53 protein-coding genes (1 of these 53 only partly in view) are annotated in these 56926 nt (G+C 69.2%); 30 read left to right on the top strand and 23 right to left on the bottom strand.

Annotated features, from left to right (window positions below; translation table 11 throughout):
* The 7 genes from ABZS71_RS03705 to ABZS71_RS03675 all read left to right on the top strand — a co-directional run.
* Positions 1–894, top strand: partial view of an ATP-binding protein gene (locus ABZS71_RS03705; protein ID WP_356207305.1) — the 3' portion only. It extends 252 nt beyond the left edge of the window; only the last 894 of its 1146 coding nucleotides appear in the window; its start codon lies beyond the left edge, outside the window; the stop codon is at positions 892–894.
* A complete protein-coding gene (locus tag ABZS71_RS03700; RefSeq protein ID WP_355850655.1) occupies positions 891–1274 on the top strand; it encodes a nucleotide pyrophosphohydrolase in 384 nt (127 codons plus the stop codon). Before ABZS71_RS03705 ends, ABZS71_RS03700 begins: the two co-directional genes overlap by 4 nt.
* Positions 1275–1406: 132 nt before the next feature.
* Entirely contained in the window at positions 1407–1898 is a 492-nt protein-coding gene (locus ABZS71_RS03695; protein WP_356207303.1) for a DUF6099 family protein, read from the top strand.
* Positions 1899–1916: 18 nt separating this feature from the next.
* Entirely contained in the window at positions 1917–2840 is a 924-nt protein-coding gene (locus ABZS71_RS03690; RefSeq protein WP_356207300.1) for an LLM class F420-dependent oxidoreductase, read from the top strand.
* Between the two features lie 23 nt (positions 2841–2863).
* Complete coding sequence (mmuM, locus tag ABZS71_RS03685; RefSeq protein WP_356207297.1) at positions 2864–3826, top strand: homocysteine S-methyltransferase; 963 nt, start codon at positions 2864–2866, stop codon at positions 3824–3826.
* Between the two features lie 34 nt (positions 3827–3860).
* The gene (locus ABZS71_RS03680; RefSeq protein ID WP_356207294.1) at positions 3861–5453 is read left to right on the top strand and encodes a 3' terminal RNA ribose 2'-O-methyltransferase Hen1; all 1593 of its coding nucleotides are present in this window, start codon (positions 3861–3863) and stop codon (positions 5451–5453) included.
* A complete protein-coding gene (locus ABZS71_RS03675; protein WP_356207292.1) occupies positions 5450–8050 on the top strand; it encodes a polynucleotide kinase-phosphatase in 2601 nt (866 codons plus the stop codon). Before ABZS71_RS03680 ends, ABZS71_RS03675 begins: the two co-directional genes overlap by 4 nt.
* A 57-nt stretch (positions 8051–8107) precedes the next feature.
* Here ABZS71_RS03675 and ABZS71_RS03670 read toward each other — a convergent pair whose 3' ends face one another.
* Complete coding sequence (locus ABZS71_RS03670) at positions 8108–8437, bottom strand: DJ-1/PfpI family protein (RefSeq protein ID WP_356207288.1); 330 nt, start codon at positions 8435–8437, stop codon at positions 8108–8110.
* Positions 8438–8526: 89 nt separating this feature from the next.
* Here ABZS71_RS03670 and ABZS71_RS03665 point away from each other — a divergent pair, with 89 nt between their 5' ends.
* From ABZS71_RS03665 to argF, 6 genes are all read left to right on the top strand, one after another.
* Positions 8527–9246, top strand: a complete 720-nt coding sequence (locus ABZS71_RS03665) for a Crp/Fnr family transcriptional regulator (RefSeq protein ID WP_355850637.1) — start codon at positions 8527–8529, stop codon at positions 9244–9246.
* 133 nt (positions 9247–9379) lie between these two features.
* Positions 9380–9607, top strand: coding sequence for a hypothetical protein (locus ABZS71_RS03660; RefSeq protein ID WP_356207286.1), 228 nt, complete (start codon positions 9380–9382; stop codon positions 9605–9607).
* Complete coding sequence (locus ABZS71_RS03655) at positions 9604–11703, top strand: hypothetical protein (RefSeq protein ID WP_356207284.1); 2100 nt, start codon at positions 9604–9606, stop codon at positions 11701–11703. The genes ABZS71_RS03660 and ABZS71_RS03655 overlap by 4 nt, the downstream gene beginning before the upstream one ends.
* Positions 11704–11717: 14 nt before the next feature.
* On the top strand, positions 11718–12467 hold the full coding sequence (locus tag ABZS71_RS03650; protein WP_356207282.1) for a hypothetical protein: 750 nt from the start codon (positions 11718–11720) through the stop codon (positions 12465–12467).
* A 110-nt stretch (positions 12468–12577) separates the two neighbouring features.
* On the top strand, positions 12578–13807 hold the full coding sequence (locus ABZS71_RS03645) for an arginine deiminase (RefSeq protein ID WP_356207279.1): 1230 nt from the start codon (positions 12578–12580) through the stop codon (positions 13805–13807).
* Between the two features lie 109 nt (positions 13808–13916).
* The gene (gene argF / locus ABZS71_RS03640; RefSeq protein WP_356207277.1) at positions 13917–14933 is read left to right on the top strand and encodes an ornithine carbamoyltransferase; all 1017 of its coding nucleotides are present in this window, start codon (positions 13917–13919) and stop codon (positions 14931–14933) included.
* On the opposite strand, the gene ABZS71_RS03635 is transcribed toward argF, so the two are convergent.
* The gene (locus tag ABZS71_RS03635; protein ID WP_356207274.1) at positions 14908–15465 is read right to left on the bottom strand and encodes an ATP-binding protein; all 558 of its coding nucleotides are present in this window, start codon (positions 15463–15465) and stop codon (positions 14908–14910) included. The genes argF and ABZS71_RS03635 overlap by 26 nt on opposite strands.
* A 225-nt stretch (positions 15466–15690) precedes the next feature.
* On the opposite strand from ABZS71_RS03635, the gene ABZS71_RS03630 reads away from it, so the two are divergent.
* A complete protein-coding gene (locus ABZS71_RS03630) occupies positions 15691–16518 on the top strand; it encodes an enoyl-CoA hydratase family protein (RefSeq protein ID WP_356207272.1) in 828 nt (275 codons plus the stop codon).
* Positions 16515–18797 (top strand): bifunctional salicylyl-CoA 5-hydroxylase/oxidoreductase, encoded by a 2283-nt coding sequence (locus ABZS71_RS03625; protein WP_356207269.1) that lies wholly within the window; start codon positions 16515–16517, stop codon positions 18795–18797. Before ABZS71_RS03630 ends, ABZS71_RS03625 begins: the two co-directional genes overlap by 4 nt.
* Here ABZS71_RS03625 and ABZS71_RS03620 read toward each other — a convergent pair.
* The 3 genes from ABZS71_RS03620 to ABZS71_RS03610 all read right to left on the bottom strand — a co-directional run bounded on the left by ABZS71_RS03620 (position 18794) and on the right by ABZS71_RS03610 (position 21484).
* Positions 18794–18931: a hypothetical protein gene (locus ABZS71_RS03620; protein WP_356207266.1), complete on the bottom strand. Its 138-nt coding sequence runs from the start codon at positions 18929–18931 to the stop codon at positions 18794–18796. The genes ABZS71_RS03625 and ABZS71_RS03620 overlap by 4 nt on opposite strands.
* A 77-nt stretch (positions 18932–19008) precedes the next feature.
* Positions 19009–19848, bottom strand: coding sequence for a PaaX family transcriptional regulator C-terminal domain-containing protein (locus ABZS71_RS03615; protein WP_356207263.1), 840 nt, complete (start codon positions 19846–19848; stop codon positions 19009–19011).
* Positions 19849–19852: 4 nt separating this feature from the next.
* Positions 19853–21484, bottom strand: coding sequence for an AMP-binding protein (locus ABZS71_RS03610; protein WP_356207261.1), 1632 nt, complete (start codon positions 21482–21484; stop codon positions 19853–19855).
* 136 nt (positions 21485–21620) lie between these two features.
* On the opposite strand from ABZS71_RS03610, the gene ABZS71_RS03605 reads away from it, so the two are divergent.
* The 5 genes from ABZS71_RS03605 (at position 21621) to ABZS71_RS03585 (ending at position 26493) form a co-directional block, all read left to right on the top strand.
* The gene (locus ABZS71_RS03605) at positions 21621–22745 is read left to right on the top strand and encodes an acyl-CoA dehydrogenase family protein (RefSeq protein WP_355850607.1); all 1125 of its coding nucleotides are present in this window, start codon (positions 21621–21623) and stop codon (positions 22743–22745) included.
* On the top strand, positions 22742–23155 hold the full coding sequence (locus tag ABZS71_RS03600; RefSeq protein ID WP_356207258.1) for a RidA family protein: 414 nt from the start codon (positions 22742–22744) through the stop codon (positions 23153–23155). Before ABZS71_RS03605 ends, ABZS71_RS03600 begins: the two co-directional genes overlap by 4 nt.
* Before the next feature lie 78 nt (positions 23156–23233).
* On the top strand, positions 23234–24340 hold the full coding sequence (locus ABZS71_RS03595; RefSeq protein ID WP_356207255.1) for a serine hydrolase domain-containing protein: 1107 nt from the start codon (positions 23234–23236) through the stop codon (positions 24338–24340).
* Positions 24341–24584: 244 nt separating this feature from the next.
* Complete coding sequence (locus ABZS71_RS03590; protein WP_356207253.1) at positions 24585–25598, top strand: NADP-dependent oxidoreductase; 1014 nt, start codon at positions 24585–24587, stop codon at positions 25596–25598.
* Positions 25599–25713: 115 nt separating this feature from the next.
* The gene (locus tag ABZS71_RS03585; protein WP_356207250.1) at positions 25714–26493 is read left to right on the top strand and encodes an SDR family oxidoreductase; all 780 of its coding nucleotides are present in this window, start codon (positions 25714–25716) and stop codon (positions 26491–26493) included.
* 204 nt (positions 26494–26697) lie between these two features.
* Here the strand turns inward: ABZS71_RS03585 and ABZS71_RS03580 are convergent, their stop codons facing one another.
* Positions 26698–27972 (bottom strand): tyrosine-type recombinase/integrase, encoded by a 1275-nt coding sequence (locus ABZS71_RS03580; RefSeq protein ID WP_356207248.1) that lies wholly within the window; start codon positions 27970–27972, stop codon positions 26698–26700.
* A 418-nt stretch (positions 27973–28390) separates the two neighbouring features.
* Here ABZS71_RS03580 and ABZS71_RS03575 point away from each other — a divergent pair, with 418 nt between their 5' ends.
* Positions 28391–28624, top strand: coding sequence for a helix-turn-helix domain-containing protein (locus ABZS71_RS03575; protein WP_356207245.1), 234 nt, complete (start codon positions 28391–28393; stop codon positions 28622–28624).
* Between the two features lie 365 nt (positions 28625–28989).
* Here ABZS71_RS03575 and ABZS71_RS03570 read toward each other — a convergent pair whose 3' ends face one another.
* From ABZS71_RS03570 to ABZS71_RS03555, 4 genes are read right to left on the bottom strand one after another with little or no spacing between them, the layout of a single operon-like run.
* Positions 28990–30459 carry an SAVED domain-containing protein gene (locus ABZS71_RS03570; protein WP_356207242.1) on the bottom strand — a complete coding sequence of 490 codons (1470 nt, stop codon included), beginning with the start codon at positions 30457–30459 and terminating at the stop codon, positions 28990–28992.
* Positions 30459–31379 (bottom strand): ATP-binding protein, encoded by a 921-nt coding sequence (locus ABZS71_RS03565; protein ID WP_356207239.1) that lies wholly within the window; start codon positions 31377–31379, stop codon positions 30459–30461. The genes ABZS71_RS03570 and ABZS71_RS03565 overlap by 1 nt, the downstream gene beginning before the upstream one ends.
* Before the next feature lie 29 nt (positions 31380–31408).
* Positions 31409–31918, bottom strand: a complete 510-nt coding sequence (locus ABZS71_RS03560; RefSeq protein ID WP_356207236.1) for a hypothetical protein — start codon at positions 31916–31918, stop codon at positions 31409–31411.
* A gap of 2 nt (positions 31919–31920) precedes the next feature.
* Positions 31921–32925 carry a CBASS oligonucleotide cyclase gene (locus ABZS71_RS03555; protein ID WP_356207235.1) on the bottom strand — a complete coding sequence of 335 codons (1005 nt, stop codon included), beginning with the start codon at positions 32923–32925 and terminating at the stop codon, positions 31921–31923.
* Between the two features lie 603 nt (positions 32926–33528).
* Between ABZS71_RS03555 and ABZS71_RS03550 the strand changes: the two genes are divergently transcribed.
* The 4 genes from ABZS71_RS03550 to ABZS71_RS03535 are packed head-to-tail and all read left to right on the top strand — an operon-like array spanning position 33529 to position 40239.
* Positions 33529–34668, top strand: a complete 1140-nt coding sequence (locus ABZS71_RS03550) for a hypothetical protein (protein WP_356207232.1) — start codon at positions 33529–33531, stop codon at positions 34666–34668.
* Positions 34665–35858, top strand: coding sequence for a hypothetical protein (locus ABZS71_RS03545; RefSeq protein WP_356207230.1), 1194 nt, complete (start codon positions 34665–34667; stop codon positions 35856–35858). Before ABZS71_RS03550 ends, ABZS71_RS03545 begins: the two co-directional genes overlap by 4 nt.
* Positions 35855–38956, top strand: a complete 3102-nt coding sequence (locus ABZS71_RS03540; RefSeq protein ID WP_356207228.1) for a hypothetical protein — start codon at positions 35855–35857, stop codon at positions 38954–38956. Before ABZS71_RS03545 ends, ABZS71_RS03540 begins: the two co-directional genes overlap by 4 nt.
* On the top strand, positions 38953–40239 hold the full coding sequence (locus ABZS71_RS03535; protein ID WP_356207226.1) for a hypothetical protein: 1287 nt from the start codon (positions 38953–38955) through the stop codon (positions 40237–40239). The genes ABZS71_RS03540 and ABZS71_RS03535 overlap by 4 nt, the downstream gene beginning before the upstream one ends.
* A gap of 265 nt (positions 40240–40504) precedes the next feature.
* Here ABZS71_RS03535 and ABZS71_RS03530 read toward each other — a convergent pair whose 3' ends face one another.
* From ABZS71_RS03530 to ABZS71_RS03475, 12 genes are all read right to left on the bottom strand, one after another.
* Entirely contained in the window at positions 40505–41020 is a 516-nt protein-coding gene (locus ABZS71_RS03530) for a hypothetical protein (RefSeq protein WP_356207224.1), read from the bottom strand.
* An 884-nt stretch (positions 41021–41904) separates the two neighbouring features.
* Complete coding sequence (locus tag ABZS71_RS03525; protein ID WP_356207221.1) at positions 41905–42834, bottom strand: HEXXH motif-containing putative peptide modification protein; 930 nt, start codon at positions 42832–42834, stop codon at positions 41905–41907.
* A 60-nt stretch (positions 42835–42894) separates the two neighbouring features.
* Positions 42895–43062, bottom strand: coding sequence for a hypothetical protein (locus ABZS71_RS03520; protein WP_356207218.1), 168 nt, complete (start codon positions 43060–43062; stop codon positions 42895–42897).
* Positions 43063–43141: 79 nt separating this feature from the next.
* Entirely contained in the window at positions 43142–43858 is a 717-nt protein-coding gene (locus ABZS71_RS03515; protein WP_356207215.1) for a hypothetical protein, read from the bottom strand.
* A complete protein-coding gene (locus tag ABZS71_RS03510; protein WP_356207212.1) occupies positions 43855–45738 on the bottom strand; it encodes a radical SAM protein in 1884 nt (627 codons plus the stop codon). Before ABZS71_RS03510 ends, ABZS71_RS03515 begins: the two co-directional genes overlap by 4 nt.
* A gap of 41 nt (positions 45739–45779) precedes the next feature.
* A complete protein-coding gene (locus tag ABZS71_RS03505) occupies positions 45780–46661 on the bottom strand; it encodes a hypothetical protein (protein ID WP_356207209.1) in 882 nt (293 codons plus the stop codon).
* Entirely contained in the window at positions 46658–47584 is a 927-nt protein-coding gene (locus ABZS71_RS03500; protein ID WP_356207206.1) for an NAD(P)-dependent oxidoreductase, read from the bottom strand. Before ABZS71_RS03500 ends, ABZS71_RS03505 begins: the two co-directional genes overlap by 4 nt.
* Positions 47584–48243, bottom strand: coding sequence for a TylF/MycF/NovP-related O-methyltransferase (locus tag ABZS71_RS03495; RefSeq protein ID WP_356207204.1), 660 nt, complete (start codon positions 48241–48243; stop codon positions 47584–47586). The genes ABZS71_RS03500 and ABZS71_RS03495 overlap by 1 nt, the downstream gene beginning before the upstream one ends.
* A 6-nt stretch (positions 48244–48249) precedes the next feature.
* Positions 48250–48720, bottom strand: coding sequence for an NUDIX domain-containing protein (locus ABZS71_RS03490; protein ID WP_356207202.1), 471 nt, complete (start codon positions 48718–48720; stop codon positions 48250–48252).
* Complete coding sequence (locus ABZS71_RS03485; protein ID WP_356207199.1) at positions 48711–49580, bottom strand: isocitrate lyase/phosphoenolpyruvate mutase family protein; 870 nt, start codon at positions 49578–49580, stop codon at positions 48711–48713. Before ABZS71_RS03485 ends, ABZS71_RS03490 begins: the two co-directional genes overlap by 10 nt.
* Positions 49573–50259 (bottom strand): dTMP kinase, encoded by a 687-nt coding sequence (locus tag ABZS71_RS03480; RefSeq protein ID WP_356207197.1) that lies wholly within the window; start codon positions 50257–50259, stop codon positions 49573–49575. The genes ABZS71_RS03485 and ABZS71_RS03480 overlap by 8 nt, the downstream gene beginning before the upstream one ends.
* On the bottom strand, positions 50256–50936 hold the full coding sequence (locus tag ABZS71_RS03475; RefSeq protein WP_356207195.1) for a hypothetical protein: 681 nt from the start codon (positions 50934–50936) through the stop codon (positions 50256–50258). Before ABZS71_RS03475 ends, ABZS71_RS03480 begins: the two co-directional genes overlap by 4 nt.
* Positions 50937–51173: 237 nt before the next feature.
* Between ABZS71_RS03475 and ABZS71_RS03470 the strand changes: the two genes are divergently transcribed.
* From ABZS71_RS03470 to ABZS71_RS03460, 3 genes are all read left to right on the top strand, one after another.
* Positions 51174–52751: a helix-turn-helix transcriptional regulator gene (locus tag ABZS71_RS03470; RefSeq protein WP_356207192.1), complete on the top strand. Its 1578-nt coding sequence runs from the start codon at positions 51174–51176 to the stop codon at positions 52749–52751.
* A gap of 76 nt (positions 52752–52827) precedes the next feature.
* Positions 52828–53805 carry an asparaginase gene (locus tag ABZS71_RS03465; protein ID WP_356207539.1) on the top strand — a complete coding sequence of 326 codons (978 nt, stop codon included), beginning with the start codon at positions 52828–52830 and terminating at the stop codon, positions 53803–53805.
* 31 nt (positions 53806–53836) lie between these two features.
* The gene (locus tag ABZS71_RS03460) at positions 53837–54295 is read left to right on the top strand and encodes a DUF296 domain-containing protein (RefSeq protein WP_356207189.1); all 459 of its coding nucleotides are present in this window, start codon (positions 53837–53839) and stop codon (positions 54293–54295) included.
* On the opposite strand, the gene ABZS71_RS03455 is transcribed toward ABZS71_RS03460, so the two are convergent.
* The gene (locus ABZS71_RS03455) at positions 54288–54857 is read right to left on the bottom strand and encodes an amino acid transporter (protein ID WP_356207538.1); all 570 of its coding nucleotides are present in this window, start codon (positions 54855–54857) and stop codon (positions 54288–54290) included. The genes ABZS71_RS03460 and ABZS71_RS03455 overlap by 8 nt on opposite strands.
* A gap of 212 nt (positions 54858–55069) precedes the next feature.
* Here ABZS71_RS03455 and ABZS71_RS03450 point away from each other — a divergent pair, with 212 nt between their 5' ends.
* Both ABZS71_RS03450 and ABZS71_RS03445 read left to right on the top strand, forming a co-directional pair.
* Complete coding sequence (locus ABZS71_RS03450) at positions 55070–55594, top strand: ATP-binding protein (protein WP_356207187.1); 525 nt, start codon at positions 55070–55072, stop codon at positions 55592–55594.
* A gap of 662 nt (positions 55595–56256) precedes the next feature.
* The gene (locus tag ABZS71_RS03445) at positions 56257–56775 is read left to right on the top strand and encodes a hypothetical protein (RefSeq protein WP_356207184.1); all 519 of its coding nucleotides are present in this window, start codon (positions 56257–56259) and stop codon (positions 56773–56775) included.
* The last annotated feature ends 151 nt before the right edge of the window (positions 56776–56926 follow it).

Genomic DNA, 56926 nt, shown 5'->3' with positions numbered 1-56926 from the left:
CCGGACCGGCAGGGGCGGCGCGGCTTCCGCATCGGCTGCACCGTGGACGGCCCGGTGGGGCCCGTACGGCTCGATGTCGCCGTACAGGCGGAGCCCGAGCTGCGGATCGTCGGCGAGCGGATGACGGGCGCGGGGGAGACCCTGCTGGAGACGGCGCTGCGCGACCCGGGGCGGCGCTGCGTCCAGGCCGCCTGGCATACGGCGGGGGCGGTCGCGGTCACCCGCGCCCCGCTGCCCGACGACCGGCTGGCCACCTCGCTGCTGCCGCTGCGGGTGGCGGGCACGACCGAGGGGCAGCGGCTCGCGCTGGCCGCCGCCGAGCAGGTCGTCATCGCGCTGCGCTCGGTCTTCCCCTGCGATCCGCGACCGGACCGGATGCGGGCGCCGGCGGCGCCGCGGGACGGCCGGCTGCGCGGCGGCTGCGAGAACCTGGCGGCGGTGCTGCGGCGCACCAGCCGGGAGTGCGGCACGCGTCACGCGGCGCTGGTCGCGGCGGTCCGGGCGGGGTGCTCGGGGCCGGTCGAGGGCCTGGTGACGGAGGGGCGCGCGGACGGGGTGGTGCGCGCCCTGCTGGAGCAGGGGGAGCTCGGGGCGATGCCCGTGGAGCGGCTGGGGGACGGCGAGCTGCGGTACATCGCGCTCGCGCTGGTGCTGCTGACCGGGCCGGGGGTGCTGGCGGTGGACCCGGCGGCGGATGTGCTGCCCGCGCGGCAGGTGCTGACGGTGCTGGCCGACGGGTTCGACCGGTGTCTGGACCGGCGGCAGGCGCGGGAGCTCCTGGGGGTGGCGGCCCGGATGTGCGCACGGGGGCACATCCGGCTCGTCGGCACGGTGGGGGACGTGACGGGGGCGCTCGGGGGCGCCCCCGCCACGGTGGTAAACCTGGGGGCGTGACCGAGTCCCATGAGTGCGAGCGACGATCCGACGGCCTCGAAGTGGCGGGGCTGCAGCGCCGGCTGGCCGCGTTCGCGGCGGCGCGCGACTGGCAGCAGTACCACACGCCCAAGAACCTCGCGGCGGCGCTGAGCGTCGAGGCGTCCGAGCTGGTGGAGATCTTCCAGTGGCTGACGCCGGAGCAGTCGGCGCGGGTGATGGAGGACGCGGGGACGGCGGCCCGGGTCGAGGACGAGGTCGCCGATGTGCTCGCGTATCTGCTGCAGTTCTGCGAGGTGTTGGGGATCGACGCGCTCGCTGCGCTCTCCGCGAAGATCGACCGCAACGAGGGTCGCTTCCCGGCGACGGTGTCTCCACACCCCGATCGTCACTCTACGTAGTGATGAGGTTATCCACAGCGCAACTGTTGTCAACAGATTCCTGAATTCCCCTAGCTTTTCGGCCTGTTAGTCATCACTCTGGGTAGTGGAGGAGTGACGGGTGCGGAAAGTCCGTTGAGAGGGGTACGGGGCATGGACGCGATGCGGCTGATCGGTGTCACCCGGCACGCCCTGGCGAAGGCCGGAAGCGTGCACGACATCGTGGCCGAGGCCTGGCAGGTCCAGGCGCTGGCGGAGGCGGTCGGCGGATATTTCGTGGTGAGCGGCCCGGCGGCCGCGCGGGCGGAGGCGCGCGGTCTGTGCGAGGCGGGAGGAAGGGCGCGCGGCGCCCTGTTCCACCCCGCGTTGCACCATCCCACGCTGCACAGCGGAGGCGGGGGGTTACGGGCCGCGCAGCTGTCGGAGGTGCGGGATCCGAGAGAGGTGCTGCTGGCGCTGGGGGATCTGCTCGCGGAGGCGGGGTTCGCGCTGGTCGGCGTCGCCTCCAATACCGAAGAGGAGGCGCTGTACTGGCAGTGCGTGGAGGCGATCGACGCGGCCGACGAGGCCAGGGACCGGGTCCACGGGATGCTCAGGCATCTCACGGGGCTGGAGTGGGGTGGGGAATGGGGTGGTGCGGCATGAGAAGGCAGGATGGAGGACATGGATCTTCGCATCTTCACCGAGCCCCAGCAGGGGGCGAGCTACGACACCCTGCTCACCGTCGCCAAGGCGGCCGAGGACCTTGGCTTCGACGCCTTCTTCCGGTCGGATCATTACCTGCACATGGGGAGCGTCGACGGGCTGCCGGGCCCGTCAGACGCCTGGATCACCCTGGCCGGGCTGGCCCGCGAGACCCAGCGGATCCGGCTGGGCACCTTGATGACCGCCGCCACCTTCCGGCTGCCCGGTGTGCTCGCGATCCAGGTCGCGCAGGTCGACCAGATGTCCGGCGGCCGGGTCGAGCTGGGCCTGGGCGCGGGCTGGTTCGAGGAGGAACACCGGGCCTATGGGATCCCCTTCCCGAAGGAGAAGTTCGCACGGCTGGAGGAGCAGCTGGCCATCGTCACCGGTATGTGGCGGACGCCGGTCGGCGAGACCTTCAGCCATGAAGGTGCCCACTACCGGCTGACCGACTCCCCGGCGCTGCCCAAGCCCGCGCAGAGCAAGGTGCCGGTGCTGATCGGCGGCCACGGGGCGACCCGCACCCCGCGGCTGGCCGCGCAGTACGCGGACGAGTTCAATATGCCGTTCGCCTCGGTCGAGGACAGTGAGCGGCAGTTCGGCCGGGTCCGGGCGGCGGCCGAGGCCGCCGGCCGCAAGGGCGACGACCTGGTGTACTCCAACGCGCTGGTCGCCTGCATGGGCAAGGACGACGCCGAGGTCGCCCGGCGGGCCGCGGTGATCGGCCGGAAGGTCGAGGAGCTGAAGGAGAACGGTCTGGCGGGCTCCCCGGCCGAGGTCGTCGAGAAGATCGGCCGCTATGCGGAGGCCGGCGCCTCCCGGATCTATCTCCAGATTCTGGACCTCGACGACCTCGATCACCTTGAGCTGATTTCATCCCAGGTCCAGTCCCAGCTGGGGTGAGCGAACCACCAGGAGCACCTGTGATGTCTGTCCCTCGTCCGTCACTCGCCGCCGCGCTGGAAGGCGGAGCGCTCGTCCTCGACGGCGGGCTGTCCAACCAGCTGGAGGCGCAGGGCTGCGATCTGTCCGATGAGCTGTGGTCGGCTCGGCTGCTCGCCGATGACCCGGGGCAGATCGAGGCGGCGCACACCGCCTATGCGCGGGCGGGCGCACGGGTGCTCATCACCAGCAGCTATCAGGCGACCTATGAGGGCTTCGCCCGCCGGGGCATCGGGCGCGAGGAGGCGGCGGCGCTGCTGCGGCGCAGCGTCGAACTGGCCCGCACGGCGGCCGGGGGAGCCGCCGAAGGGGTTGCCGGAGGGGCGGCCGAGGCGTCGGGCGCGGGCGGCCGGGCCGCGGCGCCGGTATGGGTGGCGGCCTCCGTCGGCCCCTATGGGGCGATGCTGGCGGACGGCAGCGAATACCGCGGGCGGTACGGGCTGAGCGTGGACGAGCTGGAGCGGTTCCACCGGCCGAGGATCGAGGCGCTGGCCGGGGCCGGGCCCGATGTGCTGGCGCTGGAGACGGTGCCGGACGCCGACGAGGCGGCGGCCATGCTGCGGGCCGTCGAGGGGTGCGGGGTGCCCGTATGGCTGTCGTACAGCATCGCGGGGGAGGCCACCCGGGCCGGGCAGGCCCTCAGGGACGCCTTCGCCCTCGCCGCGGGGAACGACCAGGTGATCGCCGTCGGGGTCAACTGCTGTGAGCCGGGCGACGCCGACCGGGCCGTGGAGATCGCGGCCGACACCACCGGAAAGCCGGTGGTGGTCTATCCGAACAGCGGAGAGGAGTGGGATGCCGAGGCGCGGAGCTGGCGCGGGCGGGCGACCTTTGACCCGGCGCGGGTGAAGGCATGGCAGGACGCCGGGGCGCGGCTCATCGGCGGCTGCTGCCGCGTGGGGCCGGGCCGGATCGCCGAGCTGGCCGCGGTGGTGACAAATCATTAGGTGACCCGGCCTCCGCCCAGGGATACTCGGACGGGTGTTCTTGACGATAACCACCACCGGCACCGCCGAGCGCCCCGCGACCGACCTCGGGTTCCTGCTGCACAAGCATCCCGACAAGGCGCAGCGGTTCTCCACCTCCCACGGCACCGCGCATGTCCTCTATCCCGAGGCGACCGACGAGCGCTGCACCGCGGCGCTGCTGCTGGAAGTGGATCCCGTGGCGCTGGTGCGGCGGGGCCGTGGCAAGGGCCGGGGCGGTGCGCCGGACTCCGCGCTCGCGCAGTACGTCAACGACCGTCCCTATGCCGCCTCCTCCCTGCTGGCGGTCGCGCTCAGCGCCGTCTTCTCCAGCGCGCTCCGGGGGCAGTGCAAGGCGCGGCCCGAGCTGCCGCAGCGGGCCCTGCCGCTGCGGATCGAGGTGCCCGCGCTGCCCGCCCGCGGCGGTGCCGAGCTGGTCCAGCGGCTCTTCGGACCGCTGGGCTGGACGGTGGCGGCCGAGCCGGTCGCGCTGGACGAGGAGTTCCCGCGGTGGGGCGACTCGCGGTATGTCCGGCTGGTGCTGGAGGGCGAGCTGCGGCTGGCCGAGGCGCTGCGCCATCTGTATGTGCTGCTGCCGGTGCTCGATGACGCCAAGCACTACTGGGTCGCCCCCGACGAGGTGGACAAGCTGCTGCGCTCCGGCGAGGGCTGGCTGGAGCACCACCCCGAGCAGCGGCTGATCAGCAACCGCTATCTGGCCCGCCGCTGGTCGCTGACGCGCAGCGCGATGGAGCGCCTGGAGCTGGCGCGGCTCGCGGAGGCGGACGACACCGAGGTGGAGGAGATCGACAACGCCGTCGCCGAGCCGACGGCCGAGGGCGCGGAGGAGGAAGGGGACGCGGAAGGCGAGGAAGGCGCCGAGAAGCCGGTGCCGCTGACCGTACGGCGACGCGAGGCGATACTCGACGCCCTGCGTGGCGCCGAGGCGGCCAGGGTGGTCGATCTCGGATGCGGTCAGGGCCAGTTGCTTGCAGCGCTCCTCAAGGAGGCGAGGTTCACCGAGATCGTTGGTGTCGATGTATCGATGCGCGCGCTGAACGAGGCGGCGCGGCGGCTGCGGCTGGACCGGATGCCCGAGCGGCAGTCGGCGCGGCTGAAGCTGATGCAGGGCTCGCTCGCGTACACCGACACCAGGCTGACCGGGTACGACGCCGCGGTGCTCAGCGAGGTGATCGAGCATGTGGATCCGCCGCGGCTGCCCGCGCTGGAGTACGCGGTGTTCGGTGCCGCACGGCCCCGGACCGTCGTGGTGACCACACCCAACGTCGAGTACAACGTGCGCTGGGAGACCCTGCCCGCCGGGCACGTGCGCCACCCCGACCACCGCTTCGAGTGGACGCGGGAGGAGTTCCGCGGCTGGGCGCGGGAGGTCGCCGGACGGCATGGCTACGCCGTGGAGTTCCGCCCCGTCGGCCCCGAGGACCCCGAGGTCGGCCCGCCCACCCAGCTCGCGCTCTTCCGCATCGGCCCGGACGACAGCACCGACAGCACCGACAACAGCACCGACAGCACCGACAGCACCGACAACAGCAAGCACAGCACCGTGGCCGCGACGGCCACCACGACCACGAAGGAGGCGGCCGCATGACCGGCGTCACCACCGTCAAGCGCAGCCTCGGCGTGCCCGACCTCTCTCTCGTGGTTCTGATCGGCACCACCGGCTCCGGTAAATCCACCTTCGCCCGGCGCCACTTCCTGCCCACCCGGATCGTCTCCTCCGACGTCTGCCGCGGTCTGGTCTCCGACGACGAGAACGACCAGAGCGCCACGCCCGACGCGTTCGACGTCCTCCACTACATCGCGGGCAAGCGGCTGGCCGCCGGTCGGCTGACCGTCATCGACGCGACCAATGTCCAGTCCGAGGCCCGCCGCAGCCTCATCAAGCTGGCGCGCGAGCACGATGTCCTCCCGGTCGCGATCGTCCTCGACATCCCCGAGAGCGAGTGCGCGCGGCGCAACGCCGAGCGCCCCGACCGCGCCGGTCTGCCCTCCCACGTCATCCCGCGCCAGCGCCGAGAGCTGCGCCGCTCTCTGAAGTCCCTGGAGCGCGAGGGGTTCCGCAAGGTGCATGTCCTGCGGGGCGCGGAGGAGGTCGAGGCCGCGGAGATCGCGATCGAGCGCCGCTACAACGATCTGCGCCATCTCACCGGACCGTTCGACATCATCGGCGACATCCACGGCTGCCGCTCCGAGCTGGAGACCCTGCTCGGCGAGCTCGGCTACGCCCTGCACCGCGATGAGCTCGGCCGCCCGGTCGACGCCGCCCACCCCGAGGGCCGTACGGCCGTCTTCGTCGGCGACCTCGTCGACCGCGGTCCGGACAGCCCGGGCGTGCTGCGGCTGGTGATGGGCATGGTCGCCTCCGGCGCGGCCCTGTGCGTGCCCGGCAACCACGAGAACAAGCTCGGCCGCTATCTCAAGGGCCGCAAGGTCCAGCTCACCCATGGCCTCGCCGAGACCGTCGAGCAGCTGGCGCGCGCGCACACCGAGGACCCGGCATTCGGCGACCGGGTGCGGGGCTTCATCGAGTCGCTGGTCAGCCACTATGTGCTGGACGGTGGGGCGCTGGTGGTGTGTCACGCCGGGCTGCCCGAGAAGTACCACGGCCGCACCTCCGGACGGGTCCGCTCGCACGCCCTGTACGGGGACACGACCGGCGAGACCGATGAGTTCGGCCTGCCCGTGCGCTATCCGTGGGCCGAGGACTACCGCGGCCGGGCCGCCGTCGTCTACGGCCACACCCCCACCCCCACCGCCTCCTGGCTCAACAACACCCTCTGCCTCGACACCGGCTGCGTCTTCGGCGGCCGGATGACCGCGCTGCGCTGGCCGGAGCGCGAGCTGGTGGACGTTCCGGCCGAGCGGGTCTGGTACGAGCCGGTCAAACCGCTGTCGAACGAGGCCCCGGGCGGCGCGGCCGGCCGCCCGCTCGACCTGGACGACGTACACGGCCGCCGTGTCGTGGAGACGCGGCACATGGGCCGGATCGCGGTCAAGGAGGAGAACGCGGCGGCGGCGCTGGAGGTCATGAGCCGCTTCGCCGTCGACCCCCGGCTGCTCGGCTATCTCCCGCCCACCATGGCGCCCTGCGCCACCTCCAAAGAGGAGGGCTACTTGGAGTATCCGACGGAGGCGTTCGCCGCCTACCGGGCGGACGGGGTGCGCCAGGTGATCTGCGAGGAGAAGCACATGGGCTCCCGGGCGGTGGCGCTGGTCTGCCGTGACGCGGAGGTCGCACAGAAGCGCTTCGGCGCGCCCGACGGGGTGTCCGGCGCGGTGTACACGCGCACGGGGCGGCCGTTCTTCGACGACCAGCGGCTCACCGAGACCATCCTGCGCAGGCTGGGTGACAGCGTCGACGGCGCTGGCCTGTGGCAGGAGCTGGACACCGACTGGCTGCTGCTGGACGCCGAGTTGATGCCGTGGTCGCTCAAGGCCGAGGGGCTGCTGCGCAACCAGTACGCGGCGGTGGGCGCGGCCTCCCGCGCCGTCTTCCCGGGCGTGCTCTCGGCGCTGGAGGGCGCGGCGTCGCGCGGCGTGGAGGTGTCCGCCCTGCTCGCCAAGCAGCGCGAACGTGCGTCGGACGCGGCCGCGTTCACCGATGCGTACCGGCGCTACTGCTGGCCGGTCGACGGGCTGGACGGTATCCGGATGGCACCGTTCCAGATCCTGGCCGCCCAGGGCCGCGGCCTCGCCGCGCTCCCGCACGACCAGCAGCTCGCCATGATCGACCGGATGATCGAGGCCGAGCGGCCGGCTGACTCCGCGCACCGGCTGCTCGCTCCCACCCGCCGTCTCGTCGTCGACACCGAGGACGACGCGTCGGTGGCCGCGGGTGTGCGGTGGTGGCTGGACGTGACGGGGGCGGGCGGTGAGGGCATGGTCGTCAAACCGCTCCAGGGATTCGTCCGCAAGGGCGACGGCCGGCTGGTCCAGCCGGGCGTCAAGTGCCGGGGCCGGGAGTATCTGCGGATCATCTACGGCCCGGAGTACACCCGCCCGGAAAATCTGGACCGGCTGCGCGTGCGCCATCTGGGCCACAAGCGGTCGCTCGCGCTCCGGGAGTACGCGCTGGGACTTGAGGCGCTGGACCGGCTGGCGGAGGGCGAGCCGCTGTGGCGTGTGCACGAGGCCGTGTTCGCGGTGCTCGCTCTGGAGTCCGAGCCCGTGGATCCGCGTCTGTAGCCGCGGCCGGTCCACGGCGCCCGGTCGGGGGGCCGCGGCGGGTCCACAGCGCCCCGGTCAGGGGGCCGCGGCGGGCCGGGGGTGCCCGGTGATGAGGACATCGCCGGGGCCGACGTAGAGGACGGACGGGTCGATGCGCACGGCCGGACAGCGTTCCGCGAACAGGGCCGCGTACATCCAGTGGGTGGCCGCCGTACGGCCGTCGAGGAGGCCGGTCGCGGCGAGCGTGAACGCGCCCGAGCACAGCGAGAGGATGCGGGCGCCGCGCCCATGGGCCTCCCGTAGGGCGTCGATCAGCTCGTCGGGCGGATCGCCGCGCACATCGGCGGAGGCGGCCGGGACGATCACCCTGTCGGCGGAGATCAGCTCCTTGCGGCGCGCCCCCATTGACGTGCCCGTGCCATCTGCCTAGCGTGCTGGTCAATCCATCGGTTCTCCGCAAGCCTGACGACGACCAGCAGAGCGGGGGAGGGCGGATGAGTCTCTTCGAGGACGGACGGCCGTTTCTCCACGCGCTTCCGGCGGACGACCGGCGCGCGCTGCTCGCTCTCGGCAGACCCCGGACGTACGAACCCTCCCAGGTCGTGCTGCGCGAGCACGACCGTACGACCTTCGTCGTCGCGATCACCTCCGGCTGGGCCACCGTCTCCGTGGAGACCGAGCGCGGCGTCCGGCTGATACTGGCGCTGCGCGGGGCGGGCGAGGTCGTGGGGGACCAGGCCGCGGTGGACCACGGCTCGCGCAGCGCCACGGTCACCGCGCTCGGCCGGATGGAGGCGGTGGTCGTCTCCGGCGACCGGTTCCGCGCCTATCTGGCCGCCCGTCCGGTCGCGACGGTACTGATCATGCGTCAGTTCAGCTCACGGCTGCGCAGCTCCGACGGCGAGCGGCGCTCACTGGCCTCCGAGAAGGTGCTGCAGCGGCTGTCCGCCCGGCTCGTCGAACTCGCCGAACGCACCGGCCACCCCGGCCCCGACGGCGCCATCGCCGTCGATCTGCCGCTGCCGCAGCACGACATCGCGGCCGCCGTGGGCTCGACCCGGGAGGCGGTCGCCAAGGCGCTGCGGCTGCTGCGCGCCCAAGGCGTCGTCCGGACCGCCTCACGCCGCTTCGTGGTCATGGACATCGGACTGCTGCGGCTGCTGGCCGAGGGGCGCGCGACGGGGGAGCACATCCCGGTGCGCCCCCGCGAATGAGCGCGGGCGCCGGGCGCGTACACCTGAGCGCCGGCGTCGGCCGCGCACACCAATATCCCTCGACTGTGTAAACGGCTACAGCCGTCGCACCGCTCCCCGGGGACGCTGGAGGCGGCACAGGGAGCGGGACCGTGTGCGACGGGGGTGCACACGGCTCAGCGCCCGGCACCGGAGAAGGGCGGCGGGGCGGGCAGGGGGAGAGACCCCGCCGCCCGCTTCGGGCATCCACAGCCACCACGGTCACCCGCAGGTCGACGAGAAACACGAGAACCACGAGAACCACGAGAACCACGAGAACCACGGGAACGACGCGGACGACGCGGACGACGGGGGCCACGGCATGAAGGACGGCGGGCGATGAGCGGACCGGAAGGCGTCGACGTCCCGGCGGACCCGGGCCTTCGGCAGTTGGACATCCCGAAGGGCAGCCCGCTGGACGGCGCGGGCGAGGCGGGCGGCGCCCGCACGGCGCGCGAGGCGCGCGCGCATCTCCATATCGCCGTCGGCCCGGCCCGGATCTGCGCCGAGCCCTTGCCGCGCCCCCTCCCCGAAGGGCCCGTGCCCCGCGAGGAGTTGGAGCGGCTGCGCGGGATCTACCGGACGGTCCCCGGCTACGCCGGGATGCGCGAGCATCTGCGGCGCACCGGCCTCCTCGCACTGTGCGGCGAACACGGCACCGGCCGCGCCTGGACCGGGCTCGCGCTCCTCGCCGAGCTCGCCGGAGCGACCGGCGGCGGTGTCTGTCGGCTCGGCCCCGGCATCCTCCACGGCACCGCAGGCGGGGAGAAGATCGAGCGGGGCCACGGCTATCTCCTCGAACTCCCCGCCGAGCACCCCGAGCACCCCGAGCACCCCGAGCACCCCGAGCACCCCGAGTACGCCGAGACGCCACCGGACCACCTGCTGGACCGGCTGCGCGCCCATGTCGCCGAGCGCGAGGCGTTCTGCGTCGTCCTCGTGGCGGCCGGCTCCGCCGCCGACCGGCTGCTGCGCGACCGCCGCCACGCCATGTCGTACGAGCCCCCGGCCGCCACCGGCGTACTCGACCGCCATCTGACCGAGCTGCTCCGGGACGGCCCGGCCGAACTGCTCGATCTGGCCCGCGCGACCGCCGTACGGCCCGAGGTGGCCGAGGCGCTCGGCCTGGACGAGCCGCGGCCCGGTGAGGCCGCCCGGCTCGCCCGCCATCTGGCCGCGCATGCCGAGGGCAGGCTGTCGGACGAGCGGCTGCTGGAGCACTGCCGGTCGTTCGCACCGCGCCAGGCCCGCGAGTGGTTGGCGGAATCAGGCCGTCCGGACACCCTGCCCGCGGCCCTGCCCGCCCTGCGCGCCGCCGCGGTGCGGATCGCGCTCGCCGTCTTCAACGGCTCGGCGTACAGCCTCACGGCGGAGGCCGCCGAGCTGCTGACCTGGGAGCTGGCCGTCACGCTGGATCCCCAGTACGCGCCGGGCCGCCCGGTGTTCGCCGCGCGCCCCGGGGCCGGTCCGGCCACGGCACGCGCGGTGTGCGGCGACGGGGTGGAGGACCTCGGGGACGCGTCGGTCCCGGTCCGCGCGGTGTGGTTCCAGGGGCGGCGGCTGGCGCCCGCGGTGCTGTACGAGGCGTGGGACGGCCACCACAACCTGCGCGGCCCGATGGCCCGTTGGCTGCGTGCGCTGTGCGACGACCCGCGCCCCCAGGTGTGGGTGCGCGCGGCGGTCGCCGCGGGTGTGCTGTGCGCCCGCGACTACCTCTACGGCTACGTCGAGCTGCTGCTGCCACTGGTCCGCACCGACAGCCCGGTGCAGCGGATGGCGGCGGCCACCGCGCTTGCCGAGGCGTCCCGCGCCGCGGACGTCCGCCCCGCCGTGGACGGCCTGCTGCGCGACTGGGCGCGCGGTGACGACGAGGGGGAGCGTGAGACCGCGGCACTCGCCCACGGCTACGGCCTGGCGGCGGGGTCGGTCCCGGCGTCCCTGGAGGAACTGGGCCGGATCGCGTGCGCGGACGGCGGCCGGACCACCTCGTACAGCGCGCTGCGGCTGCTGGCCGGGACCGAGCCGGAGACCGTGCTGGCGGGCCTCACCCACTGGCTGCGCGACACCCGTCGGCCCCGCCGGGATCTGGCGCTGCTGACGGTGCTGCGCGCGGTCACCACCCGCACCTCCCATCTGTGGGGGCTGCGGGAGGTGCCCGAGCTGGAGCCGTACGCCGCCTGGCCGCTGGCCACCGCGCTGCTGGCCGCCCACCCGGGATGCGCGGCCCGGCTGGCCGAGCTGCTGCGGGCCGCGCTGACCTGGGCCAGGTCGGCCGGGGCGGCCGAGGACGCGCTGGTCGGCTGGATCCGGCGGGCGGCCCGCGACGAGCGGCAGCTGGCGGTGTTGTCCGGCTTTCTGCCCCGGCTGGCGCAGGACGGTGACGAGCCGCTCGACGCGGGGGCGGCCATACGGATACGGGAGGTGCTGGAGGCGCTGTGAGGAGAAGGACGTCGATGGTGGAAGAAGCAGAGCACGCACAGGACAGGGAGGAAGAGGTGCGCCGCCGCTCGGTGACCGGCGCGCGCATGCTGCGCGAGGCGCTGCGCCACGGCGGGGACGGTCTGCCCGCCGCGCTGCGGGAGGCCGACGACGGTCTGCTGCTGAGCGTGCTCGACGAGGGGCTGCCCGCCGAGCGGGCCACCCGCGTCGTCGTCGAGCTGGTGCGCCGCGCGCCCGAGCGCGGTCCGCGGCTGGCGGACGCGGTCTGCGAGAAGGTGCTGCTCGCCCAGCTGTATCTGGACTCCCCGCCCCGGATCCCGGGCGGCGCGGACAGACCGGCCGCGGACTCCGGCGGCCGTCGGCTGCGGGTGCGTAACGCGGTCATGCTGTACGAGGGGCTGGTGCGCCCGTACGCGGCGCGCGGCGCCGTCCCCGAGCTGATGGCGTGCGTCCTGCCCGGTCTGTGGGCCGCGGGCGACGGCGCGGGCCGCGAGGTGGTGCGCCGGGTGGTGGGCACCCGGCAGACCACCGGGTTCGGCGAGAAGGGCTGGAAGGCGCTGTTCGGCAGCGTGGCCGAGGAGTTCCGGGAGCGCGAGGAGGCGGCGTCCCGGGCCGCCCGCCGCGAGGCGCGAGGCCGCTGGTGGCGCCGTCGGGCGGACGACGGCGGCCGGATCGATCTGCAGCCCGGTCAGTTGTGGGTCTCCGCCCTGCTGGGCTTTATCGCGGTCGCGCTGGTGCTGATCGTCGTCCTGGCCGCCGGATAGCGGGGCGGCCGGGCCGCCGGACGGCGCGACAGCCGGAAAAGATCCGAACGTCCTGAGATACCTGGGCCGCAGGACGTTCGCCGCGGGCCGCGAGCGGCGAAGATGGGGTCATGGGATTCCATGTCGACTCCGAGGCCGGGCGGCTGCGCCGCGTCATTCTGCACCGCCCCGACCTGGAGCTGAAGCGGCTCACGCCGTCCAACAAGGACGCTCTCCTCTTCGACGACGTCCTGTGGGTGCGCCGGGCACGCCAGGAGCACGACGGCTTCGCCGACGTGCTGCGCGACCGCGGCGTCGAGGTCCATCTCTTCGGGGACCTGCTGACCGAGAGCCTGACCCTCCCGGCGGCACGGGCGCTGGTGCTGGACCGGGTCTTCGACGAGAAGGAGTACGGTCCCCTCGCCACGGACCGGCTGCGCGCCGCCTTCGACGAGCTGACCGCCCCCGAGCTCACCGAGGCGCTGATCGGCGGGATGACGAAGCGGGAGTATCTGGCGCGGTTCCCGGAGCCGGTCTCCGTCCGCTTCCACGTCATGGAGCCCGACGACTTCCTGGTCAATCCGCTGCCGAACCACCTCTTCACCCGGGACGCCTCCGCCTGGGTGTACGACGGGGTGTCCATCAACGCGATGCGCTGGCCGGCCCGCTGGCACGAGACGGTGCACTACGAGGCCGTCTACCGCCACCACCCCCTCTTCGCGGGCGGCGGCTTCCACATCTGGTCGGAGGGTCAGGCGGCCTATCCCTCGACCATCGAGGGCGGCGATGTGCTGGTGCTCGGCAAGGGCGCCGTGCTGATCGGCATGAGCGAGCGGACCACCCCGCAGGCGGTGGAGATGATCGCGCACCGGCTCTTCGCGGCCGGTTCGGCCCGTACGATCGTGGCGCTCGACATGCCCAAGGGACGGGCCTTCATGCACCTGGACACGGTGATGACGATGGTCGACGGGGACACGTTCACCCAGTACGCGGGGCTCGGGATGCTCCGCTCGTACACCATCGAGCCGGGCGCGGGCAGCCGGGACCTCAAGGTCAGCGACCATCCGCCGGAGCATATGCACCGCGCGATAGCCGCCGCCCTGGGCCTGGACGCCATCCGGGTGCTCACGCCCACGCAGGATGTGCACGAGGCGGAGCGGGAGCAGTGGGACGACGGCTGTAATGTGCTCGCGGTCGAACCGGGCGTGGTGGTCGCCTACGAGCGGAACGTGACGACCAACACCTTTCTGCGCAAGCGCGGTATCGAGGTCATCGACATCCCGGGCAGCGAGTTGGGGCGGGGCCGGGGCGGGCCGCGGTGCATGAGCTGCCCGGTCGAGCGGGACGCCGTCGAGGGGTAAACGGCGGGGTCAGCACCGCACCCCCGCATATATGCGGTCCTTCGTATATGCTTCCATGGTCCTGACCACTGAGACCACTTGTGACCGCCGTGACCTAGGAGCCCACCCCATGGCGATTGACCTCACCGGCCGCCATTTCCTCAAGGAGCTGGACTTCAGCGCCGACGAGTTCCGCCGACTGGTCGCCCTGGCCGCCGAGCTGAAGGCGGCCAAGCGCGCGGGCACGGAGGCGCGGCGGCTCCAGGGCAAGAACATCGCCCTGATCTTCGAGAAGACCTCCACCCGCACCCGCTGCGCCTTCGAGGTCGCGGCCAGCGATCAGGGCGCCTCGACGACCTATCTCGACCCGGTCGGCTCGCAGATCGGTCACAAGGAGTCGGTCAAGGACACGGCGCGGGTGCTCGGCCGGATGTTCGACGCCATCGAGTACCGCGGCCATGGCCAGGGGGTCGTGGAGGAGCTCGCGGCACACGCCGGGGTGCCCGTCTACAACGGCCTCACCGACGAGTGGCACCCCACCCAGATGCTCGCCGACGTGCTGACAATGACCGAGCACAGCGACAAGCCGCTGGACCAGATCGCCTACGCCTACCTCGGCGACGCCCGCTACAACATGGGCAACTCCTACCTCGTCACGGGCGCCCTGCTGGGCATGGACGTCCGCATCACCGCGCCCAAGCTGCTGTGGCCGGACAACACGATCGTGGAGCTGGCCCGTCAGCTCGCCGCCACGTCCGGCGCCCGCGTCACCCTCACCGAGGACGTCGAGGAGGGCGTGCGCGGCGCGGACTTCGTCGCCACCGATGTGTGGGTGTCGATGGGGGAGCCCAAGGAGGTGTGGGACGAGCGGATAGCGCTGCTCGGGCCGTACGCGGTGACGATGGACGTGCTGCGCGCGACCGGCAACCACGCCGTGAAGTTCCTGCACTGTCTGCCGGCCTTCCACGACCTCGGCACCGACGTGGGCCGGGAGATCCATGAGCGGCACGGGCTGACCTCGCTGGAGGTCACCGAGGAGGTCTTCGAGTCCGAGCACTCCGTCGTCTTCGACGAGGCGGAGAACCGGATGCACACGATCAAGGCGGTTCTGGTCGCGACGCTCAGCGCGCCCGGGGCGGAAGTCTGAACCAGACGGCCTTGCCGTAGGCGGTCGGGCGGTAGCCGGCGGCCGCGCTGAGGGTCCGGATCAGCAGCAGACCACGCCCGTGCTCGGCGAGGTTCCGCACCAGGGCTCCGTCGGGTCTCCTCGGGCCCTCGGGCCGGCCGGGGCCCTCGGGCCGGCCGGGCTCGTCCGTGCGGCCGGGCTCGTCCGTGCGATCGGCCTGGTGCATGCGGTCGGCCTGGCGCGTGTGTCCGTGCCCCTGCGCGCGGCCGGGGCCGTCGAATCCGCCGGGCGGGGTCGGGTCCTGGTCGTGCACCTCGACCTGCCAGCCGCCGGTCGGCACCAGTTGCACCACAAGCTCTATCGGCTCGTCGCCGTCCGTGTGCTGCACCGCGTTGGCGACCAGCTCGGCCGTGAGCAGCTCCGCCGTGTCGCCGTCCACGGGGGCGCCGATGTCCGCGAGGGCATTGCGGATCAGCGCGCGCGCCAGCGGTACGGCGGCCGCCGTATGCGGCAGTGCGAAGCGCCAGGTGGCGGCACGGGCGGGATCGGGCAACGTACTGGTCCAGTCGTCGGCGTGGAGCGGAATACAGCAGCCCTTGACGGTATGAAGCGGACGATAGTGCCGGAAGGGACCATGGACCACTCTTGACGGGACTTATGGCCTTCGGGCGCGCCACCCGCCCATCGTCCTATCGCGTACTCGTGACGACAGTCACGTTGTGGTGATAATTTCAAGGGGCAGGCACCAGCCGTCCGGCTGAAGGAGGCCGTGGCTCCCATGAGTCCGTTCACCGGATCCGCATCCCGCACCGAGGACTGGCGCCATCTGCGCCTCACCCTCGACCACGGTGTGGCGACCGTCACCCTCGCCCGTCCCGAGAAGCTCAACGCGCTCACCTTCGGCGCCTACGCCGATCTCCGCGATCTCCTCGCCGAGCTCGCCCGCGACGGCTCCGTACGCGCCCTCGTGCTCGGCGGCGAGGGCCGCGGTTTCTGCTCCGGCGGCGATGTCGACGACATCATCGGCGCGACCCTCGCCATGGACACCCGGCAGCTGCTCGACTTCAACCGGATGACCGGGCAGGTGGTGCGCGCCCTGCGGGAGTGCCCCTTCCCCGTCGTGGCCGCGGTGCACGGAGCCGCGGCGGGCGCCGGCGCCGTCCTCGCCCTCGCCGCCGACTTCCGGGTCGCCGATCCGTCCGCCCGCTTCTCGTTCCTCTTCACCAAGGTCGGGCTCTCCGGCGGGGACATGGGCGCCGCCTATCTGCTGCCGCGCGTCGTCGGGCTCGGCCACGCCACCCGCCTGCTGATGCTCGGCGAGCCGGTCCGCGCCCCCGAGGCCGACCGGATCGGCCTGATCAGCCACATGGCGGACGAGGGTCGGGCGGGGGCCGAGGCCACGGCCCTCGCCCGCCGGCTCGCCGACGGGCCCTCGCTCGCCCTCGCCCAGACCAAGGCGCTGCTCACCGCCGAGCTCGATATGCCGCTGCCCGCCGCGATCGAGATGGACGCGGCGACGCAGGCGCTGCTGATGACCGGTGCGGACTACGCTGAGTTCCACGCCGCGTTCACCGCCCGCCGCGCACCCCTGTGGCAGGGGCGGTGACCACCGGACGGCCCGCCCGCGTCGCCGTCGTCGGCGGCGGGCCCGGCGGCCTCTACGCGGCGGCGCTGCTCGCCCGCCTCGACCCCGAGCGTGAGATCACGGTCTGGGAGCGGGGCGCCCCCGACGAGACCTTCGGCTTCGGCGTCGTCCTCTCCGACGAAACCCTCGGCGGCATCGAACACGCCGACCCCACCGTCCACGCCGCCCTCCGGAACGAATTCGTCCGCTGGGACGACATCGATGTGGCGCACCGCGGCCATGTGCTGACCTCCGGCGGCCACGGCTTCGCCGCTCTCGGCCGCCGCCGGCTCCTGGAGATCCTCCACCAGCGGTGCCAGGCGCTCGGCGTACGGCTCCGCTGCCACGCCCAGGCGCCGCCCGCCGAGTGGCTGTCGCGCGCGTACGACCTGGTCATCGCCGCCGACGGGGTCAACAGCACGACCCGCCAGGCGTACGCCCACGCCTTCCGCCCGCACCTCACCACCCACCGCTGCCGCTATATCTGGCTCGCCGCCGACTTCGCCCTGGACGCCTTCCGCTTCGAGATCGCCGAGACCGGGCACGGCGTCATGCAGCTCCATGGCTACCCGTACGCACCCGACTCCAGCACCGTCATCGTCGAGACCAGGGAGGAGGTGTGGCGCCGGGCCGGGCTCGACCACTGCACCGAGCGGGAGTCCACCGAGCGCTGCGCCAAACTCTTCGCCGACGCCCTCGGCGGCCGCCCGCTGCGCTCCAACCGCTCGCAGTGGACCGCCTTCCGTACGGTCGTCAACGAGCGCTGGTCCCACGGCAATACGGTCCTCATCGGCGACGCCGCCCACACCGCCCACTTTTCCATCGGCTCCGGCACCAAGCTCGCCGTCGAGGACGCCCTGGCGCTGGCCGCGTGTCTCCAGGAACACCCGGCCCTCCCCGACGCGCTCGCGGCGTACGAGAGCGAGCGCCGCCCGGTGATCGAATCCACGCAGCGCGCGGCCCGCGCCAGCCTGGAGTGGTTCGAGAACCTGGAGCTGTATCTCGATCAGCCGCCCCGGCAGTTCGCCTTCAACCTCCTCACCCGCAGCCGCCGCGTCACCCACGACAACCTCCGGCTGCGCGACGCGGCGTTCGTCGCGGCGGTCGAGCACGAGGCGGCCGTCCCGCCCGACACGCCCCCGATGTTCACCCCCTTCCGCCTCCGCGAGCTCACCCTGCGCAACCGCGTCGTCGTGTCCCCCATGGACATGTACTCCGCCCAGGACGGCACGCCCGGTGACTTCCACCTCGTCCACCTCGGCGCGCGGGCGCTGGGCGGCGCGGGCCTGGTGATGACCGAGATGGTGTGCGTCAGCCCCGAGGGCCGCATCACCCCCGGCTGCGCCGGCCTCTACACCGACGGCCACGAGGCCGCCTGGCGCCGCGTCGTCGACTTCGCGCACCGTCAGTCGCCGGGCGTGGCCGTCGGCGTCCAGCTCGGCCACAGCGGCCGCAAGGGCTCCACCCGGCTGATGCGGGAGGGCATCGACGACCCCCTCCCGCACGGCAACTGGCCCCTCGTCGCCCCCTCGCCCCTCCCGTACCGCCCGGGCGTCAGCCAGACACCCCGCGCCCTCGACTCCGCGGGGCTCGCCGCCATCCGCGACCGGTTCGTGCGCGCCGCCGAGCGCGCCGCCGGCGCGGGCTTCGACCTTCTCGAACTCCACTGCGCCCACGGCTATCTGCTCTCCGGTTTCCTCTCCCCGCTCACCAACCACCGCACCGACGCCTACGGCGGCTCGCCGGAGGCGCGCCTGCGCTATCCGCTGGAGGTCTTCGACGCGATAAGGGCCGTCTGGCCCGAGCGACGCCCCATGACGGTCCGCATCTCCGCGACGGACTGGGCCGACGGCGGAACGACCGCCGACGACGCGGTCGCCATCGCCGCCGCCTTCGCCGCCCACGGTGCCGACGCCGTCGACGTCTCCACCGGCCAGGTCGTCCCCGACGAACGCCCCGACCACGGCCGCTCCTACCAGACCCCGTACGCCGACCGCATCCGCAATGAGCTCGGCGTCCCCGTCATCGCGGTCGGCGCCATCTCCTCCTGGGACGACGTCAACTCCCTGATCCTGGCGGGCCGCGCCGACCTCTGCGCCCTCGCCCGCCCCCACCTCTACGACCCCCACTGGACCCTCCACGCCGCCGCCGACCAGAACTACACCGGCCCCGCCGCCCCCTGGCCCCTCCCGTACCAGGCCGGCAGCCGCAAACCCCCGAGCGGCCGCACCGACGCCCCCAAGCCGCGGCTGGCACTTTAGCCTCCGAACTCGATGAACTCCGGATCCAGGAGTTTGGAGACCAGCGCTGGCGACGGCTCCGCTGAGGTCAGGGAGTGGGCTGTCCCTTTGATCCACTCCAGGACCGTCGTGTGTTGTTCCGGTGAGATCGTCATGAACCCACGTTGCGACGCGAAGTTCGGTTGAGGTCAAGCACTGTTGTTCCGAGGACTGAGAAGACCATAGGGCTGATTCAACCCGTCCCGTGCGGCGCCGCCTCGGCGTAGCCGGCGCCCGCGTCGCGCAACCGCTCGTGCAGGGCCGCGAAGACCTCGGCCGCGCGGGCGCCGGGCCAGTTGTCGGGCAACAGTGAGGGCGGCAGGCCGGGGTCGGCGTAGGGGAGGAGGCGCCAGGAGTCGAGGGCGAGGAGGTAGTCGCGGTAGGCCTCCTCGGGGGAGGGGGCGGGGTGGTGGGTCCAGTGGTGGAGGACCGGTTCATGGGTGGTGAGGAAGTCGCGGTGGAGGGTGGCCAGTTCGTCCAGGTCCCACCAGCGGCGCACCGCCTCGGCGGTGGGGGTGAAGCCCGCGTGGTCGCCGCGGAAGAGGTCGACGTAGGAGGAGAGGCCGAGGCGTTCCAGGGTGTGGCGGGTCTCCTCGTAGAGGTGGGCGGGGGCGATCCAGACGCCCGGCGCCGCGGTGCCGAAGCCCAGGCGGGCCAGGCGGGAGCGGAGCAGGTGGCGCTTGTGGCGCTCCTGTTCGGGGACCGAGAAGACGGCGAGCAGCCAGCCACCCCGGGCGGTGTCCGCGACCGGGCGGGCGTAGATGCGGCGGTCGCCGTCGTCGAGGAGTTGGCGGGCGTCGGCGGACAGGGAGTAGCCGGCGGCTCCGCCGGCCGTGCGGTCCGCGACCAGAAGTCCCCGGCGCTTGAGACGGGAGACGGCGGAGCGCACGGAGGGCGGGTCGACGCCCACCGCGCCCAGCAGCCGGATCAGCGCGGCGACCGGCACGGGTCCGGCCGGGCGGTCGGCGCTGCCGCGCCCGTAGGCACCGTAGTACGTGACGATCAGGGAGCGGGGAGTGTGCTGGCCGTTCACGGGCTCACTGTAGAGCGCCGTCGCGGAGCCGGAAGCGTTGGAGCTTGCCGGTGGCGGTGCGGGGGAGTTTGTCCAGGAAGACGAAGGAGCGCGGGCATTTGTAGGGGGTGAGTTCGGCGGTGGTGAACTGCTGGAGGGCGGTGACGGTCTCCTCCGTCCGCGGGACGCCCGGCCGCAGTACGACATGGGCCACCACCACGGTGCCCCGCTCGGCGTCGGGCCGTCCGGTGACGGCGGCCTCGACCACATCGGGGTGGCGCAGCAGCGCGTCCTCGACCTCCGGGCCCGCGATGTTGTACCCCGCCGAGATGATCATGTCGTCGGCGCGTGCCACATAGCGGAAGTAGCCGTCCGCGTCGCGGATGTACGTGTCCCCGGTGAGGTTCCAGCCGTCGCGTACGTACGCGCGCTGCCGCTCGTCCGCCAGATAGCGGCAGCCGGTGGGACCGCGCACGGCGAGCAGCCCCGGCTCGCCGTCCGGGACCGGGCGTAGCTCGGCGTCGACCACCCGCGCCTCGAAGCCGGGGACCGGAACGCCCGTAGTGCCGGGCCGGATCGCGTCGTCGGCGGCGGAGACGAAGATATGCAGCAGCTCGGTGGCCCCGATGCCGTTGATGATGCGCAGACCGGTGGCCCGGTGCCAGTCGTGCCAGGTGGCGGCGGGCAGATTCTCCCCGGCGGAGACGCAGCGGCGCAGGGAGGAGAGGTCGTACCGCCCGGGGTCGTCGCCGAGCCGCCCCAGCATCGCCCGGTACGCGGTCGGCGCGGTGAACAGCACCGAGACCCGGTGCCGGCCGATGTCCCGCAGCAGCCGTTCGGGGCCGCCCCGGTCCGTCAGCAGCGCGGACGCCCCGGCGCGCAGCGGGAAGACGACGAGGCCGCCGAGGCCGAAGGTGAAGCCGAGCGGCGGGCTGCCCGCGAAGATGTCGTCGGCGGTCGGCCGCAGCACCTGCGCCGAGAAGGTGTCGGCGATGGCCAGCACATCGCGGTGGAAGTGCATACAGCCCTTGGGTCGCCCGGTCGTCCCCGAGGTGAAGGCGATGAGCGCGACATCGTCGGCGGAGGTCGCCACCGCCTCGTACGACGCGGGCGCCTCGGCCGCAAGCCGCAGCAGGTCATCGGGGGAGTCCCCGCCGTACTCCGTGGTGCGCAGCCCCGGCACCCGGGCCTTGGCCAGATCCTCGGTGCACCGGACGTCGCACAGCGCATGCCGTATCCGCGCGATCTCGCAGATCGTCGCCAGCTCCCGGGACCGCTGGGCGGCCAGGACGGTCACGGCGACCGCGCCCGCCTTCATCACCGCGAGCCAACAGGCGGCCAGCCAGGGTGAGGTGGGGCCGCGCAGCAGCACCCGGTTGCCGGGGACGACGCCGAGCGCGGTGGTGAGCGTGTGAGCGATCCGGTCGACGTGGCCGCGCAGCTCACCGTAGGTCCACACCTCGCCGTCGGCGCCGCGCACGGCGGTCCGGTCCGGGCCGTACCGTTCGACGGTGCGGTCCAGCAGCTCGGCCCCGCAGTTGAGGCGGTCGGGGTGGTGCGGCCCCGGCAGGTCGAGGAGGAGGCCGGGCCACTGGTCGGCGGGCGGCAGATGGTCACGGGCGAAGGTGTCGATGTGCGCGGACGGCCTGAGCTCCATCGAGGATGCGCCCCCTCTGCCTGCCCGGTATGTCGGCCGAATGGCTGCCTGAAGTCGCTTTGTCAGCGTAACGTGATGGTGACGACAGTCAATAGTCCGCGATAAGGGTGAGCATGAGGGTGAGGGAGGGTGCCCGGTGCCGTCATTCGCACTGGATCCGGAGCAGCGGCGCTGGTGCGCGTGGCTGCGCGCACTGGCCCGCGACCGGCTGCGTCCGCTCGCGGAGGCCGGGACGCCCGGCCGGGTCAATCGGCCGCTGACCGCCGCGCTCGGCGAACTCGGCCTGCTGGAGCGGCTGTTCCCGGACGACGGACCGGTCCGCGCCCTTGAGCTGTGCCTGCTGCGGGAGTCGCTGGCCATGGAGTGCACGGAGGCCGAGACCGCGCTCGCCCTCCAGGGGCTCGGCGCCTATCCGATCGTGCTGTCCGGCAGCGAGAAGCTGTACGCGCGCTGGATGCCCGCCATCCGGGCGGGCCACGCGGTCGCCGCCTTCGCGCTCAGTGAGGAGGAGGCGGGGTCCGACGCGGCCGCGCTCGCCCTGCGGGCCGACCGGGACGGGGCCGGGGGCTGGCGTCTGACCGGCGGGAAGTGCTGGATCTCCAACGCTCCGGAGGCCGATGTCACCACGGTCTTCGCCCGTACGACGGCCGGCGCGGGCTCGCGCGGCGTCACCGCCTTCCTGGTGCCCGCCGACCGTCCGGGGCTCAGCGGCGAACCCCTGGACATGCTCAGCCCGCACCCCATCGGCCGCCTAGTCTTCGACGGCGTCCCGGTCACGGACGAGGATGTGCTGGGCGTACCGGACGCGGGGTTCCGCGTCGCCATGCGCACGCTCAATCTGCTGCGGCCGAGCGTGGGCGCGTTCGCCGTCGGTATGGCGCAGGCCGCGCTGGACGCGGCCCTGGCGCACGCCGAGCGCCGCACCGCCTTCGGCGGGCCCCTGAAAGACCTTCAATCCGTCGCCCATCAACTCGCCGAGATGGCCACCCGCACCGAGGCCGCCCGACTGCTCGTCTATGCGGCGGCCAGTGCCTACGACGACAGCGCCCCCGATATCGTCCGGCGCGCGGCGATGGCCAAGCTGCTGGCCACCGAGACCGCGCAGTACGTCGTGGACGCGGCCGTCCAGATCCATGGCGCGCGGGCGCTGCGACGCGGCCATCCGCTCGAACACCTCTACCGGGAGGTGCGGGCGCCCCGGATCTACGAGGGGGCGAGCGAGGTCCAGCGCACGATCATCGCGAAGGAGCTGTACCGATGACGGAACCGGCTCGGGCCCTGCGGCGCCTCAACCCCGCGGAGCTCTCCCCGCCCACCGGCTTCAGCCACGCCGTCACCGCGACCGGCGGGCGGCTGGTGTTCCTGGCGGGTCAGACCGCGCTGGACGCGGACGGGAAGATCGTCGGCGACACCCTCCCCACCCAGTTCCGGCGGGCGCTCGCCAATCTCCTCACCGCGCTGCGGGCGGCCGGCGGCGCCCCCGCCGACCTCGCCCGGCTGACCGTCCACACCACCGATGTCGCCGCCTACCGCGCCTGCGCCCCCGAACTCGGGGGCATCTGGCGCGAGTCGGCGGGACGCGAGTATCCGGCGATGGCGGTCATTGGCGTGGTGCGGCTGTGGGACGAGGCGGCGACGGTGGAACTGGACGGGATCGCGGTGCTGCCGTAATGCTGAGCTGCGTCAGCGGCTCACGCGGATCTTCACCGGCGTGGGCCGACAGGGGACCCGACGACGGGGGAGCGGTTCATGGACCGACGGAATTTCCTGACCGTGGCGGCGACGGCGACGGCGGGCGTTGCGCTGTTACCCGGCACCGCCGCCGCTGCCGATGGCCTGCCCGCCCTGGTGCGGCGTCACCTGGACCGGGTGCTCGCCGCCGGCAGCCCGGGCGCGGTCTGCGGCGTCATCCACGGGGGACGCGTTTACGTCGCGGGGGCGGGCACGCGCACGGGCCGGGGCCCGGACGCGTCGGCGCCGGACGGCCGGACGGTGTTCCAACTCGGCTCGATCGGCAAGACCCTCACCGCCACCGCCCTCGCGCGCGCCGTGTGCGCGGGGACGACCCGCCTCGACGCGCCGCTCGTCCTGCCCGCCCGGTTCCCCATCCCGCACAAGGGCCCTCGGCGGATCACCCTGGCCGACCTGGCCACCCACACCTCGGGCCTGCCCCAGCTGCCGCCCAATCTCCTCAACGAGGCGGACGCGCAGAATCCGTACGCCCACTACACGCTGGACGACCTGGCCGCCGGCCTGCGCGAGACGACCCTGAACTCCGAGCCGGGCCGCGCGTACGCCTACTCCAACCTCGGATTCGGTCTGCTCGGCCAGGCGCTGGCTTTCGATGACGTGGACGCGATGCTGCGCAGCCAGGTGACCTCGCCGCTCCGCCTGCCGGACACGACGACGACCCTGCGTCCGGACATGGCCTCCCGCGAGGCCGTCGGGCACCACGCCGGGCAGCCCGTTCCCGACTGGCGCGACCATGTGCTCAGCGCCGCGGGCACCTCCATCTACAGCACCGCCGACGACATGGTGCGCTACCTGGCGGCACAGCTGCGCCCGGACCGCACCCCGTTGCGGAAGGCGATCGAACTCACCCAGCGTCCCCACTTCACCGCCGAGGGGAGTCTGCGGCTGGGCCTCGGCTGGCATCTCAGCCCCCTCCCCAGCGGCCGCACCGCCACCTGGCACAACGGCGGCACCGGCGGCTTCAGCACCTGCGCGGCGTTCAGCCGGGAGAGCATGACTGCGGTGGTGACGATGGTGAACACCTCCAGCGAGGAGACCGCCACCGAGCCCCGCCCGGTCGACGCGCTCACCTTCTCCCTGCTCGGCGCACTCGACACGGCCTGAACACCGGTCTTCCGCCCCAGGGGCCGTACGCCGGGGTCTGCGGCCCCGGAGGGTGACCGGGCCTGACCCTTGCCCGGTGCGGCCCCCTGGGGCTAATCTCACGTTGCCCATACCGACCAGTCGGTGTGCCGGTGGAGGAGGTCAACCGTCGCTGTCACGGGCAGGGCGGCCCCGCGACACGCCGCCGCACGTACGGGACCGTCCCCCGCACGGGTCGGCGCGCCGACAGCTGAGGAGCCGTCAGATGAGCCGCACCAATCACCAGTACCGGCTGGCCGCGCGACCGGTCGGGCTGCCGAAGCCCACCGACTGGGAGTACGTCGAGGAGCCGGCCGCCAAGCCGGGCGAGGGCGAACTGCTGATCAAGGTGGTCCACCTCTCGCTGGACCCGGCCATGCGCGGATGGATGAACGAGGGCAGGTCCTACATCCGCCCCGTGGAGATCGGGGAGGTCATGCGCGCGGGCGGTGTGGGCCGCGTGATCGCCTCCCGCAATCCGAGGTTCGCCGTGGGCGACTACGTGTCGGGCACGCTCGGCGTGCAGGAGTACTGCCGGTCGGACGGCCGCGGCCTGACCAAGGTCGATCCGGCACTGGCCCCACTGCCGGTGTACCTGGGTCTCCTGGGCATGCCGGGCATGACCGCCTACTTCGGCCTGCTCGACATCGGACGGCCCGAGCCCGGACAGACGGTCGTGGTCTCCGGCGCGGCCGGGGCGGTCGGCAGCGTGGTGGGCCAGATCGCCAAGCTCAAGGGATGCCGGGTCATCGGCATCGCCGGTGGTGAGCGCAAGTGCCGGCTGGTCGTGGACGAGTTCGGCTTCGACGCCTGCGTCGACTACAAGTCCGAGGACGTGCGCAAGGCCCTGCGTGAGGTGGCGCCCGAGGGCGTGGACGTCTACTTCGACAACGTCGGCGGCGAGGTCCTCGACGCCGTGCTGACCCGTCTGGCGCGGGGCGCCCGTATCGTCATCTGCGGCGCCATCTCGCAGTACAACGCGACCGACCAGGTCAAGGGCCCGGCCAACTACATGTCGCTGCTGGTCAACCGCGCATCCATGACCGGGATGGTGGTCTTCGACTACGCCGACCGGTACCCCGAGGCCACCGCCGAGCTGGCCGAGTGGCTGTCGGCCGGGAAGCTGCGGTCGCTGGAGGACGTGGTGGACGGCGGCGTAAAGGCGTTCCCTGACACCCTGCTGCGGCTGTTCAAGGGCGAGAACACAGGAAAGCTCGTTCTCAAGGTGGCGGACGAGTGAGGGCCACCCACTCACTCAACAGACTGCCGCGGGTTGGCCGTTCCGGGCTCCGTCCGGCCCTGCCGGCGGGCACCAGGCCGCCCGCACCCGCACCGACCACCGGAGAGACACCGCCATGGAGCTGAAGGACGCAGCCGTCGTCGTCACCGGAGCGGGTTCGGGCATCGGTGCCGCCCTCGCCCGCCGGTTCGCCGCCGCGGGCGCCCGTCTGGTCGTGAACGACCTGGACGCGGCCGCGGCGGTCCGCGTGGCCGAGGAGATCGGCGGCCTCGCCGTCCCCGGCGACGCCTCCGATGAGCAGGACGTGGCCGCCCTGGTGGCCGCCGCCCGCACGCACCTCGGCGAGATCGACCTGTTCTGCGCCAACGCCGGTATCGAACCCGGCGGTGGGGCCGACGCGCCGGAGGAAGTCTGGGAGCGCGTCCGGCAGGTGAACGTGATGAGCCATGTCCGGGTGGTCCGGCAGCTGCTCGGGCCGTGGCTCGAACGCGGGCGGGGCCACTTCCTGGCGACGGTCTCCTCCGCGGGCCTCCTCACCCACCCCGCCGGCGCGCCGTACGCGGTGAGCAAGCACGGTGCGCTCGCCCTCGCCGAGTGGCTCGCGGCCACCTACGGCCACCGGGGCATCACCGTTCAGGCGCTGTGCCCGATGGGGGTGCGCACCGAGATGTACGAGCGCAGCGACCCCGCCGCGAAGGCCCTGGCCGGGTCGGTCCTCACCCCCGAGGAGGTCGCCGACACCGTGGCCGAGGCGCTGGCTGACGGGCGGTTCCTCATCCTCCCCCACCCCGAGGTGCGCGATCACTACGCGCTGCGTGCCACCGACACCGACCGCTGGCTTGGGGGCGTGCGGCGGCTGCAGCAGCGGATGGAGGAGTTCTCCGCCCAGGCGTAACCGCCCGACCTGGCCACCGTCCGCGCCGCCGTGACCCACGGGCGCCGCAGCCCCCTCTGGGCGGCATTCTTGCTGCTCAGGCGGGGGCGGGGCATCCGCTGTTCAGATGTCGCGGAACTCATAGACAAAGCTCCTGACCTGCGCAAATGACCTCTCTCGAAGATCATCTTGCACGGTTGTTGCACAAGCCGAACGGAGCAGGAGTCACGCGGCCCTGGTGTAGGCGCTCCGGACCGCGATGCGGACCTTGGAACCGGCTCCCACGACCCGGTGCACGTATTTACGCAGGGTAAACGCGGGATCGGCGTGTCCGAGGCGGTCCGCGAGCGTGTACACATCTACCCCGCCGTTGATCATCATAGACGCGTACAGGTGTCGGAGCGCGTGCATCATTACGTCGCGGGACTTCTCCCAGCGTCGTCCCTTCGCGTCGGGCTCAAGGGGCTTGATGAGGCCGGCCGACGCCAGGGCGGGCTTCCAGCGGTAGGAGTTGAACCAATTCGACTGAATGGCGGTCTTCTCTCGGGTGTAGAAGATCAGCCGCACCGTGACTGGGTCGCCACCGCTGCTGCCCCACGGACGGGTCACCTCGACCGGCGGGTACTTCTGCATGTGCTCGCGCAGGGGGATGGCCACGTCGTCGGTCAGCTCGACCCACCGGTCCTTCGGGTCCTCGTCGTCTCCGCCCTTGGGGAGGGCGTATACGAGGAACGAGCCGTCGTGGACTACTTGCCGTTGCACATGCACTATGGCGCCGTCCGGATGTGCCCAGTCGATATCTTCTGGTGACAGGCCGAATATCTCTCCTTGCCGAAGACCCAGGCCGCGACCACAGTCGACGAGTGCCTTGTAACGGTCTGGCAATTCGGCACGGATCTTCTCGGTGTCCTCCCAGGCGAGGGTCAGATCTGCCCGGCCGCCACCTCCTCGCTTCGGCTTGGCGTCCTGCACCGATTTGGCGAGGCACGGATTTTTGTGTATCAGGCTGTCGTCCACGGCCAGATCAAAGACAGCCCGAAGATTGTCGAAGACCAGCCGCAGTGTGGAACTTTCGAGCAGCCTGCGACGGTCGTGCAACCAGTCCAGCAAAGACGAGGCGTTCACGTCCTTTACGCGCATCTTCCCAACTGCGGTAGGAACGAGGTGCAGGAGAATCCGCTCCTTGTGGCGTCGGTAAGTCCTTGGATTCTTGTGTTCGTGCCCCTTGAGCCACGTAAGGGCGAGTTCACCGACCCTGATCTCTCCGGCGCGAGGGTTGATATATGAACCGTCGTCCACGCCGGACCGCATCTTGGTCTCGTGCCTGCGGGCTTCGACCTCGGTGCGGAACAGCTCCGTCTGCTGGACATCTTCCCGGTTGCGCCATCGGGCCTGCCACCGCTTCCCCGTCCCGTGATCCCGCGTCGGAACTTTGCCGTGTTCCTTGCAGGTCGACTCCCCGTCTTTCGGGCGCGACTTGTGCCAGCGGTCGTACGGCATCGACTCAACTCCTAGTTTCCAACGGCCCTTTGAGTCTATTTGTGGACTCTCTTGAATCAGGGCCATCGTCGACGGCGAGATTGTGTGTCCGTTCATCGCGCCCTGAGTGAATTGGATGTTGATCCAGGTGAGCTGAAGATGTCAAATGCATTCTTGGGGTCTTCGCGACAAAGGGTGCAGAGTGGTAGGGAAGATTTCACCTAGACGAATGCTCGCTGAGGGTTCGACGAGGGCTCGTCGAACCCTCAGCGAAGATTCGCCTGTGTCCTTCGAGAGTTCGCAGGAGTCGTAGGAATTTCGTCGAAAGGCCCTCAGTTTGGTGCGGCCGGAATTTAATGCAAACGTTCCGTGCACCACCACGGCGGAATACCGCTCATGTGGTTCTTTCCTGCCCGATTCGAACCGTTCTGGAGTGCCCATGCGTCGAACCACTGCCCGTGCGGAAGAAGCCGCCAGTGGCGCGGGGGACCGTTGCCACTTGATGAGCGCGGAGGAGCTGGCCGACTTCCTGGGCGTACCTCTGAATACGGTCTACATATGGAATCACCGAGACCAGGGTCCGCGAGCCCACAAGGTCGGTCGCTATTTGCGCTACCGCTGGCCGGAGGTAGAGGCATGGCTGGAAGCTCAAGCGGTGAATCGCGCGACCTGATCGGCCAAGATTGGCTGGTGCCCTGTCCTTGGTCGGGCGACAGAACCCGGCGTACAGCCCGACTCGTCTGCCGCCACCTGCGGCTTTGCCTCGGAAAGAGCCTCTGACCTGCGTCGGAGGCCCTTTCCGATCTTTCGGTGGCTTGCCGCGTTAGGCGGCGAAAAGTCCCTCGGAACTCCCTCGGACAGCGCTGAAAGTCCCTGAAAAGTCCCAGGAGCAGAGGGGCGAGCGACGCCTCCGGCTGGTTCGGATGGATGGGACATAGCGCTGTTGCTCTACGCCCGCGGCTCTGCAACTGCCGTGAGGCAGGACGTGGTCTGTGGTGGAGGTCTGGGCACGGAAGGGCGGATTCCTGAAGTGCGTTGTTATGCCTGGACGGTGAAGGCCGCCTCGTAGCCCTGCGCGGTGCGGACGTCCTCGTACACGACGGTGGGGCGCAGCCGGTTCCAGCGGTGGCCGAGAAGGAGGGCCAGCCCCATGGGGCCAGCCAGAAAGAGGTGGATGCGCGGGGTGGTGCGGGTGGCGCGGCGAACGATATCGCGGATGCCGATGGCGAGGGCATTGGCGGCTGCGGTGTCGGGGACGGACCCGTCCTTGGCCCCGCCTGGCGGGGTGAGGACGAGGAGCTCGGAGACAGGCACCAGTTGCTCGCGCAGGTAGTCCAAGACGTCTTCGGTCGGGTCGGTGGCCACCGCGATTGCTACGGCGAGTTCGTCGCCCTGGTCCAGAGGGTGCTGATGGACGGTCGGGTGCTGGGGGGCGTTGTAGGGGTCGCTGGTGGACCAGAGCTGGCCGCGCTGGAGGACAGCGAGGTCGGCGCCGGTGACCATGCGGAAGGCGGTGCCGGTCAGGAAGGCGGGGGCCAGGCGGGTGCTGCCGGTGATGGAGATGGCGGTGCTGCCTAGGGGTAGGCGAGCGGGGGCAGCCTCGATGTCCGTTTGAAGCTGCGTCCAGGCGGCGGGGGGCAAGGGGCGACGCTTGGTGAAGTCGGAGGAGCCGTCGAAGCGGTCGATCCAGTCGATCGCGTAATCCGCGTCGCCGGCCAGTGGGTCCGGCTTGAGGGTAGCGATCGACAGGACAGCCCGGGCGGGGCCAGCCTTGAGACCGAGGGTTTCGACGGCTGCCTTAACCATGTCCAGGGTGAGGGTGCGGTGTCCTTCACGGACCTGCTTGGCGACCCAGCCGGCTCCACTGGTCACCGCCTGCTCGTCGTGGCGCAGGCCGGCTACGGCCATCAGCAGTTGCAGGCGGTCCTGGACGTGGGTCTGGTCGCGGGCCAGGTCGAAGCGCAGGACAGAAAGGAGCTTACGGAGTTGGTCTTCGGTCAGGTCAACTGCCGCTGCCCAGCGAGTGCGGGCGGCGCCCAGCGCCGATCGCGGCCCCTGGAGTCCTGCTTTTGGCATCAGAAACTGGCTGCGGGAGTCGCGGACGGCCACCAGCGGATCGGCCGGGTCGGGCGCGCGATTGGTGAAGAGAGCCAGGTCGACGGGCATGCCGTCTGCAGTCAGCTTCCGCCATGCCTTGGCAATCTTCTTCAGGATGGACGGGCCGCCGTCCTTACTGGGTTTGGTCAGGTACTCCTCGTTGACGGGTGTAGAACTGTCCACCGTGTACTTGACCTGCGTGTAGGTGTGCGGTGGCGTGCGGCGCATCAGGACGACGTCGTCGAGGTTCCCGGCGCCGTCCAGCTCCACGCCGACGGAGGCAACGGGGTTCTCGGAGCGGGCCGCGTTTTCGCGTAGGAGAGCCAGGCAGCCCTCCCACGCGATGAGCCATTGGTAGTGGTCGCCGGTAATCCTGACGCTGGTTGGGCTCGGGGCAGGCAGGGGCTCCATTAGTGCTCCTCGGTGAAAACGGGGCTGGGCTCCAGCTTTTCGGCGAGTGCGAGAAGGTCTTCGTCACACACGGGGCGGTCGGGGAAGGCCTGCAGGACTGCGGCCGGGACCAGGCGCTGGGTGAGGTCGGAGAAGGTGTAGCTGGGTTGGCCGGTGCTGGGACCGGTTAGCGTGACGAGCTTGTCGATGGTCTCGGGCCGGATGGCGAGCCCGTCCAGGGCCTGGGTAAGGACAGCGTGGCGCTGCTGGGCATCGGGGCGGGTGAAGGTGAAGGTGGCGGCCGCGCGGCGCATGATCGCCGGGTCCAGGGCGCCGACGCGGTTGGTGCACAGCACAACGATGACCGGGATCTTGGCGCTGGCGAGGCTGTCGATTCCGGCAAGGAAGGCGTCCACCCCAGCGCGGTCCTCGTGGTGCATCTGCTGCGCCTCGCGGGACTGGACGAGGGCGTCGGCCTCGTCGACGACAAGGATCAGAACCGAGTTCACACCGCGCGGACCCTGCGCGCGGCGACCCTCAGCGTGCAGGTGGGTGAAGGCGTCGCCGATGAGGGCGGTCATCTCGCCGACCAGGCCACTGCCGCGGGTGGCGAGCTTGAGCCGGTAGAGGAAGACGGGCAGGTCGAGCTGGTCGGCGAGGTCGCAGCCGAACGACTCGGCGAGTGCGGACTTACCGGAGCCGACGTCACCGGAGAAGACGAACAGAGGGGCGCGGTCAGCGAACAGCGTGAGCGCGGCGACGTCTCCGCCGTGGTGCGCACTGGCCCATGCATGCAGCAGCCGCGGGTCGGCCAGCAGGGCGGCTTCCTTCCGCAAGCGCGCTTTCATCATGTCCAGGCCCACCAAGCGGTTGTACCGGGCTCGGCGGACGGCTTCGGGAAGTTCGATCACAGGGTGGAACAGGTCGTCCTGGCTGGTCACTCGGTCTTCCTCTTGCTGCTCGATCGGGGTCAAAAAGCGACGTAGACGTCGCGGGCGACACCGGTGCCGTTGCGGGCGTAGCCATGGCCGGCCGTGGAGGTACCGGAAAGGACGCTCGGGGCGTCGGCTCCCTGCCGGGGGAACGGGAGGGCCTCCTTGACTGTGGTCTTCTCAGTGCCAGTGAGGGCGTGAAACTTCTGGCTGTATGTCAGGTAGCTGTAGAAGCCGGATCCGCTGATCTCAGCGGCGCGGGGCAGGCTGCCCGGGCGGCCGTCGGTGAGCTGCCCGCCGATGGTCGCCTTGTATCGAAGGCGCAGTTTCCACGCGTTGCTCCCGGCGTCCCGGAACCCGTAGTCGACGGTGTCGAGGTAGCCGTCGCGCAGCAGCAGGGCGACCTCCTCGACATAGTCATCTATTTGGTCGAGGCCGGGTTTGCCGTAGTAGTTGTGGAGCAGGCGAAGGTCGGCGCCGACCTTCGCGCCGACGTACCGGGCTTCGGTGATGGTGAAGGACGCCGATCTGGCGTAGGTCCCGGTCATCGTCACGCTCCTTGGAATGACGGGCCGAACAGCTCGCGCCACGCGTCGTTCGCCTCGCCCTTGGTCCGTGCGCCGGCGGCCCATGCGACGGCTTCGAGTGCCGTGTTGGCGTGCTCGACCAGTCGCTGGCGGTGGTACTCGGTGTAGCTGGAGGCGACGTTGTTCTCGGGATTGACGGGATCCCATACCTGGATGGGGTCCGAGGACGATGCGACGGCGTCTGCCGGGTAGTAGTCCGTGAACATGATCGGGGTCTTCAGGCCGGTGACCGCGATGTAGGACAGGACCTGCTCGATGGCGCGCGGGTAGTCGTTCACCTGCAGCGGCTCGCCGTTCCACCCGTGCTCCCACAGATGAGCGACCAACAGTTCGAGAAGGAAGCTTTTGCAGCGCAGGTCCGGGTCGTTCCGCTTGCCCTCACAAATCCATGCCTTGAGCAGCCGGATGACCTCGGTGTAACCGGGCCCTGCAGCGTCCGGGTGCTTGCGCTTCTCGATGAACCTCAGGTGCAAAGTGACCGAGGTCAGGACCTTCTCGCCCTGGCGGGTGATCAGATGACCTTTGTCGTCCGGTTCTCCGGTGTAGAGGACCGGTGCCACGTCGATCTTCAGGCCGGAACCTCGCAAGGTGATCGCCACAGCGTGCTGGGAGATGACGAAGTCCTCTGCGACCTTCGTCTTTCCGTATACCTCGATGCACCGGTCTCGCAGCCACTCGAGCAGACCCGCCTCGTCCACGTCGGTGTTCGCCACGCGCACGTACGCTGCCACGTCCGCGTCGGACCCTTCGCCCCGGCGGCGCCGGATTGCCGTGTGCTTCGCCGTGCTTCCCGAGGCCCGGAGCTTGACGAGGTCGTAGTCAGGGTGTTCGGCGATGTACGTCTCCAACCGCTCCCGAAGATGCTTCACCTGCCTGCGGCGCTCCTTCGCCTCCTCAGTAGGCACGTTCACTTTGTCCTCTGCGAAGGCCGCCAGGACCTTGTGATCAACGTGGCATTCTCCGGCCATACCGCCCACCCTTCGTCCATGCGGGCTAATCCGCGCGAACCATCTCTGTCACCCGGCACTGACACATCAGGATGCTTCGCGCGATGATCAGCGGTTCGTCGACAGACGCCGCGGGAACCGGTGGTCAGGAAAATCTGTGGTTGTTCCTCACGCCGGGACTGAGCCCGGCGTTCTCCCATCAAGACTGAACAAGCCCACTTAGCCGATCGCCTCAGATGCCAACGGGCAGTCAGTCACCGGAGAACCCGCCCCTTTGCCGCCCGATGTCGAGCGCTCAGTCGCAGAGGACCAGAATCGCTTCCCTGTTGATGAATAAACAAGAATTCGGTCAACCATTCGAATGATTGGCGGTTATCCCGGGATTCGAACGAAGGGTCGAATTGACTCCAAGGGTGCTTCTCGTCATGTGCTTTCGTTCGGAGTGGATTGTCAGAGGCATCGGTTACCTTTCGAACCATGCGTGCAAACGGGTTACCCGCGGAGGAAGTTGGGGAAGGTCGGAGCCTGTCGGCGGGGGCCGCATCCGGGTCGGCCGGTATCCCGAGGCAGGCTCTGGCATTCCGTTCGGTTCGATCAAGGAACGCCGCCAGCATCTTCGGTCCGGTGATCGGCAGCGCGGCCAGCCTCAACGTCGGCGACGAAGAGATCGAGTGTGCCAAGGCCATCTGCGACATGCTCGCAGCCAGCGAAGATGACCAGGGCTTCCCTATCCGTGAGCTGTATGCCGTGCTGGCCGCGAGGTTCCGTCACAGTACGGTCAGATCGCGGCTCGGCCAGCTCATCGCCGCTGGCTCGGTGCGCTTGGCCCGGGGCAAGCTGAACGACACACACGTGGAGCTCACCGAGGCCGGTCACGTGGGCTTGCTGCTCTTCCCCATGGTGACCGACACCCTCAACCACCAAGTGCTGATGGAAGTCCTCACCTACTTCATGAACGGTCTGGATAATCCCGAGGCCGAAGCAGGGGAACTCCGGCAGAAACTGCACGCATTCAGGGGCCTGGTCCAAGGACGATCCCGGGCGATCCGCGAGATCATCACTCAGAACGACATCGCCGCCGCCATCGAGATCGGCAAGCTGGACACGCGTGACCTGGCCGAGCGGATCCGGCTGGTGTGCGACAAGGCTTTCTCCAGTCTTCGTCAGATCCAGGAGCTGGCGACGGACCTGGATCGCATGATCACAGCCGTTAACAAGTACGTGAGCGTCCGCACTGACCTGGTGCAACTCCTGCGCCGAGAAGCACGTCTGGACCGCAAGGCCGAGCTGCACACCGCGAGTCTGGTGCGCGCCGCGCAGACCTCCACCATCAAAGATCTCGCCGGCCTGTGGGACGGAATCCACTTCGACGCCGCCCGCGCCTGGCTGGATCCCGCCGCAATCGAAGCCGCAGCCGAGGAACTTCTTCTCGAACCCGTCCAGGACATTCTTCCGGACCGGCCCAATCGCCAGGCCGCGCCCCTCCCGGAACCAAAGGACGAGGCTCTGCGCGCCATCGCCGATGAACTGCTCGGCGAACTGGACGAGATGGACCTGACCCCCATCCTCCTGTCCCGCTCGTGGCGCAGCGGTTCCGAACTGTTCTGCAACCTGCTCGAACTCTCAGCCCTGGACACCCGCTACCGCCTCCACAGCCGGAAGGGGCCACCCCAGCATGGCGACTCCGATCCACGGAAGAGACGCCCGTCATGGGTGACACCGATGAGCCTGCGCCGCGAACCCGACCGGAAGGACGCCCCGTGACCGAGGACGAGACCGCGCGAGCCCTGGCACTACTGCGCCACTCCGGCGGGGCACTGCCCACCCTCGGACTGCCTCTCACCGATTTGGAACAGGCGGCCACGGCCGCTGGGTTGCGGGTCCACCTCGTCGACGACCCAGTCAGCGGATCGCTTGCTGTACTCGGCTGGTCCGAAGGGGAACCGGCGGCCTCCACCGAGAGCCCCCGCCTTCCCAGGAACCGGCTCAACCCCAAGGAAGTGGTCACCTTCGTCGCCGCCTACGCCCTTCTCACCCAGCGGCAACAACTATCGGTGATCCCGCTTGCCGATGTCGTCGCCCTGCTGCGCGCCTGTACGGACAAGAACGCCCATACCTGGGCCGTACCTGCGCTGGAACGTGCCCTCCCCCAATCCGGCCTACTGCGTCTCCATCCCGATCGCATGGTGCGTCTCGGCCCTGGAGCCACCACCCTCGACCCGTCCACCCACGCCGTGCTGAACAGCGCCGCAGTGCGGTTGCGGCGCCACCGCGCCTACCCCCACCAAGGGGATGAGAGCCACAGCGCACCGCCAGTGCCTACACCGGAAATCACCACCGCCAAGTCGTCCTGGTACGAGAACGACGCGGTGGACTGTGTCCGCGCCCTGGAAGCGGCAGATGCCCCACTGCCCGCCCGCGACTGGCAACAGTTCGAGGAGCCCGCCACGAGAGGGGAGGTCGAACGTCTCCTGGCCGGCATCGGTCGCACACTCATCGAGGCAACCGCGGTCAGCGACAGCGGGCGCAGGGAAGTGATCGGATACATCAGCGGCTGGCACCCCGCCGTCACGCCAGTCCTCAAGGCGCCTTTGGGCGGCCTGACGGCCACCAACCTCGCAGCGCTGGCCCTGGTCTACCTCTACGACCGACTGATCCCCGAGTCCGGCGGAGCCCCTGAGCGCCGAACGATCGAGAGCCGCCTGCGGGACCATAAGGGGCCCGACGGGCGAAACTGCCTCAAAGGGAAGGACATCGCCGACGCGCTGTCACGGCTCAAGACCCTCGGCCTGATCGATTCCCGCAACCGTATCCAGGAATCACTCCTGCAACGCCTTACCCCCGAGCAAGATCAGAGGCTGCGGGAGAACGTCCTCATGCTCGCCGACCCGGGCAGCCTCGTTGCCGACGAGCTGCGTCGTCGGCGCACCAATGAAGCAGGAGCTGCCGCGTGACCGTGGAACCGCAACTCGCCATGCCTCTGGAGGCTTTGGGAGCCGTAGGGGCCAAGCCCTTACGCTTGTTCCAGCTCGTCCGCATCGGGCGCCACACCAGCAGCATCATCCCCGTCAGCCACGCTGATGTCACTCTCCTCACCGGCACCGGTCCTGAGGGCGGTTCCAACGGCGCCGGGAAGTCCATGATGGCCAGTGCCATTGCCCTGGCGAACGCGGACGCGGATTGGCTGCGCGGCGGCATCGGACACCACGCCAGGAACCTTCTGTTCAATCAGAACGCCGCCGAGACCAAGCAGCTCGTCGATGCGCCCAGTGGCTATATCGCCAGCGTGTACTGGATGGAGGGCGAGCCCCGCACCAGCGCAGTCACCGTGTGGATGCGCATCCAGCGAACCGAGCCCTTCGTCCAGGTCAAGTTCGCCCCGGGTATCCGTTTGGCGCTCGGAGCCACGGAGTTGGAGGGCGCCACCCACGCAGCGGAAGTGTGGAACGACCTCCCTGGTCCCGCCCTGACCTCCGGCAAATACGCCGAGAAGCTCTTCGGCAACGGCACCCGCTGCCTCGCCTACCTGCGCAAGCGGGGCGAGAAGAACATCGACGACGGCATTCTGTCCTCCGCTGGCAAGCCGCACAGGCCGGACGCCCTGGCGGACATGCTCATCAACCTGGCCGGCAAGAATCGGCTCCTCGCTGACGAGCAGAAGGCACGGAAGGGCATCTACGAACACAAGCTCGGCCTGGAGGCAGACCGGCAGGCCGCGCAGGAACAGTATTCGCGGGACGAGATCACCTTGAAGGCGATCTCCAGGATGCTCCAGGCGCGCGCCGCCCTCACCGATGCCGAGACCGACTGGAACCTGTACCTGGCCGCCCGGATCGTCGAGCAGCGGAGGGGCAGCGAGTCTGCCGCCGGAGCTGCGGAGGAGGCCAAGACGCAGCTGGAAGAGATCAGGCAGAACATCGACGTTCTGCAGGAACGGCTCCGTGCTTGCCAGGACACCGAAGGTCTCCGGCTCCTCGCGGTCGAGGCGGCGCAGCGTCTTCGGGAGGCAGAGACGGCCAAGCGGAACGTGACGCTCAGCCTCGGTCGGCTCCAGTCCGAACACCAGGCGCTCGAAGGGAAGATTGCAGCGCTCGCGGACAAGGCAGCCCGAGGCGATGCCAACGCCCTGGAACAGGCCCAAGCGGATCTCGCAGAGGCACACACCGCGGTCGAACTAGCCCGTGATGCCGTTCGCGATGCCAGCGCTGAAGAGAAGCGGTGCCGGATTGCCTACGAGCGGGAAGCCAAGGGGCAGGGCGGCAAGGCCGGGGAGATCATCGCAGCTCTCGACAGTGCCGGCCTTCGGGCTGCCCCGCTGGTGGATGCCGTCAGGATCGGAGATCTCACGGAACCGGATCGCCGCCGCTGGGAGGCCCGGCTCGCCGTCCACGCCCAGACGGTTATCGTCCTTCAGGAGGATCTTCCAGAAGCAGAGCAGGCGCTCAGGGCCACGCGGCTGCTCCCGGGCTGCGTGTTGTTCCCGGTGAAGGAACTCCCCACCGAGGGAGCGAGCTTCCCGCCGGTGGAAGCCATTCTGAGCGCGCTGGAGACGCGGACCCAGGCCACAGACGACGCGGACATCGTGGAAGATGAAGCGCTCGGCCTGCGGATGTACGGCGGTTTCGAGGTGCCCATCACTGATCGCTTGGCGAGGACCGCGGCGGCCCGGGAACGCATGGAGGGGGCGACGGAACAGCGTGAGGACGCAGAAGGGCGGGCTCGGCAGGCCAACCGGGACCGGGACGACGCCGATGCGTGGCTGGCATGCTGCCAGGCGGCGCTCGACGTCGGTGAGCTGCGCCGTCAGCTGACGGAACTGAACGGTCGCATCGACCGGGCGGAGGGGGAAGCCAAGGCCGCGGAAGGGGCTGAGGCACAGGCCAGGACCCGCAGCGCCGAAGCCGAGACGGCATACGGGTCGGCGGAGCAGAACGCACAGCGCGTTAAGAGCGAGCTCTCCGCTGCTGGCAAAGAGGCCGCCGGCAAGGACGAAGAACGGAAAACACAGCTCGCCGTCGTGCAAGCGTGCACAGAGTCTCTGGCCCTTCTCGCACGAATCTTCCCCGCAGGTATCGCCGCTGCCGAAGCCCTGGTGATCTCTCAGCCGCAACAGCCGACGCCGCAGGCCACGCTGTGGCAGGCGCGGAAACAGATCAGCCGTGGGCTGGAACTGGCCGGGTGCTCATCGACCCAGTGGCGGCACATCAGCCTCCCCGACCACCAGGACGAGGTCACCTCCGACACTGTTGCGCAGATCCGTGGCGCGGTCGCATCCACCCTCGCCTGGCTGGACGAAGAACCCGATCCGAACGAGCAGCCCCGCTCCTTCCAAGAGGTCTCCGAACCCGCCACCCGCTGGATCGACTTCTACAGCGGAGGCGGTGCGGAGGAGCAGCAGGCGATCCTCGCGCGACGTGAACGAAGCCAGAAGGCCCTGGAAGCCTCCGAGGCCAACGTGGCCGACTCCATCAAATGGAGTGAAGGCAACAGGGAGACGCTGATCAAGAACATCGAGGCGGTGTTCACCGAAGCTGAAGAGCGGATGAACACGCTGCTGGAATCGGCTGGCCAGAGCCGGGTACGGCTGAACGTACGACACCGGGCGGCCACCGGCCCGGAAGACCCGCTGCGGTGGGAAGTCCGCCCTCACTGGGTCAAGCCCGGCGCAGACCCCATCCCGTACCACGGAGGGGAACGGAACACCGCCGAGTACGTCATCTTCCACGCTTTCCTCGCCGCCTCCACCCTGGCCTCCGGCGGCACTTCAGCAGGGCGCATGCTGATCATCGACGAGGCTGGCAACAACCTCGACTCCCGAAACGTCGGCGAGGTGGCAAAGGCCCTCCGCCGCATCGCCCGCGAGTACGGCATCACCGTGGTGCTCGCAGTGCAGAGCCAGGACATCAACTCGCTACGTCCCCACTGCGCGACGTTGATCAACCTGTCCCGCTACAAGGACGACGTCCTCAACGCCGAGCCACAGGTCATGAACGATTCGGATCCCGATCTCTTCGACGTATGGGACAGCATCCCGATGGAGGACGCCCGGTGAGCAACGCAGCAGCGTCCGGCGACGGCACCCACACCGTCACCAGCAGCAAACCTGCGCCGGTCGAAGGGCTGCCGGTGGGGCTGTGCGCCTATCCGGTCTACCGCGAGCGTTACGAGGAGGGCGTCCAGAAGGGCAGCTCCCGCCTCGTGGCGCTCCGCATCGAACCCGCCCAGCCGCCAGCCCTCGGTTCCGCAGAGCAGGCGCTCCAAGTCTTGGACGACAGCAACCAGCGCTTCATCCTGGCATCGTCCACCAGGAGGGGCGGCACGGTCACCCGGAGATATCCCGTTCTGGAGCAGCTCGCCCCACTCATCCTCGCCGGGGTGGTGACGGTTATCACCCAACCACCGGGCGTCGACGGCCAGCCCGGAGCTGTCCTCGGATGGGAGTTGACCACGGCCACTCTCGCCTATGCCGCCCGGGTGAAGGGCGACGCCCTCGACCGGGGCAACCAGCTCCAAGCCGAAGCGCTGTCGCTCGCGCAGCGGATCCACTCGGACGTGCCAGAAGCCAAGGCGCTGGCGGCAGTCTTGGAACTTCCACGGGACACCGGAAGGCTCGACCTCTACGTGGCGGCAGCGCAGGCCCTGCTGGCCCGGGAGACCTACCTCGGGGTGCGTGACTTCTCCAGCCGCCTGCGCGACGACACCAAGGCCGTAGACGCTGACAAGGCACTGGCCGACATCGGGATGAGTAAGCAGCTTCGGCAACGGCTGGGCGTACTGAAGTATCCGGAGCTGTCGATCTCCGGTCCCGTGGCAATCAGCCAGGGCAGCGGACGGCTGACCATGCAGGGGCTGGGCTCACTGGTCACCGTGCCTTTCACCGCGATACCCATGACCGTGAGCACCACCGCCAACGAACTGGTCGTCGTGGAGAACAAGGAGGCCGCCGGATACCTGGCCCGGAGTCTGCCAGGACACGCCGTCGTCTGGTCCAGCGGCTTCAACGGAGCCGAGTTCCAGCAGGTTCTGAGCCAACTCGGCCCCGTGTGCCCGAAAGCCTGGGTGGTGTGCGACGCAGACACCGACGGCGTGCACATTGCCAACCTGGTGGTGCGCTGCGTCCCCCACGCGATCGTCGTGGACGTGGGCTCGATGAGTGGCGCGAAGCCCCGCCGGGAGCGTAGCTACGCAGGAACTCGAACGCTTCGGACGATCATCGACAACCCCGCTACGGCGCCACAGGTGAGGCGCTTCGCCGAGCAGGTCGATGCCCGTGGGTACGAGGTGGAGCAGGAGGAGTTCATGCCGCAGGTACTGGGCTTGATCACCCATGGATGAAACCGAAGGGCCCTCCCGCGCTGTGGGAGGGCTCGGAGTACCTGGTCAGATACCCGCTGACCGGGACTCGTTCGGTGACAACTGTTAGGCGGTGTGCTTGTCGGCCGGGCCTTCATCCGGCCGCTTGGAGGACGACGACTCGACGGAGGAGGGACGGGCAGCCCGCTCACCGGGAACGGCCCGAAGCCGGCGGCGGGAGCGGGGCACGAGCTGGACGACAGCCTCGGCAGCGGCGCGGGCGCCCCGGCCAGGGCGGATCCGTGCCTCAGGACGTCAATTCGATCAAGGCTGTGCAGAGGAGCGTGGCGTCCTGGATCGCGCGACGACAGGTTCCGTCGTCGAGGGTGATGCGCTGGCCGACTCTGACTGTGGAGTGGGGAACCCTCGACAGGTACTTCTCGTCGACGACACCATCGTTGTGGGTGAAGACATGGCGCGCTGCCCAGGTGTCGAGCAACCGCCGCCACGTCTCCGTGCCCACTTCGATCCGCAGATCTCCGTATCCCGCGTCGATGAAGAGGTCGGCCATGTGGTCCAGGCGCTGGAAAATGTTGCCCTTGCCCTGAAGTCGGGCATCGGCGTCTTGCACCGCGGCCTTGAAGAGGGACGACGCGAGGGACTCGACGACCCCGACAACGTTCTCGACGGTGTCCACCCAACTGCGTGAGAACACCCCCTGCTCTCGTAGTGAAGCCTTCAGCTCAGTCGGCACCGCCTCCAAGGCATCCAGCCGAGCCGTATCCGCCTGCAGGGCGTCGAAGGCGATGCTGTCTGCCGGCAAGTGTCCGCAGATGGGGCAGTACCGGTGCTCGCCGAAGACGGCGTACTTGATCTCACAGGCCGAGCAGGTGCGGATACGAGCCAGACGCTCCTCGTCGATCCCCGGAAGCGGACGGGGATAAAAGGGCTTTCCCGGCGTGTAGAGAACGAGACAGGGCTGCTGTGGGAGCTGCGACGTGCCATCCCGCCGAAGATGTCGTTGACGGCTTGGCCCACGATCTGGGTGCCGAGGTCCTGTGCGACCCGCATGAGGCGCTCCCGCTGCTGCGTGGTCATGAAGTCCGAGTGCTCACTGTGATGACCGCAGTACACGCACCAAAGGGCCAGTTCATCCGGAAGGCGCTCGTACTCGTCGGCGTCCATCCGGAAGGTCAGCGAGCAGTTGGGGCACTCGCGGCCAGGAAGCCGTCTTCGTCAGTGGGGATGGACACCTGGATCTTGTAGGAGTCGCCTTGGCGCCCGAGTATTTGGGCGCCCTCTGCCATACGGAACTCACGGTTGTTCCACATGGCTTGATTGTGGCACTCGCCACTGACAAATCCGCCTGACTGGCAATCGCCGAAGGCTGAGCTTCCCCTTGAAGCGGTGGGGTTGCAGCTCGCGCAGCCACATCAAGACCTGTCCCATCAGTAGCAGGACCGGCGTGCGGGCTGTCGGTGTGTCGGAAGGCTGGGAGGACACCATAAGGTGGGCCGCCAGGGCGGAGCTGTCCCCTTTCCCAGCGGCCTCCCCCCGAACCCGTCGTGCGACGTCGCAACGGGCCCTCCATTGACCACCGTGAACTGCGGAACAATTGGCGACGCTCTTGTCGCTGGGAAGTGGCCGGGGCTCGGGTTAAGCCGATGGCACCAGAAGGCACGTTGCGTGACATCGGAGGCTGGCGGGTCACGATCGAACCGAAGCTGCTGCCACAGCTGTGCTGACGGCCACGCCGATGTGCTCTCGAATCTCGCGATCGGCGAGGAACGGCAGGGCCACGGTCAGGGAGCCGCTTGCTGCCATCAGCTGCCCCTGCTGCCGGCTGAAGTATGCAGCGAGGAAGTCCGCGGCCTGGGCACCGGCGGATAGCTGGGCCTTCTGCGCGTACAGCGTCGTCAGGGCGAATGCCCAACAGGCGTGCAGGAATCCGAATACCGGACGAGACGTTCCGCGCCACGGGGAGAAGAAGGTGACGTCCGCAGGGAGCTTGACCCGGCGGGCGGCGAGGGCGTTGTTGAGACAGTTGTGGCCGGCCTCGTGGATGAGGTCACCGGCCAGAACCTCAGGGTACTTGGTGTAGTCGGTAAACACGGTTCCCGGGAGTCGGGTCAAGCTCCAGCTGTGAAGGGTCTCGTCGAGCTTGCGCTTGTCCAGGAGACAGATCACGCGGCTGTGCTGCTTGAGTAGCGGGCCGAAGCCATGGCTGGTGGCGGATGCGATCGCCTTGGTGACGAGTTCCAGGGTCGCATCTGATGCGCGGGCGGAGTCCGGACGAAGGAGGTAATAGGCCGTCTCGGAGAGCGGGGATTGGAGGAGTTCCGCCCGTTCAGGCTGCACGATGAGGCAGCGGCCGACCTCCGTGTCCGTGGTCAAGTCGTGGAGGTCCGCGGCTTCACTCTGGCGATACCAGGCGAGGGATCCTGCGTCTTGGTTGCGGGCAGCCTGCTCGGCACCCTCCAGCAGGTGATGAGCTACGGCGTACATGAGGGCTTCGTCGTACTCGGCTGACGCCTCCATGCGGTTGCCCAAGACGGTGGCGATTCGGCGGGTGCGGTCCTGACGGTGTTCTTCTATGCCGGCGAGGGAGAACAGGGTCTCAGCGGTAGGGATGGTCATCAGAGCTCCTTGCGGGCATGCGGCCGGGGGCCGGAGCTGGCTCCGACCCCCGGGACTGCGTCAGGACCTGGGGGTGGGCTCGGTCTCGGCCTCGTCGGCGGGCTCGCTCTCGGACAGCCAGGCTTCCGTGGCGGCGTTGGAGGTGTGCGCGGTGGTGCGCACGGTGTCGCCGTCGCGCAGTGTGGCGACCGCCTCCAGGAATTCGTCGAACTGCTGGCCTTCGGCCATCGGTTTCTCCTTCGTAGGGGTCGGTCTGGTCGGATGCGGTGGGGCGGGAGGGCCACGGTTCCTGGGCATCGTTGATGCCTCACTCCGCGATGAGGAGTGTCAGGAACTTGCGCACGCAGCCGGTCTGCACATGCTCGGTGCCGTGCGCGAGCTGGCTCCCGAAGACCAGGAGTGTTCCGGGCCCTGGATCGACGGACCATCGGGTGCGAGGCATGCTCCGAAACCACGGTGAGGACATGTCCGCGCCGTCGTGGATGAACTGCATGCTCGGTTCGTAGCCAGAGCCGCCGGGAGGACGCTCGGAGGTCCACATTGCCTCGTTGCCGGTGGTCTCGACGTAGAAACCGCCGCCGGTGCGGGGTGTGTCCAGGCTGACGCTGGCTGCAGCAATCTGGCGGGGCAAGGACAGTGGGTCGGGCGCTATGCCGTCCGCGTGCGCGGTGATGTGCTGACCAGGGCCGTACTCGAGGAAGATCCACGGTCGGTGACCCGTCACTGACGGGAGAGCGCGGACGATGGCCGGCATCTGGCGCTCGATGGCCACATCGAGGATCTTGCTCGCCGGTTGTGGGAGCGTGGTCATTTCGACCCGACCTGCGGGTTCGTAGACGCGCTGAGCCTTTGCGGGTGAGTAACCCGGGATCTCGTGAATCGTGGTCCGGCGGTCGGCGTCGAAGCGCTGCCTTCCGTGGACGCAGATAGCAGCGTCCATCAGATCGTTGAGTTCCTCCGTCTCGTCGTGCGTGAGGAAGTGCTCGACGCTGTGGATGGAGAGCGTTTCGGATACGTGGATCACCGGGCCACCCTTTCCGCGGAGGGGCTGCTGTTGCAGGAGCAGACGGCATCCGCGGAGTTTGGCGGCGCCGTCTCCAGGGCGTTCACGAGCACGCGCACCGCGCCGTCAATGCCATGGAAATACGCGGAGATGCCAGCACCATCTGCGGGGGTCAACCGGACGTCGAGAGTGGGGAACGTGCGGCCGTTGGTGCGGCAGGTCAGTTCGCTGCGGCCGAGTTCCAGCGAGTAGCCAGTTGGCAGGCCGTGTGTGACTCGTTCGGCCACCCCGCATAGCCGGGCTGCCAGGTGCGCGTACTCGGTTCGGTTGCGAGGGAGGACACCTACGGCAAGGTGGCGGGGCTCCGCGCCGGGTAAGTCGTCGTGAGCGTGCCCCTGGCAGCTGTCATAGGTGACCGCGTTCCAGCCACGCGTCAGGGCGTCGACCACGGGGCGTATGCCAGGCTCGATACCGTCGTGCCACTGCGGGTGATGCGGGTCGAGGTCGTCGGCCTCATGGGTTCCAGGCTGGCCCACAGTGTTGATGTTGCCGTGCTCGCTGATGCGAAGGCGGGCCGGTTGGCGGGCGGCGGCCGGGTCGTCCCAACGGGCCAGGAACGCTGAGACGTCCTGCATGTCGTTGGGGATGCGTGGGCGCCAGCGCCACCGGGTGCAGTGCATACCGGAGGGATGCTCGGGCTGGGCCAGCAGCGCCGCAGTTCCGTCGATGAGGCGCATCCGCTGAGTGCAGTAGTTGTCGTCGTCTCCGCGTTCCTGCGTGAATCGCAGGCGGACCGCGAGGCAGCCGGCGCCGCAGGTGTCGCGGTAGTCGCAGGTGAGGCACTTCTTGACGAGGGAGCGTGCCTGTTTGAGCAGGGGCGACTGGAGCTGTTCGCTGCTGATATCGGACTGCGTCTGATCGATGGTCAGCGTTGTCAAGCGGGCCTGTGGCCAAGGGAGTTCGTCGCAGCTGCCGAAGCGGTTGTCGGGGTAGAGGGTGAAGACGTGATCGCATTTCATGTCGGAGAAGTGGCATGAACGGGTTTGCAGCCCTTTCAGCCGCCGTATTACGGAGACGGCGGGTTCCAGCTTGATCCGGCGGAATGTGCCCGTCGCGACCCAGTGGGCCGCGGCTTCAAGGACGAAGCCGGTGTACTGCTCGGGTGCGATCGCCCAGTCCGGGCCGATGGGGCCGACGGCCTGCTTCTGGAGGATGCGGCTGGCGGGCTGCCTGCGGTTCGTGGCGGTCGTTGGCTTCGTGACGGAGCCGTCGAAGCAGGGGACCAGGTTGATGGTGGTGACGGCACGGAAGGATGCGAGGTGGTCGATCACCTCGGGAGCACGGCCGAGCACCCGGGGGGTGACGGCGCAGATGATGCCCGTCTGGCGACCGCGTTGGGCCAAGAGTTCCAGGCTGCGAACCACGCGTGGATAGGTTGGGTACCCGTCGTATCCCACCCGCCAGGAGTTGCCGAAGGCGTCTCCGTCGAGGGACAGGCCGATTTCCAGCTCGGGACAGTGCTCGTCGAACAGGTCCAGCCACTCCTCGTCGAGTAGCAGCCCGTTGGTCTGCATGCTGACGCGGATGACGTTGGGCTGGTCGCTGAGCGCGTCGAGGATCGCGGCAACATGCTGGCGGCCCGCGGTCAGCGGCTCACCGCCGTGCAGTTCGATGCTCAGTGGCCGTCCGGCGAACAGGCTGCCGAGCCGGTTAGCCTGTGCTGCTGTGATGCGGGCTCCGCCTGGGGATTCCTTGCGTTTCTCGTAGCAGTAGAGGCAGTCGATGTCGCAGGTCTCGCCGCGCAGCTTGAGGATCACGGAGACGGCTGTCTCGGCTCCGGTCGCGTCCAGCCGCGCGTAAAGGCTGTCGGGGGTGCCGTGGGTCGCTTGTGCCGTGGGCATCGCTGGCCTCCTGAGCGGCGATGGGAGGGAGGGCGGGGTCACTACTCGTTGACCGAGACGGTGGCCAGCCAGCCCAGCAGGGTGCTCTCGTCAACGGGCAGGTGAGTGTCTCCGCGCCGAAGGAACCATCCGTCGGCGTACCGCTGCGGCAGCCACCCGGCCGCGGGATCTGCGATGGGCGGCGGAGGACCGGGAGTGGCATCGGTTGGCCAGCAGGCGAGGAGGGCGAGGGTGATTCGGCGTTGGGTGGGGCGGAACCACGTCCATGAGTCGCTGTGCGTACCGTCGTTGCTCACAGCGGGAGTGACGGTGGTGATGGCCAGCCTGGCGAGCAGAGGCAGCCACTTGTCTCCCAGGACGGGGTGGCCGGAGGCGGCGGTGTCGAGTGCCATGAGGCAGGTCTCCAGTTTCCGGCAGACGACGTGGGCGGAGTCGAAGAGCTGGCTTTCCAGGAGGCCCACCAGGTCCTCGGCCAGACTGGCGGCAATTTCTGCTTGGTCAGCTACAGCCCAGCGGCGGTAACCATCGCACTCCTCAGGCGTGAGGATGGGGTGCCAGGCACCCTCCCGGTAGGACAACGCGGTCCGTAGACACATGAGTTCATGCATAGCCCGGCGTGCTCGACGGAATGAAGCGAGAGCGTCGCGGCGGACGTCGAAGGTGCGCAGCAGCTGCCGCAGCTCGGCGATCTCCTGTGGCGAGGAGGCTTGTGGGTCCACTCGGACGCCGTCAACCATGCGGGACTCCCACCGGGGCAGCTCTGCAACGCTGACGATGCCACGCAGGTCGATGTCGCTGGCTGCGTGTGCGAAGCCACAGGCCAGCGCACCTTCGAGCCACACCTGATCGGCAGTGCCGGAGGAGAGCATTTCCCTGGCAGCTTCTGCGGCGATCGTCATGCGGTGGCGTACGGCGGCATTCATCGACGCTCACCCACCGGGGCGGCTTGATCCTCCAGAATGATCTCCTTGACCAACTCCGCAGCCCAGCGGTCGAGGGCAGCGCGTACGTCTGTCCTCTGAGCACCGATGTGGGGAGAGACCAGCAGATTCATGGGCTTGCGCAGGGATTCGAGCATGGGCAGGTGCTGGCGTTCGACTCCGTCAATCGCCAGCCCTGAGATCGTTCCGGCCTCCAGCGCGCGCAGGCAGGCAGCTACGTCCAGGGTTTCCAGTCGGCCGGTACAGATGAGAAGTGGCCGCTGGGGTCTCACGCTCTTCAAGAACCCGGGGCCGACCAGGTGTCGTGTCGCCGGGCGCAGGGGTAGCGCGATGACATGGACCTGTGCCTGCTGGGCCAGCTCGTGCGGCGGGCTTTGGGACAGCCCGTGAGGGTTTGACGGCCAGTGGGCGTGGGCGATCCGGGCCACGTGGGGCGCGAGTGCCCGGGCTGCGGCAAGCCCTACCGGTCCGGCTCCCCAGACGCCCACCGCGAGATTGGCGAGAGACGTGCCCATGCATGCTGCCTTGTCGTGCACTCCGTCGGTGAGCGTCGCATGTCCAAGGGGCATGCGACGGGACAGCATCAGGGCCGAAGCCAGAACCCATTCGGCCACCGCCGGCGCGCTCGCCTCAGGGTTCCGATGGACCACGATCCCCCTGCGGCCCAGCGCCTCCACATCGATGTTGTCCATCCCGGATCCGGGGCGGATGACGTGACGCAGGGACGGCAGAGTCTTCAGCTCTTGCTCGCCGAGATACACACCCGACCGCAGAAGCAGAATGGAGGTTGCCTCGATGGCCGACAGCGCCTGAAGGCGATCCACTTCCTGAATGTGTGCATCAGGGGCGTGCGCACGAAGCGTGCCGATGTCGGCGGCGCCTCTGATGACGAGGATGTTGCTCATCAGGCTCCACCTCGCTCGTAGCGACCAAACGCGAGATCGCCGTCCCCCACAACCACCGTCATTGGGGACGGATTTCCGAAGTAGACGTCGCAGGCCCGCTTGACGCCAGGCAGCCCGTCCCAGGCACGCGGATTGACCGCGGTGTCTGCGTAGTCGTCGACCACGAGGGCTGCGCCGGGTGCCAGACGGGGAACGCAGTGCCGGAGGCCGGTGAGCGTGGAGGCGTAGAAGTCGCCGTCCAGGTAGGCGAAGGAGACTTCGGTGGGCAGATTTTCTGGAAGGGTTTCGTCGAACCAACCGGAGTGGATCTGGGGCGGTCGTTTGCCCCAGGCGTCGTGTGTGGCGCACACGTCCTCCGGGGTCGAGACGAGCTCGCCAGCTGCTAGGTGCGCCGAGTCTTGTGGTCCCGGGGCGGGCATGCCCGCGAACGAGTCGTACACGTGGACTTCCCGGGTCTGATCACCCAACGCATCGAGGACGCAGCGCATCCACAAGGCCATGGCACCCCGGTAGCTGCCCATCTCCACGACGGAGCCAGGAATGCCCAGCTCGTGGATGCGGGCCAGCTCACCGGAGATGACGTGGAGCCGGTCCGCGCAGACGGTTCCCGCGTGTTCCTTCAGCAGCCACTCGTGCACGTCGTGCAGCTGTTCACGCAACGGAGGTCACCACCTGTCTACGAAGGGATCGCTCAGCTCACCGCGGAGGGCGGTGAGCAGCGACTGGTTGATCCGGGGCAGCAGGTGGACCGCTTCGAGGCGGTCGAGTGGCACCCACTCGAAGCCGACCTGGATGGGGTCAGGGTCGTCCGGAAAGCGTGGCTCGCTGTCGTCCTGCTGCTCAGCCAGGAAGTTGAACTGGACCTTCTGGAGGTCGCCGAACTCTCCCTGCCAGGTGTCGGGGACGTACTCGACGACGCATAGCAGGCGGCTGGCCGTCACCTCCAGACCCGTCTCCTGCTTGACCTTGCGGCGTACGGCCTGGCGGAGGTTCTCACCCGTCCGCGCCCTGCCGCCGGGCAGGTTGTAGTGGAAGCCGGATTCGTCCTCGTAGGACAACAGCAGTACGGCTCCGTGCCGGACAACTGCTGCCTTCACCGAGACGCTGATCCGGGGAAGCTCGGGCGTCAGATGCACGACAGAGCTCCCGGCTCGCCCACCCGCAGCAGATCGCCGACGTCCGCCAGTGCTGAGGCGGGGGACGGTACGAAGGCCCCTTCGCAGGTGAACTGGCGGATCGCGGCGCGCATACCTGCCATGGCCGCGCGGCTCAGCTGGTTGGCGTAGATGCAGAGGCGAAAGCCTGCACGGCCGAGGTCGTCGGTGGTGAGTTGCGGGAAGGCAGTCGGCACGCTGACCAGCGCAGCCCCGCCGGTCCAGGTCCGTCCGATTTCGAGCGCTTGATTGCCCGTGGGGTCTTTGGAGTGAAGGAGGACCGCGTCCGCACCCGCAGCGGCGTACTGCATCGCTCGGGCCATCGCGGAACCCATTTCCTCTCCTGCGATGAGCGCCTCCGTCCGGGCGATCACCACCAGGTCAAGGCCGAGTGTCTTGCGGATCCGCTCGATCTGCCGGCTGAGCAGGTCGGCATCCTCCACGCCCTGGGCCTTGTGGGCCGCGAAGCTGTTGCACTTCGGGTAGGTGCTGTCTTCGATGCAGACTGCAGCGGCACCCGCTCTTACGAGGTCGAAGGCGAATCGCTCGGCGGTGCTCACGGCTCCGCCGGCGTTGTCGACGTCCACGATGACTGGCTTCTCGGTGACCCGGCCCAGCGACGTGACGACATCCGAGAGGTCACGCGGCCCCAGTACGTTGGAGTCCGGAACCCCGTTCGCAGCCGAGACTTCCAAGCCGCTCACCCACAAAGCGTCGAATCCCGAACCTGCCGCCAAATGTGCGGCGATGGCGTTGACAGCACCGACGGCCAGTAGCGGCCTCTCCTGCGCCGTGTCGTCGAGAGCACGACGAAGCTGATGAGCACGAGATCCGTCAGTCATGGAGAAAGGTCCCTCCGAGTTGGGCAGGGCGTTGCGGCACAAGGCCGCTGTCCTGCAACGCGTCCCAGGCCGACATCAGCACCTCAGACCGGGTTCTGCGCGCATCGAGACGGGTGACCCGCCCCAGGCGAGGGAACGTGTCCGGCGCCGCGGTCACGGCGGTGTACACCTCGCGCACGTGTGCCTGGACATCGTGGACGTCCCAGTCGGCACGGACAGCGTCACCCTGACGGGACTGGGCGCGATGCATGGAGACCTTGGTCTCCAGATCGAGCACAAGCGTCAGGTCCGGCGCCGCTGTGAGCTCCGGGGCCAGCCGCTCGTAGGTCTCGGCTGCCTTCATGCCGTGCTTGACGGCGAAGAACGCCAGCTCACTGAGCAGCCACCGATCGGCGATCACCGGCCGGATTGGGAGGTGCGGGAGAACGAGCCTGCTCAAGGTCGCGCTCTTGTCTGCGGCAATGGCGGACAGATAGGAATCCCGGTTGTCTGCGCTCGGCTGGTACTTGCCGCCGATGATGTCCGGAGCGGAGTCTGGCGCCAGGAAGTTGGTGGTGAGTACGCACAACGGCGTGACTCCGTACAACCCTTCCCACAGCCGGAACAACGCCTTACGGAGGGTGGTCTTCCCCGTGCCGTCCAAGCCCTCGATGACGATGAAGGGGTATCGATGGCTCATTCGACTTGCCCCGCCCCCGTGCCGCCGGCGTACTTGGTGAAGCGTCCGCGCCACCGGCTGGTCGTCGTCACCAAGTCGACCAATCGCAGTTCAGCCAGCTCGTCGATCAAAGCCGGCAGCTGCCGCTCCGCCTCGATACCGCACTCGATCACGCGGCAGTAGGCAGCCCGAAGTGCTCGGTCGTCACGCGTTTGCATGGCGGCTTCGAGTACCCGTGCCGCCATCCCGTGCGCGACGACGCCGACCGTTGAAGCAAGGGCCTTTGCGTGGATGCGACCCGGGTGCGGCTCCAGGGTGACGTGATGAACTCCGCGATGTCGGATCATGGCGAAGAAGCCGACCCACCAAACGGCGGCCCCGGATACGGCGGTGACCGCCTCTCCCCACTCGGTACCGGAGTGTTGGCCGACCGTGGCCTGGGCCGCCTCGATGGCAGCTTGCCGGAGGGGACTGGTGCCCGTCTGCGGCCGGGTTCCGTAGCGCATGGGGATCTGCCACCAGTAGCTCAGGAAGGCGACTTCCAAGAGCGCGGTGACGGCCGAGGAGCCTGCCGTCGGCAGGGGCTCGGGGCGCTGGGCCAGCAGGGCAATGTCGGCTGCGGCGATGTCTGGTAGCTCGGCGTCATCGGCAACGAGAGCCTGCCACTCCTCCAGGTGGAGGTGGATGCGCTGCGTCATGAGCCCGTCGGCCAATGTCTGCCAGGCATGGGATAGAGGTGGACCGCCAGGTGGGCTGGGCGGCAACAAGAGTGTGTCCACGCGAGGGTCCCTTCGGGTTTCCAGAAGGCTGTTTCGCCACCCGTAAGCGGCTGGTCTCAACGATCGGACGGTCCGGCCACGGCGCTTATGAGTCTTTATGAGAGTGCGTCGGCTAGCGACGCCCGAGGGGGTACCAAAGGCGCGACAATGACAGGCATGGATGGGGGACAGCGACGATGCGCGGGCTGTGGCACGCTGCTCAGTCGCTTCAACGCGGGCGCGCGGTGCTCGCCGTGTCAGAGGACGCCCGTAGCGCGAGTCGATCCGGCCTTCTGGCACGACGTCGTCGTCCGCGAAGCAGTGTCGGCATGGGAACTCGGCCTCGTCGTACGCCTCTTCCGTAAGCACACCGGTCTCTCACAGGCGGCTGTGGCCCGATTGGTCAACATCGACCAGGCGGAAGTCAGCCGTCTGGAGCGCGGCCTGAAAGGTGTGCGCGACCGCCGACAGCTGCTTCAGTGGGCTGAAGCGCTCGGCGTGCCTGTTGAGTTGACCGGTCCACTACCGACCGCCCGCCCGGAGTCCCAAGAGCGTGGCCATGAGGACCGGGGCGGCGATGGCGGGGGAGCCGACTCGACTGGCTATCTCGCGCTCTCCGAGGGGCCAGGCCAGCTCTTGTTGCCGGGCGGACGAAACATCGCGACGACTGCGTTGCCCGTCCTGGCCCTTCCTGCCGTGTCATTCCATGGCAACGGTCTTCGGCTGGCGACCGGTCGAGACACGGATGCCTGGAGCCGTATGCCGATGCGGGCTCTGATCGTGGCGTCCCGGGTGGTCGAAGGAATGAAGCGTCACTTCGCTCTCGACGCGCGCTGGGGGGTGTCCGAGCGGCCGGCTGGCGCGAAGGTCGATGTCCCCGTCGCCTACGAGCTCGATGATCTGACGTACGGCATCCTGTGGGCGGTTGCCGGCTTCGATGCGGCATTGCTCGGTGACGACGGTGCGCTCCACGATCTGCTGCCTCTTACCACTCGGGCTCACGAAGGTCCGGACACGCTGAGAGACGCGCTCGGGCAACGAGAGCTGACAGACGGATCGCGCATGCTTCTGGGCTCGGAGACGTGCGCAAGGTACATCCTGAGCCAGCGAGACCGGTTAGGTGGCGAGCCGGTCTTCTGGACGCGGGAGCAACGTGGCGAAGAGGCCGCCACATGGCTGTTCTTCAAGCACAAGCTCGACTATCTGCGGCGAACGGCACCAGGGCGGCCAGGAAGTGGCAGCGGACGGGCGTTCTGCGTACCGTCCGCGGCAGTGTCTACCTCGCCCTCGTACGAACGGGTTCTGCTCTTCCTTGCCATGGCCCTCATGGAGTCCTGCGGCATCAGGACGTGGCTGACGGACGACAGCAGCTACGAACAGACCGATGGGTTCGTCCTGGTGCCTGGGCACGGCGCGATCATCGCGACCTGGGTGCGGTCCGAAGGCGCCTCCAACGTCGCCCTCACCGCACGGCCACACACCTTGCGTTCCTTTGCCGAGGTCACAGCGCATGCCAGCCATCACTCGGTCACCGGCTCCCAGACTCCGGAACACCGCTTGGCCGCCACGGCCGAGTACCTGGAACTCGACCGGGCGTGGTTGGCCAGGCGCTGCCGCCAGCTCGCCCTCGAAGGGACAGCCCGCCTCGCCAGCCCTCGCAGCCGACATCTCAGTGTCGACGGCCTCGACACAGCCTGCCGTTACGTCGCCGACCAGTTCGGAGCTGTGCCCGCTCAGCAGATACCAACCCGATAGCCTGCACAGGCATTTCCTGATCGAACAGTCCGGCCGCTGACCTAAGAATGGGGACTTGACGTTGCCGAAAAGAACTGTGGCGGTTTACTCCCTCGGCGGAACGATCGCGATGACCACCGACCCAACGACGGGCGGTGTGGTCCCGGCGCTCTCCGCCCACGAGCTACTCGCCGCGGTTCCAGCGCTGGAGACCAGTGGGATCTCGCTTCAGGTCCGCGACTTCCGCCGACTGCCCGGAGCTTCACTCTCCTTCCAAGACCTCACCGAACTCTCCGGAGCGATCAAGGCGGAGCTTGACGCCGGCGGAGTGGAGGGCGTCGTCGTAACGCAGGGCACGGACACGATCGAGGAAACGGCCTTCCTCCTTGACCTGCACCACGACCGCGAGCAGCCAATCATCGTCACCGGCGCCATGCGCAATCCGACGCTGGCCGGTCCTGACGGTCCAGCCAATCTCCACGCCGCGGTCATCGCGGCTGCAGATCCCGGCCTACGGAACGGAGGATGCCTAGTGGTTCTTGGCGACGAGATCCACACCGCTCGGTCCGTGCGTAAGTCCCACACCACGAGTCCAGCCGCGTTCGCATCCCCAAGCGCCGGCCCTATCGGGCGGATCGCGGAAGGCCGAGTCCGGATGACTACAGCACTTCCGCATCGAAGCCATCCGCTGGCAGAAGCTGTGCGGGCGGCCCGGGTAGGGCTCTACACAGTCACCCTCGGCGACGATGGAGCACTTCTCGACCTGTGGGACGGGAACTGCGACGGACTGGTGGTCGCGGCGTTCGGGGTCGGCCATGTACCCGAGTGCCTTGTGGAGGGCCTCGGCAAGTTGGCCGCCCACATTCCCGTGGTACTGGCGTCCCGCATCGGTAATGGCCCTGTGCTCACGGCCACGTACGGCTTTCCTGGCTCCGAGAAGGACTTGCTTGCCCGCGGTCTCATCGGTGCGGGCGACCTCAGCCCCTACCAGGCAAGGCTCCTGCTGCATGGGCTGATCGCCCAAGGCGCGGACAGAGCATCCATCCTGGAAGCCTTCGCCACCGCGACCGACTGACCTGACCTCAATTCTCGAAGGACCATCACACATGCGCGCCCATGAGTTGACTGTAGGCCGTACCTTCGGCGTCACCTTCGACCACGGCGAGGACTTCTACGAAGCGCTCTCCACGTTCTGCCGTGAACACGGAATCAGGCAGGGCTACCTGCCGATGTTCATCGGCGCCTTCGCCGAGGCCGAGCTCGTTGGTACGTGCGACAAGCTCGAAGATCCGGACGCGCCGGTGTGGGCCAAGACCCATGTCACGAACGTGGAGGCGTTCGGCGCCGGCACCTTGGCGCATGACCCGGAGACCGGAGGCATTCTTCCACACATTCACGTGTCGGCCGGTCTCAAGGCTCAGTCCGCTGACGGACGTACCAGTCACCTGCTCGGTGCCACAGTTCAGTTCCTCAGCGAGCTGCTCGTTGTGGAGGTCACGTCACCCGTCATGACTCGACCTCGCAACGTCAATCTCTACGACGTGCCCTTGCTGACCTTCAACTGACCGGCTGCAGCCTCCGTCGCCAGGGGTGTTCTGGTGCGGTTGTGTCGAGTGCCGCCAGCAACCAGGCTCGTTGATCCCGGGCCAGCAGCGGGTAGACCGCCTCGAAGTCCACCTCGTCCTTCTGTCTGGTCTGCTTCGCCTTGTAGAAGAGCTGGACTTCGGGCGTGAGGTATGGGATGCCGTTCACGGCGACGCGGCCGAGACGCGCGATGGGTAGCCGAACGCGCGGATCGCGCCTGGACACCCAGTCCTCTCCTTCGGCCTCGTCCAGCATGAGCTGAACCGACCAGGGCGCTTCGGGCGTTCGGCGACACCAGATGTCGTGGAGGGGCTCTTGGAGTAATTCTCCGACGCCCCATGCTCGGAGCTGCCCGGTGCCCGGCGGGTCGGCAACGTGGAGGTCCCAGCCAGCCAGGCACTCCTGGGCACGTGCCTGATCGCGCCGCAGTACGAGAACGTCGAGGTCTCCATGAGGCCGCAGTTCGTGGCCGATGGACAGTTCGATTGCGTAACCGCCGGCGATCCACCACGGGAAGTCGGCTGCTTTGAGGACTTCGGCCATCTCGCTGGGCAGAGCGGGGCGCCAATCACCAAGGTCGTTGCTAGTCACGACGTCATCGTGTCAGCCGAGCGGCTGTCCGGCAGACATCCGCACTGGGAGTCGAGTGATGGAGGCGAAGTCGAAGGGGCCTGGCCATCCCTTCGCATATTCGTCGTGGCGGGGCGCGAGCCCTCATAAACACCCATGAGCACACCGGCTGCACCGCCTCCATCGTGGACAACACACGGTTCGTCGTCAGCCCCGTGATGTCCGGGGCCCGCAGGAGGGAACTCATGGTCCGCAAATGCGCGCTATTGGGGGCAGGCTGCTTGGCAATCGCGGGTCACGATGCATTCCGCGCCGAGGAGATGACGCTACTCATCCTCTCTGATGCGGCGGAAGTTCCTCGCGTGAGGAAGGAAGTCCGCCGATCCTTCGCGGAGCATGTCGCTCCTGGCCACCTGGACGATGTGCTCCTGGTCGTCAGTGAGCTGGTTGGAAATGCCGTATCGGCATCGGGAACCTCAGGACTCGTGTGGGTCCACGTGCTCAGCACCATGAGCGGCGTGGTGATCGAAACCCTGGATCAGGCTGGCACGAACCCTGAACCGAGGGTTGCCGATGACGGTGACGAAAGCGGGCGTGGCCTCTTCTTGGTCGAGACGCTCGCGCGGGCATGGGGGTGGCACCGGGAGCGTCACGGCAAGGTGGTCTGGGCCCTGGTCTCCCGCCCGCAGGTGCGTGAACGCGACGGGTAGGTTGAAAACGGACTTCGGCTCTGGCGAATTCGTGGGCGACGGCACGAACCGTTTACTGGCGAGCCTGTCGAGGGCCTCCTCCCAATCGTCGAGGTCATCGGACGTGATGCCCACGGGAAGCTGCCGTTGACGGTCTCGGTCACCACGACGAACTCGCAGTCGAGAAGCTGCTGCCTGAGCCAGCGGCTCCAGAACACGGGGAGAGACGGCGTGACCGCTCGTCCCCGGCGGATCCGCCACGTGAATCAGCTCGAGGCCGTGCAGACCGGTGTGTAACTGCCACTCGCAGCGGGATTCGAATGGCGGGCACCCCGCCCGGCAGCTCCAATTCGACACTGGCCGCAGCGAAGGTTATGTGCAGCCGGATGGCTGGGATCCACGGCAACGCTGTAGCGGATCGCACCACGGGATGCTGTGAGTGGCAACGTCAGCAGGTCGGCGAACGCCGTCCGCTCGCGCAGGTCCCGCCGCGGTGAGGGTGTCGCTATGGGGCTCGGTGAGGCCACTGCGGCCGTTGAAGGCCAGGCGCTGCTCGGCGTCCCAGCGAAGGCGGTACGCGTCTGACAGAACTAGCCCCGCAGTGCAGTGTGCTGCCGGTAACGTCGCCCATATCGTCAGCGGCGGCCCGCGTGCGGCCGAAGTGTAAGAGGGGGCGCTGAGCCATGGGGAAATCAGCACGGGTGTTGGGCGAGGAGTTTGGCCGAACGGCTCGAGAGATGAATGCGCTCCTCAAGGAGTACGGCTATCTGGACGGAAACCCCGGCGCTTATGGGATCACCGAGAAGGGGCAGCAGTACGCGAAGGAGCAATACCATTCACGCGGTACGGGCGGCTACGCCCAGTACAACCGGAACTGGGAAACTCGTACCTGGAGCGAGGAGACGGTAGCGGCACTGAGGGCCGATATGGAAGCGAATCCCGGTGGCTTCGACGACGGAGGGTCTCCCGCTGAAGAAGGGGCCATTTTCGAGCCCGAGCCCATCGTGGACTACAGCGGTAGTGGTGGCGACGATGACTCTCAGGTCCGTTGGAAAGAGTTGGCCATCGGCGGGGCCGCAGTAGGCGCTATTCTCATCGCTCCTCATGTCAAGCCTTTCTGGGATAACAAGGTGAAACCTGTTGCGAAGAAGCTGCGGGACAGATTGGCGAAACAGGAGGCCATCGAGCCCACCGAGTCCTGACGCTCATTCGTGCTGGGCTGCCGAGGGTGGCGACGACCCATGTCGCACGCTGTGGCCGTGCGCGGGCAGGATGGCGGCCCGAGTGCCGGTTGGTCAACGCGAGTATCGGCATCCAGGCCGGGAGGTTGCGTGTGATCTGCGCGATCTCGAG

The organism is Streptomyces sp. NPDC005393 (assembly GCF_040606675.1).
Classification (GTDB): domain Bacteria; phylum Actinomycetota; class Actinomycetes; order Streptomycetales; family Streptomycetaceae; genus Streptomyces.
The sequence above is the reverse complement of the archived record's forward strand: the minus strand, read 5'-3'. Positions and strand labels throughout refer to the sequence as shown.

Bases quoted from the DNA above. Each gene is read 5' to 3' on its own strand.
- ABZS71_RS03695 (WP_356207303.1), top strand. From the start codon at position 1,407: ATGGACGCGATGCGGCTGATCGGTGTCACCCGGCACGCCCTGGCGAAG.
- ABZS71_RS03690 (WP_356207300.1), top strand. From the start codon at position 1,917: ATGGATCTTCGCATCTTCACCGAGCCCCAGCAGGGGGCGAGCTACGAC.
- mmuM (WP_356207297.1), top strand. From the start codon at position 2,864: ATGTCTGTCCCTCGTCCGTCACTCGCCGCCGCGCTGGAAGGCGGAGCG.
- ABZS71_RS03675 (WP_356207292.1), top strand. From the start codon at position 5,450: ATGACCGGCGTCACCACCGTCAAGCGCAGCCTCGGCGTGCCCGACCTC.
- ABZS71_RS03670 (WP_356207288.1), bottom strand. From the start codon at position 8,437: ATGGGGGCGCGCCGCAAGGAGCTGATCTCCGCCGACAGGGTGATCGTC.
- ABZS71_RS03665 (WP_355850637.1), top strand. From the start codon at position 8,527: ATGAGTCTCTTCGAGGACGGACGGCCGTTTCTCCACGCGCTTCCGGCG.
- ABZS71_RS03655 (WP_356207284.1), top strand. From the start codon at position 9,604: ATGAGCGGACCGGAAGGCGTCGACGTCCCGGCGGACCCGGGCCTTCGG.
- ABZS71_RS03650 (WP_356207282.1), top strand. From the start codon at position 11,718: ATGGTGGAAGAAGCAGAGCACGCACAGGACAGGGAGGAAGAGGTGCGC.
- ABZS71_RS03645 (WP_356207279.1), top strand. From the start codon at position 12,578: ATGGGATTCCATGTCGACTCCGAGGCCGGGCGGCTGCGCCGCGTCATT.
- argF (WP_356207277.1), top strand. From the start codon at position 13,917: ATGGCGATTGACCTCACCGGCCGCCATTTCCTCAAGGAGCTGGACTTC.
- ABZS71_RS03630 (WP_356207272.1), top strand. From the start codon at position 15,691: ATGAGTCCGTTCACCGGATCCGCATCCCGCACCGAGGACTGGCGCCAT.
- ABZS71_RS03620 (WP_356207266.1), bottom strand. From the start codon at position 18,931: ATGACGATCTCACCGGAACAACACACGACGGTCCTGGAGTGGATCAAA.
- ABZS71_RS03610 (WP_356207261.1), bottom strand. From the start codon at position 21,484: ATGGAGCTCAGGCCGTCCGCGCACATCGACACCTTCGCCCGTGACCAT.
- ABZS71_RS03600 (WP_356207258.1), top strand. From the start codon at position 22,742: ATGACGGAACCGGCTCGGGCCCTGCGGCGCCTCAACCCCGCGGAGCTC.
- ABZS71_RS03595 (WP_356207255.1), top strand. From the start codon at position 23,234: ATGGACCGACGGAATTTCCTGACCGTGGCGGCGACGGCGACGGCGGGC.
- ABZS71_RS03590 (WP_356207253.1), top strand. From the start codon at position 24,585: ATGAGCCGCACCAATCACCAGTACCGGCTGGCCGCGCGACCGGTCGGG.
- ABZS71_RS03585 (WP_356207250.1), top strand. From the start codon at position 25,714: ATGGAGCTGAAGGACGCAGCCGTCGTCGTCACCGGAGCGGGTTCGGGC.
- ABZS71_RS03580 (WP_356207248.1), bottom strand. From the start codon at position 27,972: ATGCCGTACGACCGCTGGCACAAGTCGCGCCCGAAAGACGGGGAGTCG.
- ABZS71_RS03575 (WP_356207245.1), top strand. From the start codon at position 28,391: ATGCGTCGAACCACTGCCCGTGCGGAAGAAGCCGCCAGTGGCGCGGGG.
- ABZS71_RS03570 (WP_356207242.1), bottom strand. From the start codon at position 30,459: ATGGAGCCCCTGCCTGCCCCGAGCCCAACCAGCGTCAGGATTACCGGC.
- ABZS71_RS03560 (WP_356207236.1), bottom strand. From the start codon at position 31,918: ATGACCGGGACCTACGCCAGATCGGCGTCCTTCACCATCACCGAAGCC.
- ABZS71_RS03555 (WP_356207235.1), bottom strand. From the start codon at position 32,925: ATGGCCGGAGAATGCCACGTTGATCACAAGGTCCTGGCGGCCTTCGCA.
- ABZS71_RS03525 (WP_356207221.1), bottom strand. From the start codon at position 42,834: ATGACCATCCCTACCGCTGAGACCCTGTTCTCCCTCGCCGGCATAGAA.
- ABZS71_RS03520 (WP_356207218.1), bottom strand. From the start codon at position 43,062: ATGGCCGAAGGCCAGCAGTTCGACGAATTCCTGGAGGCGGTCGCCACA.
- ABZS71_RS03510 (WP_356207212.1), bottom strand. From the start codon at position 45,738: ATGCCCACGGCACAAGCGACCCACGGCACCCCCGACAGCCTTTACGCG.
- ABZS71_RS03505 (WP_356207209.1), bottom strand. From the start codon at position 46,661: ATGAATGCCGCCGTACGCCACCGCATGACGATCGCCGCAGAAGCTGCC.
- ABZS71_RS03500 (WP_356207206.1), bottom strand. From the start codon at position 47,584: ATGAGCAACATCCTCGTCATCAGAGGCGCCGCCGACATCGGCACGCTT.
- ABZS71_RS03485 (WP_356207199.1), bottom strand. From the start codon at position 49,580: ATGACTGACGGATCTCGTGCTCATCAGCTTCGTCGTGCTCTCGACGAC.
- ABZS71_RS03480 (WP_356207197.1), bottom strand. From the start codon at position 50,259: ATGAGCCATCGATACCCCTTCATCGTCATCGAGGGCTTGGACGGCACG.
- ABZS71_RS03475 (WP_356207195.1), bottom strand. From the start codon at position 50,936: ATGACGCAGCGCATCCACCTCCACCTGGAGGAGTGGCAGGCTCTCGTT.
- ABZS71_RS03470 (WP_356207192.1), top strand. From the start codon at position 51,174: ATGGATGGGGGACAGCGACGATGCGCGGGCTGTGGCACGCTGCTCAGT.
- ABZS71_RS03460 (WP_356207189.1), top strand. From the start codon at position 53,837: ATGCGCGCCCATGAGTTGACTGTAGGCCGTACCTTCGGCGTCACCTTC.
- ABZS71_RS03455 (WP_356207538.1), bottom strand. From the start codon at position 54,857: ATGGCCGAAGTCCTCAAAGCAGCCGACTTCCCGTGGTGGATCGCCGGC.
- ABZS71_RS03445 (WP_356207184.1), top strand. From the start codon at position 56,257: ATGGGGAAATCAGCACGGGTGTTGGGCGAGGAGTTTGGCCGAACGGCT.